At 70.1% G+C, this 53,300-nt stretch carries 48 protein-coding genes (1 of these 48 running past the window's edge); 21 read left to right on the plus strand and 27 right to left on the minus strand.

Annotated features, from left to right (window positions below):
• On the plus strand, positions 1 to 1,313 hold the 3' portion of the coding sequence (locus ACIQCZ_RS21225) for an FAD-dependent oxidoreductase (RefSeq protein WP_402284077.1). The gene continues 145 nt to the left of window position 1, outside the view; only the last 1,313 of its 1,458 coding nucleotides appear in the window; its start codon lies beyond the left edge, outside the window; its stop codon occupies positions 1,311 to 1,313.
• A gap of 46 nt (positions 1,314 to 1,359) precedes the next feature.
• Here ACIQCZ_RS21225 and ACIQCZ_RS21230 read toward each other — a convergent pair whose 3' ends face one another.
• Both ACIQCZ_RS21230 and ACIQCZ_RS21235 read right to left on the minus strand, forming a co-directional pair.
• Entirely contained in the window at positions 1,360 to 1,872 is a 513-nt protein-coding gene (locus ACIQCZ_RS21230) for a hypothetical protein (protein WP_402284078.1), read from the minus strand.
• Between the two features lie 26 nt (positions 1,873 to 1,898).
• A complete protein-coding gene (locus tag ACIQCZ_RS21235; RefSeq protein ID WP_402284080.1) occupies positions 1,899 to 2,246 on the minus strand; it encodes a hypothetical protein in 348 nt (115 codons plus the stop codon).
• On the opposite strand from ACIQCZ_RS21235, the gene ACIQCZ_RS21240 reads away from it, so the two are divergent.
• Both ACIQCZ_RS21240 and ACIQCZ_RS21245 read left to right on the plus strand, forming a co-directional pair.
• On the plus strand, positions 2,245 to 2,580 hold the full coding sequence (locus ACIQCZ_RS21240; RefSeq protein ID WP_376214099.1) for a YnfA family protein: 336 nt from the start codon (positions 2,245 to 2,247) through the stop codon (positions 2,578 to 2,580). The two genes, ACIQCZ_RS21235 and ACIQCZ_RS21240, sit on opposite strands and share 2 nt — an antisense overlap.
• A gap of 54 nt (positions 2,581 to 2,634) precedes the next feature.
• Positions 2,635 to 3,393 carry an SDR family NAD(P)-dependent oxidoreductase gene (locus ACIQCZ_RS21245; protein WP_402284083.1) on the plus strand — a complete coding sequence of 253 codons (759 nt, stop codon included), beginning with the start codon at positions 2,635 to 2,637 and terminating at the stop codon, positions 3,391 to 3,393.
• Positions 3,394 to 3,758: 365 nt separating this feature from the next.
• Here ACIQCZ_RS21245 and ACIQCZ_RS21250 read toward each other — a convergent pair whose 3' ends face one another.
• Positions 3,759 to 4,952, minus strand: a complete 1,194-nt coding sequence (locus tag ACIQCZ_RS21250; protein WP_402284085.1) for an RtcB family protein — start codon at positions 4,950 to 4,952, stop codon at positions 3,759 to 3,761.
• A gap of 170 nt (positions 4,953 to 5,122) precedes the next feature.
• Between ACIQCZ_RS21250 and ACIQCZ_RS21255 the strand changes: the two genes are divergently transcribed.
• The 3 genes from ACIQCZ_RS21255 (at position 5,123) to ACIQCZ_RS21265 (ending at position 8,877) form a co-directional block, all read left to right on the plus strand.
• Entirely contained in the window at positions 5,123 to 5,980 is an 858-nt protein-coding gene (locus ACIQCZ_RS21255) for a DUF3558 domain-containing protein (RefSeq protein ID WP_402284087.1), read from the plus strand.
• A gap of 279 nt (positions 5,981 to 6,259) precedes the next feature.
• Positions 6,260 to 7,096 carry a DUF3558 family protein gene (locus ACIQCZ_RS21260; protein WP_402284088.1) on the plus strand — a complete coding sequence of 279 codons (837 nt, stop codon included), beginning with the start codon at positions 6,260 to 6,262 and terminating at the stop codon, positions 7,094 to 7,096.
• Positions 7,097 to 7,461: 365 nt separating this feature from the next.
• Complete coding sequence (locus tag ACIQCZ_RS21265) at positions 7,462 to 8,877, plus strand: DUF2637 domain-containing protein (protein WP_402284091.1); 1,416 nt, start codon at positions 7,462 to 7,464, stop codon at positions 8,875 to 8,877.
• Between the two features lie 179 nt (positions 8,878 to 9,056).
• Here ACIQCZ_RS21265 and lysS read toward each other — a convergent pair whose 3' ends face one another.
• Positions 9,057 to 10,829: a lysine--tRNA ligase gene (lysS, locus tag ACIQCZ_RS21270; protein ID WP_402284093.1), complete on the minus strand. Its 1,773-nt coding sequence runs from the start codon at positions 10,827 to 10,829 to the stop codon at positions 9,057 to 9,059.
• A gap of 221 nt (positions 10,830 to 11,050) precedes the next feature.
• On the opposite strand from lysS, the gene argS reads away from it, so the two are divergent.
• Together argS and ACIQCZ_RS21280 are read left to right on the plus strand one after the other, a co-directional pair.
• Positions 11,051 to 12,832, plus strand: a complete 1,782-nt coding sequence (argS, locus tag ACIQCZ_RS21275; RefSeq protein ID WP_402284095.1) for an arginine--tRNA ligase — start codon at positions 11,051 to 11,053, stop codon at positions 12,830 to 12,832.
• A 770-nt stretch (positions 12,833 to 13,602) separates the two neighbouring features.
• Positions 13,603 to 14,340 (plus strand): hypothetical protein, encoded by a 738-nt coding sequence (locus tag ACIQCZ_RS21280; RefSeq protein WP_402284096.1) that lies wholly within the window; start codon positions 13,603 to 13,605, stop codon positions 14,338 to 14,340.
• A 145-nt stretch (positions 14,341 to 14,485) separates the two neighbouring features.
• Here the strand turns inward: ACIQCZ_RS21280 and ACIQCZ_RS21285 are convergent, their stop codons facing one another.
• Entirely contained in the window at positions 14,486 to 15,304 is an 819-nt protein-coding gene (locus tag ACIQCZ_RS21285; protein WP_402284097.1) for a class II aldolase/adducin family protein, read from the minus strand.
• Entirely contained in the window at positions 15,301 to 16,281 is a 981-nt protein-coding gene (locus ACIQCZ_RS21290; protein ID WP_402284098.1) for a C-terminal binding protein, read from the minus strand. The genes ACIQCZ_RS21285 and ACIQCZ_RS21290 overlap by 4 nt, the downstream gene beginning before the upstream one ends.
• Positions 16,282 to 16,525: 244 nt before the next feature.
• Here ACIQCZ_RS21290 and ACIQCZ_RS21295 point away from each other — a divergent pair, with 244 nt between their 5' ends.
• The 3 genes from ACIQCZ_RS21295 (at position 16,526) to ACIQCZ_RS21305 (ending at position 20,848) form a co-directional block, all read left to right on the plus strand.
• On the plus strand, positions 16,526 to 17,425 hold the full coding sequence (locus ACIQCZ_RS21295; protein ID WP_402284100.1) for an Lrp/AsnC family transcriptional regulator: 900 nt from the start codon (positions 16,526 to 16,528) through the stop codon (positions 17,423 to 17,425).
• A gap of 286 nt (positions 17,426 to 17,711) precedes the next feature.
• Complete coding sequence (locus ACIQCZ_RS21300) at positions 17,712 to 19,367, plus strand: amidohydrolase (protein WP_402284102.1); 1,656 nt, start codon at positions 17,712 to 17,714, stop codon at positions 19,365 to 19,367.
• An 89-nt stretch (positions 19,368 to 19,456) separates the two neighbouring features.
• Positions 19,457 to 20,848 carry an MFS transporter gene (locus ACIQCZ_RS21305; RefSeq protein ID WP_402284104.1) on the plus strand — a complete coding sequence of 464 codons (1,392 nt, stop codon included), beginning with the start codon at positions 19,457 to 19,459 and terminating at the stop codon, positions 20,846 to 20,848.
• A 46-nt stretch (positions 20,849 to 20,894) separates the two neighbouring features.
• Here the strand turns inward: ACIQCZ_RS21305 and sigJ are convergent, their stop codons facing one another.
• The gene (gene sigJ, locus ACIQCZ_RS21310; protein WP_402284106.1) at positions 20,895 to 21,881 is read right to left on the minus strand and encodes an RNA polymerase sigma factor SigJ; all 987 of its coding nucleotides are present in this window, start codon (positions 21,879 to 21,881) and stop codon (positions 20,895 to 20,897) included.
• A 171-nt stretch (positions 21,882 to 22,052) separates the two neighbouring features.
• On the opposite strand from sigJ, the gene ACIQCZ_RS21315 reads away from it, so the two are divergent.
• Entirely contained in the window at positions 22,053 to 22,460 is a 408-nt protein-coding gene (locus ACIQCZ_RS21315) for a hypothetical protein (protein WP_402284109.1), read from the plus strand.
• Positions 22,461 to 22,592: 132 nt separating this feature from the next.
• Here ACIQCZ_RS21315 and ACIQCZ_RS21320 read toward each other — a convergent pair whose 3' ends face one another.
• On the minus strand, positions 22,593 to 22,982 hold the full coding sequence (locus ACIQCZ_RS21320) for a VOC family protein (protein WP_402284112.1): 390 nt from the start codon (positions 22,980 to 22,982) through the stop codon (positions 22,593 to 22,595).
• A 236-nt stretch (positions 22,983 to 23,218) separates the two neighbouring features.
• Here ACIQCZ_RS21320 and ACIQCZ_RS21325 point away from each other — a divergent pair, with 236 nt between their 5' ends.
• From ACIQCZ_RS21325 to ACIQCZ_RS21340, 4 genes are all read left to right on the plus strand, one after another.
• Positions 23,219 to 24,043 carry a Scr1 family TA system antitoxin-like transcriptional regulator gene (locus tag ACIQCZ_RS21325; protein WP_402284115.1) on the plus strand — a complete coding sequence of 275 codons (825 nt, stop codon included), beginning with the start codon at positions 23,219 to 23,221 and terminating at the stop codon, positions 24,041 to 24,043.
• Positions 24,040 to 24,291, plus strand: coding sequence for a DUF397 domain-containing protein (locus tag ACIQCZ_RS21330; protein ID WP_402284117.1), 252 nt, complete (start codon positions 24,040 to 24,042; stop codon positions 24,289 to 24,291). The genes ACIQCZ_RS21325 and ACIQCZ_RS21330 overlap by 4 nt, the downstream gene beginning before the upstream one ends.
• Positions 24,292 to 24,316: 25 nt before the next feature.
• Positions 24,317 to 24,982: a 1,4-alpha-glucan branching protein gene (locus ACIQCZ_RS21335; protein WP_402284118.1), complete on the plus strand. Its 666-nt coding sequence runs from the start codon at positions 24,317 to 24,319 to the stop codon at positions 24,980 to 24,982.
• A 133-nt stretch (positions 24,983 to 25,115) separates the two neighbouring features.
• Complete coding sequence (locus ACIQCZ_RS21340) at positions 25,116 to 25,910, plus strand: DUF4253 domain-containing protein (RefSeq protein WP_376272829.1); 795 nt, start codon at positions 25,116 to 25,118, stop codon at positions 25,908 to 25,910.
• 74 nt (positions 25,911 to 25,984) lie between these two features.
• On the opposite strand, the gene ACIQCZ_RS21345 is transcribed toward ACIQCZ_RS21340, so the two are convergent.
• Complete coding sequence (locus ACIQCZ_RS21345) at positions 25,985 to 27,247, minus strand: beta-ketoacyl-[acyl-carrier-protein] synthase family protein (protein WP_402284120.1); 1,263 nt, start codon at positions 27,245 to 27,247, stop codon at positions 25,985 to 25,987.
• Between the two features lie 66 nt (positions 27,248 to 27,313).
• On the opposite strand from ACIQCZ_RS21345, the gene ACIQCZ_RS21350 reads away from it, so the two are divergent.
• Positions 27,314 to 27,931: a TetR/AcrR family transcriptional regulator C-terminal domain-containing protein gene (locus ACIQCZ_RS21350; protein WP_402284121.1), complete on the plus strand. Its 618-nt coding sequence runs from the start codon at positions 27,314 to 27,316 to the stop codon at positions 27,929 to 27,931.
• A 295-nt stretch (positions 27,932 to 28,226) separates the two neighbouring features.
• Here ACIQCZ_RS21350 and ACIQCZ_RS21355 read toward each other — a convergent pair whose 3' ends face one another.
• Both ACIQCZ_RS21355 and ACIQCZ_RS21360 read right to left on the minus strand, forming a co-directional pair.
• Positions 28,227 to 28,868 (minus strand): class I SAM-dependent DNA methyltransferase, encoded by a 642-nt coding sequence (locus ACIQCZ_RS21355; protein ID WP_402284123.1) that lies wholly within the window; start codon positions 28,866 to 28,868, stop codon positions 28,227 to 28,229.
• A gap of 349 nt (positions 28,869 to 29,217) precedes the next feature.
• Positions 29,218 to 30,006: a thioesterase family protein gene (locus ACIQCZ_RS21360; protein WP_402284205.1), complete on the minus strand. Its 789-nt coding sequence runs from the start codon at positions 30,004 to 30,006 to the stop codon at positions 29,218 to 29,220.
• A 343-nt stretch (positions 30,007 to 30,349) separates the two neighbouring features.
• Here ACIQCZ_RS21360 and ACIQCZ_RS21365 point away from each other — a divergent pair, with 343 nt between their 5' ends.
• Positions 30,350 to 30,694: a hypothetical protein gene (locus ACIQCZ_RS21365; RefSeq protein ID WP_376219238.1), complete on the plus strand. Its 345-nt coding sequence runs from the start codon at positions 30,350 to 30,352 to the stop codon at positions 30,692 to 30,694.
• Positions 30,695 to 30,741: 47 nt separating this feature from the next.
• Here the strand turns inward: ACIQCZ_RS21365 and ACIQCZ_RS21370 are convergent, their stop codons facing one another.
• The 8 genes from ACIQCZ_RS21370 to ACIQCZ_RS21405 form a co-directional block, all read right to left on the minus strand.
• Positions 30,742 to 31,971 carry a MarR family transcriptional regulator gene (locus tag ACIQCZ_RS21370; RefSeq protein ID WP_402284126.1) on the minus strand — a complete coding sequence of 410 codons (1,230 nt, stop codon included), beginning with the start codon at positions 31,969 to 31,971 and terminating at the stop codon, positions 30,742 to 30,744.
• A 500-nt stretch (positions 31,972 to 32,471) separates the two neighbouring features.
• Positions 32,472 to 35,318, minus strand: a complete 2,847-nt coding sequence (locus tag ACIQCZ_RS21375) for a right-handed parallel beta-helix repeat-containing protein (RefSeq protein WP_402284127.1) — start codon at positions 35,316 to 35,318, stop codon at positions 32,472 to 32,474.
• Positions 35,319 to 35,665: 347 nt separating this feature from the next.
• Positions 35,666 to 36,664, minus strand: coding sequence for a porphobilinogen synthase (gene hemB / locus ACIQCZ_RS21380; protein ID WP_402284130.1), 999 nt, complete (start codon positions 36,662 to 36,664; stop codon positions 35,666 to 35,668).
• Positions 36,665 to 36,854: 190 nt separating this feature from the next.
• A complete protein-coding gene (locus tag ACIQCZ_RS21385; RefSeq protein WP_376272917.1) occupies positions 36,855 to 38,525 on the minus strand; it encodes a uroporphyrinogen-III synthase in 1,671 nt (556 codons plus the stop codon).
• A complete protein-coding gene (gene hemC, locus ACIQCZ_RS21390; protein WP_376272916.1) occupies positions 38,522 to 39,508 on the minus strand; it encodes a hydroxymethylbilane synthase in 987 nt (328 codons plus the stop codon). The genes ACIQCZ_RS21385 and hemC overlap by 4 nt, the downstream gene beginning before the upstream one ends.
• Positions 39,505 to 40,998: a glutamyl-tRNA reductase gene (locus ACIQCZ_RS21395; protein WP_402284132.1), complete on the minus strand. Its 1,494-nt coding sequence runs from the start codon at positions 40,996 to 40,998 to the stop codon at positions 39,505 to 39,507. Before ACIQCZ_RS21395 ends, hemC begins: the two co-directional genes overlap by 4 nt.
• The gene (locus tag ACIQCZ_RS21400) at positions 40,995 to 41,762 is read right to left on the minus strand and encodes a redox-sensing transcriptional repressor Rex (RefSeq protein WP_402284133.1); all 768 of its coding nucleotides are present in this window, start codon (positions 41,760 to 41,762) and stop codon (positions 40,995 to 40,997) included. The genes ACIQCZ_RS21395 and ACIQCZ_RS21400 overlap by 4 nt, the downstream gene beginning before the upstream one ends.
• A 271-nt stretch (positions 41,763 to 42,033) precedes the next feature.
• Positions 42,034 to 42,309, minus strand: a complete 276-nt coding sequence (locus tag ACIQCZ_RS21405) for a glutaredoxin family protein (RefSeq protein ID WP_402284136.1) — start codon at positions 42,307 to 42,309, stop codon at positions 42,034 to 42,036.
• 169 nt (positions 42,310 to 42,478) lie between these two features.
• On the opposite strand from ACIQCZ_RS21405, the gene ACIQCZ_RS21410 reads away from it, so the two are divergent.
• From ACIQCZ_RS21410 to ACIQCZ_RS21420, 3 genes are all read left to right on the plus strand, one after another.
• Positions 42,479 to 43,477 carry an HAD family hydrolase gene (locus ACIQCZ_RS21410; RefSeq protein WP_402284138.1) on the plus strand — a complete coding sequence of 333 codons (999 nt, stop codon included), beginning with the start codon at positions 42,479 to 42,481 and terminating at the stop codon, positions 43,475 to 43,477.
• A gap of 363 nt (positions 43,478 to 43,840) precedes the next feature.
• Positions 43,841 to 44,617 carry an ECF subfamily RNA polymerase sigma factor, BldN family gene (locus ACIQCZ_RS21415; RefSeq protein ID WP_376272909.1) on the plus strand — a complete coding sequence of 259 codons (777 nt, stop codon included), beginning with the start codon at positions 43,841 to 43,843 and terminating at the stop codon, positions 44,615 to 44,617.
• Between the two features lie 225 nt (positions 44,618 to 44,842).
• Positions 44,843 to 46,033 carry a DUF5667 domain-containing protein gene (locus ACIQCZ_RS21420; protein WP_402284140.1) on the plus strand — a complete coding sequence of 397 codons (1,191 nt, stop codon included), beginning with the start codon at positions 44,843 to 44,845 and terminating at the stop codon, positions 46,031 to 46,033.
• Positions 46,034 to 46,277: 244 nt separating this feature from the next.
• Here the strand turns inward: ACIQCZ_RS21420 and ACIQCZ_RS21425 are convergent, their stop codons facing one another.
• The 8 genes from ACIQCZ_RS21425 to ACIQCZ_RS21460 all read right to left on the minus strand — a co-directional run bounded on the left by ACIQCZ_RS21425 (position 46,278) and on the right by ACIQCZ_RS21460 (position 53,178).
• Positions 46,278 to 47,345 (minus strand): lysophospholipid acyltransferase family protein, encoded by a 1,068-nt coding sequence (locus ACIQCZ_RS21425; protein ID WP_402284142.1) that lies wholly within the window; start codon positions 47,343 to 47,345, stop codon positions 46,278 to 46,280.
• A 15-nt stretch (positions 47,346 to 47,360) separates the two neighbouring features.
• Entirely contained in the window at positions 47,361 to 48,455 is a 1,095-nt protein-coding gene (locus ACIQCZ_RS21430; protein WP_402284144.1) for an NAD-dependent epimerase/dehydratase family protein, read from the minus strand.
• Positions 48,456 to 48,657: 202 nt separating this feature from the next.
• Positions 48,658 to 48,756, minus strand: coding sequence for a 30S ribosomal protein bS22 (locus ACIQCZ_RS21435; RefSeq protein WP_003948845.1), 99 nt, complete (start codon positions 48,754 to 48,756; stop codon positions 48,658 to 48,660).
• A gap of 110 nt (positions 48,757 to 48,866) precedes the next feature.
• A complete protein-coding gene (locus tag ACIQCZ_RS21440; protein ID WP_014046653.1) occupies positions 48,867 to 49,079 on the minus strand; it encodes a helix-turn-helix domain-containing protein in 213 nt (70 codons plus the stop codon).
• Between the two features lie 128 nt (positions 49,080 to 49,207).
• On the minus strand, positions 49,208 to 50,023 hold the full coding sequence (locus ACIQCZ_RS21445) for a phosphatase (protein WP_402284147.1): 816 nt from the start codon (positions 50,021 to 50,023) through the stop codon (positions 49,208 to 49,210).
• Positions 50,024 to 50,144: 121 nt separating this feature from the next.
• Positions 50,145 to 51,317 carry an acetoin utilization protein AcuC gene (locus ACIQCZ_RS21450; RefSeq protein ID WP_402284150.1) on the minus strand — a complete coding sequence of 391 codons (1,173 nt, stop codon included), beginning with the start codon at positions 51,315 to 51,317 and terminating at the stop codon, positions 50,145 to 50,147.
• Entirely contained in the window at positions 51,286 to 52,491 is a 1,206-nt protein-coding gene (locus tag ACIQCZ_RS21455; RefSeq protein WP_402284152.1) for an MFS transporter, read from the minus strand. The genes ACIQCZ_RS21450 and ACIQCZ_RS21455 overlap by 32 nt, the downstream gene beginning before the upstream one ends.
• 42 nt (positions 52,492 to 52,533) lie before the next feature.
• Positions 52,534 to 53,178 (minus strand): HAD family hydrolase, encoded by a 645-nt coding sequence (locus tag ACIQCZ_RS21460; protein WP_402284153.1) that lies wholly within the window; start codon positions 53,176 to 53,178, stop codon positions 52,534 to 52,536.
• Positions 53,179 to 53,300: the final 122 nt, after the last annotated feature.

The raw sequence follows: 53,300 nt of genomic DNA on the forward strand, positions 1-53,300 counted from the left end.
ACATCACGCGCGCCTTCGCGATACACGCCCGCACACTCGAACTGCTCGACGCCCGCGACCTCGCCGACGAGCTCGTCAAGACGGGCACACCCCTCACCACCCTGCGCTTCTTCGGCAAGCTCCCGCTCGACCTCTCCCGGCTGCGGACCCGCTTCCCCTTCGTGCTGATCACCCCGCAGTACGAGGTGGAGCGCCTGCTGGAGCGGCGCGCCCGCGCGGCGGGTGTCCGTTTCCGGTACGACACGGAGCTGACCGCGCTCCACCAGAGCGATGCTTCGGACACCGTCACCGCTGAGCTGAGCGAGGTGGACGGCAGTCCGACGACGCTCGGCGCCCGCTTCCTCGTCGGCACCGACGGAGTTCACAGCCGAGTCCGGCAGGCACTTGGCCTCCCCTTCCCCGGCGAATCCGTCATCCGGTCGATCGTCCTCGCCGACGTCCGGCTCACCGAGAAGCCCACCGATGTCCTGACGGTCAACGGCAGGGGGGACGCCTTCGCCTTCATCGCCCCCTTCGGTGACGGCTGGTACCGCGTGATGGGCTGGCACCGTGCGCACCAGCGCGCCGGCAGCGATCCCGTCGGCCTCGAAGAGCTGCGCGAGATCACCCGCTCCGCCCTCGGCACCGACCACGGCATGCACGACCCGCGCTGGATCTCCCGCTTCCACAGCGACGAACGCCAGGTGCCCGCCTACCGGACCGGCCGGGTCTTCCTCGCCGGGGACGCCGCCCATGTCCACTCACCCGCAGGCGGCCAGGGCATGAACACCGGTCTCCAGGACGCGGCCAACCTCTCCTGGAAGCTCGCGGCCGCACTGCGCGGACACACGGCCGCCGCGGAGGCGCTGCTCGACAGCTATCACGCCGAACGGCACCCGGTCGGCGTGAGAGTGCTCCGCTCCAGCGGCGCACTCGTCCGTCTCGCCATGGCCGGCACACCGCTCCAGCGGACGGTCCGGGCGTTGATCAGCAAGACGCTGTCCACGATCCGGCCTGCCTCCGACAAGGCCCTGGGCCTGATCTCCGGCATCTCGATCGCCTACGCGGCCCCGCACGGCGCCCATCCCCTCACCGCGAAGCGCGCCCCCGACCTGAGCCTGCGGGAGGGGCGCCTCTACCAACTGCTGCGCGACGGCACGTTCGTCCTCGTCACCCCCGTCGGCGCCGTCGCTCCGGCCACCCCCGACCCCCTGGTGCACGCTCACTGGACGGGCGGCCGCACCACCACCCTGCTCGTCCGCCCCGACGGCTACATCGCCTGGGCGAGCGACCACGCCGACCCGGCCGCCCTGCAGGCCGCACTCACCCGATGAGTACGCGCTCCGCACCCACGGCTTCCGCGCCAGGGGCCACCGAGAGTCAGAACACGTATTCGTCCCCGGTGGCCAAAGCCAGCACCCTGTGGTTGTTGTTCTTCGGGTTCCGGTCGGTCGCGCCGCCGTTCCACAGGGTGTCGACCCGGACAACGACCTCGTCCGGCCGCCCCGCCAACTGCAGTTCGAGCGCGAGCTGCCGCCCCTCCTCCGCATCCACGCGCAGCGCACCCGTCCGGCACAGCACGGTCAGCCGGTCGGACTGCCGACAGCCCTTCGAGAGTTCCTGTCGCCCGGAGAGCGGCACCGACGTCCGCACCCGCACAGTGACACCCGGCAGGTTCGACGGACCGCGGTTCCGGCTCTGCACCCAGACCCCGAGCCCCGTACCCCACAGCGAGACGTGCCCGTGGAGCGACACATCCGCCTCGGGCGCAGCGCGCCCGGCCGCCGCAGCCGCACCACCCGACCCCAGCACCACAGCCGCTACGACAATCACAGCCGTCGCCGCCATCGAGACGGCGGGCACCACCGGCGCAGCTCTACGTGTCACTACCATGCCCCGAAGATACAGATCGCCCCGAATTATCCATATATACCGATCGGTTCGGCGCGCCTCCGCATCGCTCCCCTCACGAACTCGCCACGGGGTTCGGACGGTGACGCTCTCGGTGGCCGTACGGGCGCGCTCAGTCCTCCGAGCGCGGCGGTCGATGCCACGGCGGCGCCGGACAGGACAAGGGCGAGGACGAGGGCGAGGACGAGAGCAAGGGCGAGGGCAAGGGCAAGGGCAAGGGCAAGGGCGAGGGCAAGGGCGAGGGCTGGGGCGAGGGCTGGGGCGAGGGCGAGGGCAAGGGCGAGGGCGGGGGCGAGGGCGGGGGCGAGGAACGCCACCGGCAGGGCGCGGTGGACTCCATGACAGGCTTCGTCCATGGTCGTCGCCCGTTCTGTCGCTCTGTTCGTCGTCGCCGCGCTCTTCGAGATCGGTGGCGCCTGGCTCGTCTGGCAGGGTGTGCGTGAGCACCGCGGCTGGATCTGGATCGGCGCGGGCGTCCTCGCGCTCGGCGCCTACGGCTTTGTCGCCACGCTTCAGCCCGACGCCGAGTTCGGCCGCATCCTCGCCGCGTACGGCGGTGTTTTCGTCGCGGGCTCGATCGCCTGGGGCATGGTCGCCGACGGCTACCGCCCCGACCGCTGGGACGTGATCGGTGCGCTGGTCTGCCTGGCGGGAATGGCCGTGATCATGTACGCCCCCCGCAATCACTGACCGCCCGCCTGCCTATCCTGGCCCCGTACCGATCAGCTGCCCGAGGAGTCCGTCATGGCTGCCACACCGATCGCCGTCATCACCGGAGCGAGCAGCGGCATCGGCGCCGCGACCGCCCGACAACTGGCCGCCGCCGGCTACCGCGTGGTCCTGACCGCCCGCCGCAAGGACCGCATCGAGGCGCTCGCCGCCGAGATCAACGAGGCGGGCCACCAGGCAACGGCCTACGCCCTGGATGTCACCGACCGCGACGCAGTGGCCGAGTTCGCCACGGCGTTCCGCACCCTCGCCGTCCTCGTCAACAACGCGGGCGGCGCACTCGGCGCCGACCCCGTCGCCACCGGTGACCCCGCCGACTGGCGCCAGATGTACGAGACGAACGTCATCGGCACGCTCAACGTCACCCAGGCCCTGCTCCCCGCCCTCACCGAAAGCGGGGACGGCACGGTCGTGATCCTCTCCTCCACCGCGGGCCTCTCCACCTACGAGGGCGGCGGCGGCTACGTGGCCGCCAAGCACGGCGAGCACGTCCTGGCCGAGACGCTCCGGCTGGAGATCGTCGGCACCCCGGTCCGCGTCATCGAGGTGGCCCCCGGCATGGTCAAGACGGAGGAGTTCGCCACCACCCGCTTCCGCGGCGACACCGAGAAGGCGGCAAAGGTGTACGCGGGCGTCGAGGCCCCGCTCACCGCCGACGACGTGGCCGACACCATCACCTGGGCCGTCACCCGCCCCAGCCACGTGAACATCGACCTCCTGGTGGTCCGGCCCCGCGCCCAGGCCTCCAACACCAAGGTCCACCGCACCACCTGACCTGACCGCCTGACCTCACCGCCCAGCCTGACCGCCTGACCTCACCGCCCGGCCTGACCGCCTGACCTCACCGCCCGGTCCGGCCGTCGGGCCGGACCGCACCGCCCGACTCCACCACCGGACCGCATCACCCGACCACACCGAAGACCCGAATTCGCCGCGGACACCGCGGACGCCACCGGCACGACGGACACGGACACCGCCGGCACAGCCGAACACACCGCCGGCACAACCGGACACCGCGGACGCCACACCGGCACAACCGGACGCCGAAGAGCCTCGGACACACCACCCGCGTCCGAGGCTCTCCCGTTCAGAGGTCCTGCCGCCCGGAAGGCCCTCCGTCCAACCGTGAGCGAGGGGGCTCAGCCCTTCACGCACACAACCTGCTTGAGCTTGGCGACGACCTCCACCAGGTCCCGCTGCTGCTCTATGACCTGCTCGATCGGCTTGTACGCGGCCGGAATCTCGTCCACGACGCCCGAGTCCTTGCGGCACTCCACGCCCCGCGTCTGATCCTCCAGATCACGTGTCGAGAAGCGCCGCTTCGCGGCGTTCCGGCTCATCTTCCGGCCGGCGCCGTGCGAGGCCGAGTTGAAGGACTTCTCGTTCCCGAGACCCTTCACGATGTACGAGCCGGTGCCCATCGAGCCCGGGATGATCCCGAAGTCACCGGAACCCGCACGGATCGCACCCTTCCGCGTGACCAGCAGGTCCATGCCCTCGTAACGCTCCTCCGCCACGTAGTTGTGGTGGCAGGAGATGACCGGTTCGAAGGTGACCTTGGCCTTCTTGAACTCCTTGCGAACGACGTTCTGGAAGAGCGCCATCATGACGGCGCGGTTGTACTTCGCGTACTCCTGCGCCCAGAACAGGTCGTTCCGGTACGCCGCCATCTGCGGGGTGTCGGCGATGAACACGGCCAGGTCCCGGTCGATCAGATCCTGGTTGTGCGGCAGCTTCTGCGCCTGCCCGATGTGGAAGTCGGCCAGCTCCTTGCCGATGTTCCGCGATCCGGAGTGCAGCATCAGCCAGACGGCCCCGGACTCATCGAGGCAGAACTCGATGAAGTGGTTGCCCGATCCGAGCGTTCCCATCTGCTTCGTGGCACGTTCCCGACGGAACCTGACCGCATCGGCCACCCCGTCGAACCGCCCCCAGAAGTCGTCCCAGCCCGGTGCCCGGAAGCCGTACACATGGTCCGGGTCCACGGCGTCGTCGTGCATCCCGCGGCCCACCGGAATGGCCTGCTCGATCTTCGACCGCAGCCGGGACAGGTCGCCCGGCAGGTCATTGGCCGTCAGGGAGGTCTTCACCGCGGACATTCCGCAACCGATGTCCACACCCACCGCCGCCGGACACACCGCGCCGTGCATCGCGATCACCGAACCGACCGTCGCCCCCTTGCCGAAGTGGACGTCCGGCATCACGGCGAGCCCCTTGATCCAGGGCAGGGTGGCCACGTTGCGCAGCTGCTGCATCGCGGCGTCCTCGACCGAGGCCGGATCGGCCCACATGCGGATCGGGACCTTCTCGCCCGGTACCTCTACATACGACATAGTCCCTCTATTCCCCCGAAAAGTCTGAAAGCGCAAAACCGGTGCCAAGGTCGGCAAATGAGTCGGTCGACCGGCATTCACAGCGGCGCGTGCGATACACATTGTGTCCACCGGTCGCCATCGAGCGGCAACCGTTTTTCGCACGAAGGGAGCCCAGGACCGTGCGACGAATGGCGTACGTACTCGGCACCGCGCTACTGGCAACGCTCGCCGTCGGCTGCAGTTCCAGCACCGGAACCGGTGGCTCCGCCGCCGACAGCAAGCCTGGCGAGGCGACCGTCGCCGCGGCGGCCCCCGGCAAGTACCGCACCCTTCCCGATCCCTGCCGGGCCATTACGGCGTCCACGCTGCAGGACGCGCTCCCGGGCGCGGCCGAACTCCCCGAGGACCAGCAGAAGAAGGTGTACGAGGGCTCGGCCACCGTCACCTACGACACCGACCGCCGGGTCGGCTGCCGCTGGAAGTCCGAGGCCCCCGACTCCTCGCACACCCTCTTCGTCGACTTCGAGCGTGTCGTGTCCTACGACCCCGCGGTGAGCGACGACGACCGCGCCCGTGAGGTGTACACGAAGAAGGAGACCGCCGCCGGCCTCACCTCCCCCTCCGCCTCACCGGGCAGCACGGAGAAGGCGGTGCCCGCCTCCTCGGGCTCCGCGTCGGGCTCCGCCTCGCACGCCCTGTCCGTCCCGGCCTCCGAGGACAAGGACGCGGGCAAGAGCGACAGCGGAAACAACGACGGCAGCAGCGGCACGGCCGACGGCGGCACGTCCGACGGCGCCGACGAGAGCGTTCTGCCCCGCACGCTCGACGACCTCGGAGACAGTGCGTTTCTGGACGATCTGCTCACTCGGGCAGGTTCCACCGCACAGCACCGCACGGTGAGCGTGGTGTTCCGCACATCGAACGTCATCGTGACCGTCGAGTACACCGAGCAGCCGACCACCTCCACCGTGGTTCCCGACAGCAAGGAACTGCAGGACACAGCCAGGGCACTGGCCCAGAAGCTGGTCGACAAGTTCAGCGAATAGCCGCGCGCGGGGCGCCCCCGGCAGGGCGGCGCCCACGCCCGCCGAGTGGCGCACCCGGCCGCCGTCCGTCGTACCGTGGCCCTCCGGAAGGCCCTCCGAAGCCTTCCGGACGCCCCCGGACACCCACCGGAGGAACGACCGCCCACGCCAGACCGACCGCCCGCCCCGACCACCAGGCACCTCGCAGCCCCACCTGCCCCGACCAGCACCAGGCAGCCCGACCACCTGGCAGCCCGCCCCAGGGCAGCCCGCCCGCCGCGCCACCCGAGTGAAGGAACCATGCACCGTTCAGCCCCGCGACTCGCCCGCATACTCGCCTGCGCCGCCGTTCCGGTGATGCTCGTCGTCGCCGGCTGTTCGTCGGACTCCGGCGACAAGAAGGACTCGGGTACGCCCTCGTCGTCCACGGCCTCGCCGGACGCCAAGAAGTCGGAACCGAGCGTCGAGCCGGCGAAATTCAGCGCGCTGCCCGACCCGTGCAAGTCGATCGGCAAGAAGACGGTCACCTCCCTGGTCCCCGGGGTGAAGACCCCGGGCGGCACGCCCGCCGGCTCCAGCGACACCGCGTACCGCACCGGCTGCTCCTGGAACGGCCTCGACGACAACGGCGTGAAGGGTTCGCAGTACCGCTGGCTGGACGTCGGCTTCACCCGCTTCGACTCGGACCAGTCCCTGGGCAGCGGTGCCAAGCGCGCGCAGCAGGACTACGCGAAGCAGATCACCAAGGTCAAGGCCGCCGAGGGCGCGAAGAAGCTCACCGAGGCACCGGTCACCGGCATCGGCGAGCAGGCCACCAAGATCACGTACGACCTGACCAAGACGAGTGAGGACTTCAAGTACGCGACGATCGTGGCCCGCACGGGGAACGTCGTCATCACCCTCACCTACAACGGAGCGGGCTACGCGGGCGCGAAGACTCCGTCCGCCGACGACATCCTGAAGGGCGCCGAGAAGGCGGCCAAGGAGGCGGTGGCCTCGGTCGCCGCCGCCGGCGCGAAGCAGGACACACCGAGCGGGTCGGCCAAGCCCGACGAGTCGGCGAAGAAGGATGAATCCCCCAAGTCGGGTGCATCTCTCAAGGCTGACGAGAAGGCCACGGACAAGAAGACGAGCTAGGATCTTTCGTTCGGACGAGACTGGATCCGGCCGGATCAGACCTGATCAGGCCGGATCGGCGAGCGGGCACGGCGCGCCCCGACGGCCCTGCTCGGAAACGGATTCACGAAGCCCGGTACTCCCCCGAGTACCGGGCTTCGCCCCTCCCCGCGCAACGTGCCGCGCCCTCATGTGCCAGGCTGTGCGCGCCAGAAGTCGAAGCAGGACGTCGCAGCGGGACGTTGAAGCGGGACGCCGGACCACGGCGTCGAAGCAGAACGTGGACGCAGAACGTCGAAGCAGAACGTCGAAGCAGAACATCGGCGCGGAACGTCGACGCGCGACGTCGGATACGGGAAACGGGGAGGGGAACGCGGGTGGCCGCGATGCAGCTGACACGCACCCACCGGATACTCATCGGTCTCGTGGTCGCCGGTGCGGTGCTCATCGCCGCGATCGGCTTCGCGGGCTCGTACGCGGCGGTGCGCGAACTCGCCCTGGAGAAGGGCTTCGGGAACTTCTCGCTGGTCTTCCCGATCGGCATCGACGCGGGCATCTGTGTGCTGCTCGCCCTGGATCTGCTGCTGACCTGGCTGCGCATCCCGTTCCCGCTGCTGCGCCAGACGGCCTGGCTGCTGACCGCCGCGACGATCGCCTTCAACGGCGCCGCGGCCTGGCCCGACCCGCTCGGCGTCGGCATGCACGCGGTCATCCCGGTGCTGTTCGTGGTCTCCGTCGAGGCCGCCCGGCACGCCGTGGGCCGGATCGCCGACATCACCGCCGACAAGCACATGGAGGGCGTGCGGCTCACCCGCTGGCTGCTCTCCCCCGTGCCGACGTTCAAGCTGTGGCGTCGGATGAAGCTCTGGGAGCTCCGCTCGTACGAGCAGGTCATCAAGCTCGAACAGGACCGGCTGATCTACCAGGCCCGCCTCCAGGCCCGCTTCGGCCGCAGCTGGCGCCGCAAGGCACCCGTCGAGTCCCTGATGCCGCTGCGCCTGGCGAAGTACGGCGTCCCGCTGGCCGACACCGGCCCGGCCGGTCTCGCCGCCGCAGGCATCGAACCGGCCCTGCTGCCGCCTGCCCCGGCCCTGGCCGCCGCCGAAGCCGACGAGTTCCAGCCGGAGTTGTCGTACGCCGGGCCCCACCCCGAGCAGCAGCACACCCAGCAGCAGTTCGGGCCGCACCAGCAGTACGAGCCGCACCAGCAGCAGCACACGCACCCTGCTGACCCGGCCGCTGCCGAGCGGTGGCCTCAGGAGGGCCCCGGCTCGCACGAGAGCCCGTGGTTCGCGGCGCCCCAGGTGCCCGACGACGCGTACGAGAGTGCGTACGACCCGACGTACGTCGAGGGCCTGGAGCCCACCCCCGTCATGGTCCCGCTGGGTCCCGGCGGCCGCACCCGCCCCCTGGGCAGCGTGGGCACGATCGGCGCCGTCCCGGGCCCCCGCGCCGCGGAACCCGATCCGGCGCCCCGCACCGACGAGCAGCAGCCGCAGGAACCCCGGAAGGACCCGGCACAGAACTCCTCCCAGGACCCGGCGCAGAACCCGGCCCAGGACCCGGCGCAGGACCCGGCCGAGTGGGCGCAGGAGGACGCGGAGTTCGCCGCGATCGCGTACGAGGTGTTCGCCGCGTTCGTGAACCAGCACAACGACTACCCGAGCGTCGACGCCCTGGACATACACGTCACGGACGGTCACAACGTCAGGCACCCGCGCAGCGCGGCGCTGATCCGCCGCTTCATGCCGGAGTTCAAGAACCGCTACCACGCCGAGCTCGAAGCGGACCACATCGCCTGAGAGCCTGTCGGGTGACCTCGGACCGCGCCCGCCGTCCGGTCCGAGGCCACCCGACAGGCTCTGAGCCCCGCCCCGCATCCGGCGAGGGGGGCAGGGGCGGCAAGCGCGGCAACACCTGCAAAGACGACGGAGGGCCGTCACCCGAATCACCGGGTGACGGCCCTCCGTACGAAAGGCGCCTACGCGCCCAGCAGCCTGCGCACCCGGTCTGCCCCCACGGCCAGCAGCAGCGTGGGCAGCCGCGGCCCCGTGTCCCGGCTGACCAGCAGCCGGTACAGGAGCGCGAAGAACGACCGCTGCGCGGCCTTCAGCTCGGGCGTCGGCTTGGCGTCCGGCTCCAGACCCGCCAGGATCTTCGGCACGCCGTAGACGAGCGTGGTGAGCCCGTCCAGCGACCAGTGCGAGTCCAGCCCTTCCAGAAGCAGCCGCAGCGACTCCCGTCCCTGCTCGTCCAGGGAGCCGAGCAGTTCCTTGTCCGCCTCGTCGCGGACGATGGTGCGGGCCTCGGCCGGGACCTGACTGGTGATCCAGTTCTCGGCGCGGTCGAGACGGGGCCGGGCCTCGTCCAGCGAGGTCAGCGGGTTCTCCGGGTCCAGCTCGCTGAGAATGCGCAGCGTCTGCTCGTCGTGCCCGGCCGTGATGTCGACGACCGAGGCGAGCGTGCGATACGGGAGCGGGCGCGGTGTACGCGCCAGCTCACCGGCGGCCGTGCCGATGGCCCGCGCGTACGCGGCGGCGTCGGCCGGCAGCACCGAGCCGTCGGCGACCTTGCGCGCCAGCGAGTCCCACTCGTCGTAGAGCCGCTGGATCTCCTGGTCGAAGGCGATCTTGAAGGACTGGTTGGGCCTGCGGCGCGCGTACAGCCAGCGCAGCAGGGGCGCCTCCATGATCTTCAGCGCGTCGGCCGGGGTCGGCACGCCGCCCTTGCTGGAGGACATCTTCGCCATGCCGGAGATGCCGACGAAGGCGTACATCGGGCCGATCGGCTGCACGCCGTCGAAGATCTCGCGGACGATCTGGCCGCCGACGACGAACGAGGAGCCCGGCGAGGAGTGGTCCACCCCGCTCGGCTCGAAGATCACGCCCTCGTACGCCCACCGCATCGGCCAGTCGACCTTCCAGACCAGCTTGCCGCGGTTGAACTCGCTCAGCCGGACGGTCTCGGCGAAACCGCAGGCCGTGCAGGTGTAGTTCAGCTCGGTGCTGTCGTCGTCGTACGACGTGACGGTCGTGAGGTCCTTCTCGCAGTTGCCGCAGTAGGGCTTGTACGGGAAGTAGCCGGCCGAGCCGCCGCTGCCGTCGTCCTCGGCGGCCGCGCCGGAACCCTCCTCGGCCTCCAGTTCCGCCTCGTCGACCTTCTTCTGCTGCTGCGGCTTCTTGCCGCCCTTGCCGCCTGCCGCGCCCGCCGCCGGGTCCTTCTTCGTCCGGTACCGGTCGAGGACGGCGTCGATGTCGGCGCGGTGCTTCATCGCGTGCAGGATCTGCTCGCGGTACGCGCCCATCGTGTACTGCTCGGTCTGGCTGATGCCGTCGTACTCGACGCCGAGCTCGTCCAGCGCGGCGGTCATGGCGGCCTTGAAGTGCTCGGCCCAGTTCGGGTACGTCGACCCGGCCGGGGCGGGCACCGAGGTCAGCGGCTTGCCGATGTGCTCGGCCCAGGACTCGTCGACACCCGGGACGCCGTTCGGAACCTTGCGGTAGCGGTCGTAGTCGTCCCAGGAGATCAGGTGCCGGACGGTGTGCCCGCGGCGGCGGATCTCGTCGGCGACCAGGTGCGGGGTCATGACCTCGCGGAGGTTGCCCAGGTGGATCGGGCCGGACGGGGAGAGGCCGGACGCGACGACGACCGGTTTGCCAGGCGCACGACGCTCCGATTCGGCGATGACATCGTCCGCGAAGCGGGAGACCCAGTCGGTCTCGGTGCTGCTCTGACTCTGAGCCACGGTCTGCACGTCCTTCTCTCTTGTGGGGCTCGTCAGGGACAAACCCTGATGGGACTCATGGACCCCTCGACGGACTCGCGGAGGCCCCTGTGGGACGGGTGGGGCCCTGTGCGACGCGCAGGGGCAGCCCCCATTCTCCCAGGTCCCCCCGGCAGCGCGAAAACGGCTTTACCCGCCGTGGAATACTGGGTGTGATCCCTTGTACCCCTACGGAAACGGCAGCCCGTCCCATGCCTGAGCACGGCTCGGTCAATTCCCTCGCTTCCACGCTCCAGCAGCAGCTGGCGGACGCCCTGACGGCAGCTCTGCCGGAGGCCGGCGCCGCGGACCCGCTGCTGCGACGAAGCGACCGGGCCGACTTCCAGGCCAACGGCATCCTGGCGCTGGCCAAGAAGCTCAAGGGCAACCCGCGCGAGCTGGCGTCCCAGGTCACGGCCGCGATCCCGGCGGGTGGCCTGATCAAGGAGATCGAGGTCTCCGGCCCCGGCTTCCTGAACGTCACGCTCAGCGACCGGGCGATCATCGAGACGCTCGCCGCGCGTGACGCGGACGACGAGGGCCGGCTCGGCGTGCCGTACAACAGCGCCGCGGGCACGACGGTCATCGACTACGCGCAGCCGAACGTGGCCAAGGAGATGCACGTCGGTCACCTCCGGTCCGCGGTGATCGGTGACGCGATGGTGCACATCCTGGAGTTCACCGGCGAGACCGTGGTCCGCCGGCACCACATCGGCGACTGGGGCACCCAGTTCGGCATGCTCATCCAGTACCTGATCGAGCACCCGGGCGAGCTGACCCACGAGGGCGACGGCGGCGCGGCGGAGGGCGAAGCCGCCATGTCCTCGCTGAACCGGCTCTACAAGGCCTCGCGGGCGCTCTTCGACTCCGACGAGGAGTTCAAGGCCCGTTCCCGGGACCGGGTCGTCGCGCTCCAGGCCGGTGACGAGGAGACGCTGGCCCTGTGGCAGCGCTTCGTCGACGAGTCGAAGATCTACTTCTACTCGGTCTTCGACAAGCTCGACATGGAGATCCGCGACCCCGACATCATCGGCGAGTCCGGCTACAACGACATGCTGGAGGAGACCTGCCGCATCCTGGAGGAGTCGGGCGTCGCCGTCCGCTCCGAGGGCGCGCTGTGCGTCTTCTTCGACGATGTGAAGGGCCCGGACGGCAACCCGGTGCCGCTGATCGTCAAGAAGTCCAACGGCGGCTACGGCTACGCGGCGACGGACCTCTCCGCGATCCGCGACCGGGTCCAGAACCTCAAGGCGAACACCCTGCTGTACGTGGTGGACGCGCGGCAGTCCCTGCACTTCAAGATGGTCTTCGAGACGGCCCGCCGGGCCGGCTGGCTGAACGAGGACGTCAAGGCCGTGCAGCTCGCCTTCGGCACGGTGCTGGGCAAGGACGGCAAGCCGTTCAAGACCCGTGAGGGCGAGACGGTCCGGCTGCAGGACCTGCTGGACGAGGCGATCGACCGGGCGTCCGCGGTCGTGCGCGAGAAGGCACAGGACCTCACCGACGAGGAGATCACCGAGCGGGCCACGCAGGTCGGCATCGGCGCGGTGAAGTACGCGGACCTGTCGACGTCGGCCGCCCGCGACTACAAGTTCGACCTGGACCAGATGGTGTCGCTGACCGGCGACACGAGCGTGTACATCCAGTACGCGCACGCCCGGTCCCGCTCCATCAAGCGCAAGGCGGGCGAGCTGAAGTCCCAGCCGCACCCGGAGCTGGAGCTGGCCCCGGCCGAGCGCGCGCTGGGCCTGCACCTGGACCAGTTCGGCGAGATCGTGGCCGAGGTCGCCGCCGCGTACGAGCCGCACAAGCTGGCCTCGTACCTCTACCAGCTGTCGTCGCTCTTCACGACGTTCTACGACCAGTGCCCGGTGCTGAAGCCCGAGGTGCCGGGCGATGTGGCCGAGAACCGCCTCTTCTTCTCGGACCTCACCGCCCGCACCCTGCACCAGGGCATGGAGCTGCTCGGCATCAGGACCCCCGAGCGCCTCTGAGCCCCGGCCAACCCCCTCACGCATCCGGCCCAGTCGGTGACCGTCACTCGGTCACCCACTGGGCCGTTTCGTGCTGGTGGGCGTGCTGCGGCCACGCCTTGATGCCACTCGTACGGAACGGTTTCCCACCGCCGTCGATGCGCGGCGTCCCCACACGGCCACCGCTGCTCCGGTCGGGTTCCGGGTACCGGCTGACGTCATGCCCTTGGTGCGCCGGCTCCTTCGGCGGAGCCGCGAATCCCTGAAGCTCCGGCGTCGCCAACGCGACGCTCGCCTCCCTGGTCCGTCCCGGAACACCGTTCCAGGGACCTGGAATCTGCGCAGGTCACGGCACGCGTACGCGTTCCGGCTTCCCCAATGACCCGATCGGCGTTGCGGACGGAACACCGCGCCCCACAGTCTGTGGACACACCGAGAGACCACCGGGACGACTCAGTGCGAACCCTTCTCCGCATCGAACTGATCGATGTCGTGGCCATCGGCGTGGTGATCGTTTCCACAGCGATCGTCATGGTCCTGATCTGCCACCCCTGAACGAACGACCTCCACACCGCACACGGGGAGCACCACCATGCGCAGCAACCGCATCCGCACCATGGCCCTCACCGCGACCGCCCTCCTGGCCGCCCTCTTGTCCACTGGCAGAGCAACATGACCGACGCCCTCACCTGCTGAGCCGCTGAGCGCGCGTCACGCACGGGCCCCCAACTCGCTGCCACCCGCGGGCAGTAGACCGTAGAATTCGACGATCGAGACCTGAGGGGGGCGGCGTGCGGGCGACAAGTGGTGACAGGCCGACGGCATCGGGCGTACGGGCCGCGGCGGCAGCCACCGCGGCCGTCGCCGCGGCCGTCTCGCTGGTGCTGGTCACCGGGTGCGGCAAGGTGGCGGATCATCGCGCGTCGGACACCGGATCCAGCAGCCCGACCGCCTCGCCGACCCCGAGCGTGAACCCGTCCTACGGCGCGGAGTACCTCGCCGAGAACGAGTGCGCCGCCCCCGTTCCCGGCCAGCCGAAGGCGTACCGTGAGGTCTCCTGCAAGGATCCCGAGGCCGTCGCCAAGGTCATCGACCGGGCGGACATCGGCATCTCCGAGCCTTTTTCGGCCACCGCCTGTTCGCCGCACACCGACTTCGCGATCAATGTGCCGGTCAGTCTCGCCCTTCTGGAGGACAGGCAGGTGACGGGCGAGGGCTACGCCTGCATGCGCAACCTGAAGCCTCCGCACCCCGGCGACACCGGTGGGGGCGGCGGCCCCAGGATCGAGGTCGGCGACTGCGTGCACAGCGGACCGAAGAAGGACGACGCCATCAAGGAGGTCGCCTGCCGGACCAAGGGCAAGAAGGACGGCGCGACCCACAAGATCACGGAGATCCTTGAGGACACGTTCGCGTTCGGTTTCAACGACCCGTGCGAGGGCAGGGCCGACGCGATCTTCACCGACGACCCGCTTTTCGACTCCGACAAGGCCAAGAGCGACCGCGTCCTCTGCGCCAAGAAGCTCTGACCCGGCCCCTCCGCCCGAAGAGCCTCGACGACCTCGAAGGCCCGGGAGGAGATCCCGGAGGAAGCCGGGGAAGAGATCCCGGAAGGGGGCCCGGGAAGAGATCCCGGAGGACCCGCTCCCTGAAGCCCCTCGAAGATCCTCCGGCTCAGTCCCGGTAGTCCGGGGCCACCCGGTCCAGCAGCCGCAGCATGGCCGCCCACGCCAGCTCGTAGGCGGCATCGTCCTGGAGGTCCGTGTCCGCGTCCGCGTCGCCCGCGAGCTGTCGGGCGGTGTACTCGCAGGTCTCGGCCGGGGGAAGGATCAGCGGTCCGCCGCCCGCCTGGGCGGTGACCTGGATCTCGCAGGCCTTCTCCAGGTAGTACATGCGCAGGAAGGCCTGGGCGGCGCTCTCGCCCACCGTGAGCAGACCGTGGTTGCGCAGGATCAGCGCCGGGTGGTGGCCGATGTCGTCGACCAGGCGCTTCTGCTCGTCGAGGTTGAGGGCCACGCCCTCGTAGTCGTGGTAGCCGACGCGGTTGTAGAACTCCATCGACATCTGGTTCAGCGGCAGCAGCCCGTCGCGCTGGGCGGCGACCGCGCAGCCGGCCTTGGTGTGGGTGTGCAGGACGCAGTGCGCGTCCTCGCGCGCGGCGTGGATCGCGCTGTGGATGACGAATCCCGCGGGGTTGACGGGGTGGGGCGTGGGCTCGACCGGCCGGCCCGACAGGTCGATCTTGACCAGGTTGGAGGCGGTGATCTCCTCGAAGAGGAGGCCGTAGGGGTTGATCAGGAAGTGGTGCTCGGGCCCCGGCAACCGGAGCGAGATGTGGGTGAAGATCAGGTCGGTCATCCGGAAGTGCGCCACGAGCCGGTAGACGGCGGCGAGTTCACGACGCAGCCGGGTCTCCTCGGCAAGGCCCGGGGCGAGCTCCGCGTCGGTCACCTCGGCGAGGTCCGGGGCGGGGGCGGCGGGCAGTGCGGTCATGAGAGGGCTCCTTCGGGCGTCGGGTCGACCACGGGGGTCAGCGGGCGCCCGGTGCGGTGCCAGGCGATGACGTTCTCGGCGGGCGCGCACACGTAGGCCCGCTGCGAGGTGTCGGACAGGTAGGCGCTGTGCGGGGAGAGCTGGATGCGCGGGTGGGTGCGCAGCGGGTCGTCCTGCGCCGGAGGCTCGACCGGGAACACGTCCAGGGCCGCGGCCCGGAGCCGTCCGCCGTCCAGCGCGGCCAACAGCGCGTCGGTGTCGACGAGTTCACCGCGGGCGACGTTCACCAGGTAGCCACCGGGCCGCATCCGGGCGAGCAGCTCCGCGTCGACCATCCTGCGGGTCTGCTCGGTCAGCGGGGTGTGCAGCGAGAGCACGTCGCAGGCGGCGATCAGCTCGTCCCGGCCGAGCCGCTCGACACCAAGCGGCCACCCGGCCGCGTCGGCGTGCGGGTCGTACGCGGCGACGCGCCCGAAGACGGGGCCCGCGATCCGGGCCAGCACTCGCGCGATGCGTCCGAACCCCAGGAGGCCGAGCGTCAGCTCACCGGCCCTGCGCGGCAGTTCGGCGAACTCGGTGTTCCAGCCCCCGCCGCGCACGGTGGCATCGGCCTGGGGCAGCGCGCGTACGAGAGAGAGCGCGGAGGCGAGCGCATGGACGGCGACGTCCTCGGTGGCGGCATGCGGAAGGTTGCTCACCCACACACCGCGACGACGCGCCTCCGCCGTGTCGATCATGTCGTACCCGGCGGACATGGTGGCCAGCATCCGCACACCGGGGAGGCGGTCGAGCAGCGCGGCGTCGACCGGCGCGTAGCCGACGATCAGCGCGACGGCGTCGCGAGCCGCCGCGGCGATCGCGTCGGGCTCGCGGCTGCCCGCGACCCGGGTGTCGAATCCCGCCTCGGCCAGCAGCCGCCGCCCCGGACCGACGTCGAGTTCCTCGGGGTCCGTGAACACCACCAGGGGCCGGCTCATCCCATCCTCCTCAAGCTTCGCAAGCCCTTCCGGACCTTCAGCCACAGCGAAATGCCGATTCGTTTGCTTTGGTCGCGCTGAACCTACGTTTCATCCGACAGAATTGTCCAGAGATGGTGATGCGTACGTCGGTGACGCGCGTCACGTGGCCCGCACCTCGAAGCCCCGGAGCCCCGGTGGTCAAGAATGGGCCCCGTCCCGGGTGCACCCGCCCCGGACAATCGAGCCGAGGGGAAGCTCCCAGGTGGATCTGGACCGGACCGATCTGGCCGTCGTCCGCGAACTGCAGACGGACGGCCGTCTGACGTACGAGACGCTGGCGCAGCGCGTCGGACTCTCCCGCCCCGCCACCCGCGCCCGCGTGCAGCGGCTGCTCGCGGGCGGTGGTGTGCGCGTGGTGGCCGTCGTCCACCCCGCGGTACGGGACCTGACCGCCTCGGCCCATCTGTCGATCGGCGTGAGCGGAGCGGCCGAGCCGGTGGCCCGCGCCATCGCCGCCATGCCGCAGGCGCCGTTCGTCACCCTCACCGCGGGCAGCCGCGCGATCATGGCGGAGCTGCGCACCGAAGGGCTGGCGGAGCTGGACCGGGCCATCGAGTCGATCCGCTCACTGAACGGCGTCGACCACATCGACCCACTGATCTCCCTCCAGCACCTCAAGGACCCGTACCTGCTGGCGGGCCGGCCCGATGTTCTTGACCTGGACGCGACGGACCGGCTGATCCTGGACGAGCTGGAGCGCGACGGGCGCCTGCCCTTCGCCGAGCTCGCCGAACGCGTCGGGCTCTCGCCCGGCGCCGCCCGCGCCCGCACCCTGCGCCTTCTCGACGGCGGTGTCGCGAAGGTGCTCGCACTGGTACGTCCGGAGCTGCTCGGGCTCGGCTTCCTGTGCGGATTCGCCGTACGCCTGGACGGCGAGCGGGACGCCGTCGCCCGGCACATCGGCGGATGGGACCGGGTCTCGTTCCTGTCCGCCTGCATGGGACGCGCGGAACTCGTCGGAACGATCAGCGCGGAGTCGCTCGCGGCGGTGCGCGAGACGCTGGAGGACATGCGGGCGTGCGAGGGCGTGCGCGCCGTGGAGAGCTGGGTGCACCTGGAGCTGGTCAAGGAGCGGTACGACCTCACCGCCCCCACCCCCTGAGCGCCACAGCACGGCGCACACCGAACGATACGTAAGTGAAAGTCGGCGCAATATTCCGAAAAATTTGTGAGCAAAGGGTCTAGGCAAGACATCGTCTGCTGCATATCGTCCATGCGAACGAATCAGCCGTCACGGACTCTCCGTGTACATGGGCTTCCTGTCCGCACGGGCCGTATCCACGGCCACCGTGTGTACGGACTGCCCGTACCTACGGCCTCCGTGTGTACGGGCTCCCGTGCGTACGGCCTCCCTCATGGACGTCCCAGGTCGAAAGCAGGCCCCACTCATGCACCACCCCTTCGACGAAGCCGACCGCACGCTCCTGGTGACCGGCGCGGCCGTCGCCGCCCCCGGTACCGCCGAACGAGCCGAGGCACTGGCCGTCCGCGGCGGCCGGGTCGTCCACGTCGGCACCGCCGACGACGCCCGCGCCGCACTCGGCGGCCGGGCCGACGACGTCCTCGAACTCGACGGCGGCCTCGTCCACCCCGGCTTCGTCGACGCCCACTGCCACCCCGTGATGTACGGACAGGCCCTGGCCTGGGTGGACTGCCGCCCCGAACGCGTACCGGACATCGAGACGCTCGTCGCCGTCCTGACCGAAGCGGCCCGCGAACTGCCCGCCGGGGTTCCGGTACGCGGTTTCGGCTACGAGCACCGCCGCCTCGCCGAGCGCCGTCACCCCACCTGCCACGACCTCGACCGCGTCGCCACCGACCGCGAGGTCTACGTGATGAACGCCTCCGGTCACGGCGGCGTCGTCAACTCCCATACCCTGCGCACCTGCGGAGTCACCGCGGGCACCCCGGACCCGGAGGGCGGCAGCATCGGCCGGTCCGCCTCCGGCGAGCCCGACGGCCAGCTCTGGGACGCCGCCTGTGACCTGCTCACCGGCCCCGGCGGCGTGAAGATCGGCAACCACGGCCCGAACTTCCACCTCTCCGAGCCCGACGCCATCATGGCCGACCACCTCCAGCGCGCCCAGGAGGTCTTCCTCGCCGCCGGAGTCACCACTGTCGGCGATGCCCAGGCGTCCCGCCGCGAGATGGAGACGTATCTGCGTGCCCGCGCCGACGGGTCACTGCGTCTGCGCGTCTCCGCCTACCTCACCTCCGCGCTCCTGGACACCGCGCTGGAACTGGGCGTGGTGAACGGCTTCGGCGACGACCTCTTCCGCATCCAGGGCGTCAAGTTCTACGCCGACGGCACCCTCGGCGGCTGGACCGCCTACTTCCCCGAGGGCTACGCCGCCGACTGCTGCCACCACGGGCAGCTCTACCACTCCGCCGAGGAGTACGCCGAACTCGTCGGCCGCGCCCACCGCGCCGGTCTCCAGACCGCGACCCACGCGCAGTCCCCGTACGCCATCGGCATGGTCCTCGACGCCGTCGAGAAGGCGCAGGCCGACCGGGAGCGCCCCGGCATCCGCCACCGCATCGAGCACTCCGGTCTGCCCACCGACGAGCAGATCGCCCGCATGGGCCGGCTGGGCGTCGTCCCGGTCATGCAGCCCCAGCACCACCTGCGCACCGGCGACGGCACACTGACCGCCGTCGGCGACCTCGGCCACCGCTACAACCCGGCAGGCACCTGCCTGACCGCAGGCGTCCCCGTCGTCTTCAGCTCGGACGCGCCCGTCGCCCCGCCCGCCCCGCTGGAGGCCGTCTCCGCCGCCGCGACCCGGCGCACCGTGCTCGGCACCGTCCTCGGCGACGCCTCGCTGCGGATGCCTGTCGCGGACGGGCTGCTCGCGCACACCGCCTCGGCCGCCCGCGCCCTGCACCGCGAACACGCCGTCGGCGCCCTGGCCCCCGGCATGCTCGCCGACTTCGTGGTCCTGGCCGGCGACCCGCTCACCACCGATCCGGCCGAACTCGCCTCCATCGGCGTACGCGAGACCTGGATCGGCGGCTCCCGCGCCTGGGCAGCCCCCGGCCGCTGACCCCCGCCCCTCCGCCCCTTCCCCCTCCGCTCCCTTCTCTCCCCTCCCTTCTCTCCCCTTCCGCTGCCCCTCCCGCCCCCGGAGGCACCGTGTCCCCGTCCCCGTCCCCATCCACCACCGGACAGAGCCCGTACAGAGCCGCCGTCGCGGCGCTGGCAGGCACTTCCATCGAGTGGTACGACTTCTACGCGTTCGCCACCGCCGCGGCGATCGTCTTCAACGACGTGTTCTTCCCGCCGGACATGTCGCCGTACCTCCGGACCCTGTCCGCCTTCGCGACGTTCGCCGTGGGCTTCCTGCTGCGGCCCCTCGGCGGCATCGTCTTCGGGCACATCGGTGACCGCGTAGGACGCAAGAAGACCCTCGTCATCACGTTGGTGATGATGGGCGTCGCGTCCTTCGCCATCGGCCTGCTGCCCACCTACGCCCAGGTCGGCGCACTCGCGCCGATCCTGCTGATCGTGCTGCGACTGGTCCAGGGCGTCGCGATCGGCGGGGAGTGGGGCGGCGCGGTGCTGATCGCCGTGGAGAACGCCCCGCGCGGCAAGGCCGCCTTCTTCGGCTCGTTCGCCCAACTCGGCTCATCGGTCGGTGCGTTGCTGTCGACCGGCGCCTTCAGCCTGATGAACCTCTTCGGGCACGACGCGTTCATGAGCTGGGGCTGGCGCGTGCCGTTCCTGGCCTCCGCCGTGCTGGTGATCGTGGGCCTGGTCGTCCGGGTCAAGCTGGAGGAGTCCCCGGTCATGGAGGAGGTGCGCAGGGAACAACAGGCGAAGCAGGCCGACGGCGGGGCGGAAGAAACCCGACTGCCCGTGGTGGAGGTCTTCCAGAAGGCCTGGCGGACCGTCCTCATCGGCGTCTTCGCCCTGGCCACCGCGACCGGTGGCTACTACGTGGTGACCAGCTTCCTGCTCTCGTACGGCACCGGCGACGACCTCCATCTGTCGGAGTCGATGCTGCTCAACGGCCTCACCCTGGCGGCCTTCCTGGAACTCCTCGTCACCCCCTGGCTGTCGTGGCTCGCCGACCGGGTGGGATCGCACAAGGTCGTCATCGCCGGTCTCGCGGGCGTCGTCGTCCTGTCCCTGCCCCAGTTCATGGTGCTGGGCACCGGCAGCGTCTTCCTCATCTGGCTGATGATGCTGGCCATGCGTCTGGTGATGTCCGCGCTGTACGGGCCGATCGCGTCGATCCTCGTCGAGGGCTTCGCGCCGCATGTCCGCTACACCGGCATCTCCCTCTCCTACCAGATCTGCAACATGATCTTCGGCGGCCTCGCACCCCTCGCCGCGGTCTCCCTCGCGGCGGCGGCGGGCGGTCACTACTGGCCCCCAGCCGTCATGCTGATGGCCATCTCGGCGATCGGCATCGTGTGCACGGCCCGCCTCCACCGGCTGGGCAAGGCACAGACACAGGCGCAGGCATCCGACGGGCCGACCCAGCCCCCGATGACGCACAGGCCGGTACCGACCGCTCTGTGACATTCGAAGCGCGTGACCCCGGCCCGGTGGACCATCAACCGCTCGATCAGCCGCTCGGCTTCGTTCCGGCGGGCGTGGTGTGCCGGGCCGGAGCCTCCGTCCACCGACTGAGTTTCTCCGGGTTCCGGACCGCCCAGATACGAGTGATGCGACCACCGGTGAGGCTGAACGCCGCCACGGTCATGGTCACGCCGGCGTGCTGGGCGACCAGGCCGGGGCGACCATTGACCGTCCGTTCCAGGAGCGTCAGCCCCGGGGCCTTGCCGGCGATGTGGATCAGGTACTGGGCGATGCGCTCGCTGCCCTCGACCGGGCGGAGGGCGGCGCCGACCAGTCCGCCACCGTCGGCGATCATCGTGGCATCGGGGTCGAGGAGGTCGACGAGGGCCTCGATGTCCCTGGCCTCCCACGCCTCCTTGAAATGCCGCACCAGACCGGCCTGCCCGGCCGTCGGAACGGCCGGAGCCTGCGCGGCGCGAATACGCCGACGGGCCGAGGACGCCAACTGCCGGCAGGCCGCCGGCGTCCGGCCGACGATCTCGGCGACCTCGGCGAAGGGGTACCGGAAGACGTCGTGCAGGATGAACGCCACCCGTTCGGCCGGCGTCATCGACTCCAGTACGACGAGGAAGGCCATGTTCACCGACTCGTCCAAGGTGACCCAGTCGGCGGGGTCGGCCGGCCCGGCCCCGCCGCCGCCCGCCCGCGCGCCGGTCCACTCCGTACGGTCGGGCAGCGGCTCGGGTATCCAGGCGCCGACATAGCGCTCGCGCCGGACCCGCGCCGAGCCGAGCAGGTCCAGGCAGACGCGGGTGGCCACCGTGGTCAGCCAGGCACCGGGCGACTCGATGGCCTGCTGCTGCCGCCGCGACATCGCGTACCAGCGGGCGTAGGTCTCCTGCACGGCGTCCTCGGCCTCGGCCAGCGAACCGAGCAGCCGATAGGCGAGGTTGATCAGCTGACGCCGCTCGCCGACGATCACGCTCGGGTCCGGCTCGGACCGGTCACGCGCCGGCTCGGACGGGGTGCTCATGGTCACGACCGCTCCCTCGTTGTCTATGTCCGCTTCCGCTCCCGCCGCTGCGACGAAGCGGCACACCGGACTGTGACACCGGTCCTTCGCCTCACATTTCGCGGGCCCACGTCGTCGGATCAGCGGGACACTACCGATCCACCGCCGCAAGGCAGAAGAGGGGACCGCACCATGGCCACACAGACGACGGCGGCAGAACAGCGCGGCTTCACGTTCCTGCAGGTCGCGATCGCACTGCAGACCTTGGCCATCTTCTTCCAGGCGGTCACCGCCGGACTGCTGCTCTCCTCGTCCCACGGCGAGGTACTGCACGGCGTCGGGGCGCGCGTGATGTACGGCGCATCGATGCTGTACGTGATCGCCGCGATCCTGGCATGGCGACCGGGCGGCAGATCGCCACGCCCCATCCTGTACGCGTCCGGCTTCCTCGTACTCGCCTCGGTGCAGGTGGTGCTGGGCATCGCGCACAAGCCGTCGCTCCATGTCCCCCTGGGCGTCCTGATGTTCGGCCTGAGCGTGCTGGCACTCGGCCAGGTGCTGTACACCCGCGTGGCGCAGCGCTCCGGCACCCGGTCGTGACCGCCACGCGAAGTGGGGTCGCCGCCTCCACGGCGACGGCCTCCCGTACGAACTCCCGGGCCGCAGCCGTCGATCGGCGTTCGCGCCGGTAGCACCGCTCACGCAGCAGCGAGAGTTGCGGCCCACAGTCGCTCAGCCGAGGTAGTTCGCTCGTCCCTCGTCGTCGAGCTCGAATGCGCCCTCAGGGATGATGCAGAACTCATTGCCCTCAGGGTCCGCCATCACCAGGAACCCCCCGTCGTCGTACTGCTCCAGTCTGCGCCCACCGAGCGCCTCCACCCGCTGCTGCTCGGCTGCGGGGTGGGGCGAGGTGATGTCGAAGTGCATGCGGTTCTTGCCCGATGCGGGTTCGCTGGTCTGCTGGAAGCCCAGGCCGAGGCCGTTCTCTCGCCGAAGCCATACATACGGGCCCATGCGGCCCACGACCGGCCTGCCGAGCAACTCGGACCAGAACACAGCGAGCCGCTCGGGGTCGGTGGCGTCGACGATGAGGGCATTGACCTGCATAGGGGAGTCCGCCATGCCCCCGATCCTCCCAGGGGGCGCAAGGCCGCTCAGCCACGAGGCTCCGACCGGAGGAAATCAAGCTTCGATGACACGAGCTGCCCGGTGGTCAATCTCAGCGGCATCCGTTGAAGGTTCGACGGCACAGGACATCACACTCCGTGACTATGCTGCCGCGGCATGCACACCCGTACAGATTTCTTGTACGGGTCGTGCGCGCGTGACGTACGCACGTAGGTGGGAGTTCGATCCGTATGCACCCCAGGAAGCGGCAGCGCAAGAACGCGTCGGCAATGAAACTCGTGGGCAAACTGGTCGGCGTGTTCCGCGTCGCGGCCGGGCTGACCCAGGCCCAACTGGCGGACCGGGTAGGCCATCAGGTCGAGACGATCGCCTCCATCGAGCAGGGCAGACGCGCACTGCTGCCGGACCTGGCCCACCGATTGGACGAGTTGCTGGACACCAAGGGGGCACTGGAGACGGCGGTGGGAAACATGCCGGAGGTGGACCTGATCCCGGCGTGGGCAGAGCAATACATGGATCTGGAGCGGGCGGCACTGGCTCTGTGCTTCTTCGCGAACCAGGTTCTGCCCGGCTTGCTGCAGACCGAGAACTACGCACGAGCCGTCTTCGACAGCCGAGTTCCCACGTTCAGCGAGGAAGAGATCGACGCGCATGTGGACAAGCGCCTTGAACGTCAGGAACTCTTGCGCCGCAAAGTGCCTCCGACCACCAGTTTCGTCATCTCCGAGGCCGTTGTTCGCGACCGCCTCGGAGGCAAGGAGGTGTACTGCGAGACCCTGCGCCATCTTCGCGCCTGCGCCGACCTGCCAGGCATCACGCTCCAGGTTCTGCCGCTCGGCCGCAAGACACACGCTGGACTCGACGGGCCGTTCATCCTGCTGGAGACTCCGGACTACCAGCGCATCGCCTACACCGAAACGCAGCGCGGCAGCCAACTCATCTCTGACCCGGATGAGATCAGCATCCTCATGCAGAGGTATGCGATGCTGCGAACGCAGGCCCTCAACACCGAGGATACGAGGGACCTGTTGGACCTGCTGCTAGGAGAGCTATGAGCACCGCACTTGAGTGGTTCAAGTCCAGCTACAGCGGCAGCGACGGCGGCGAATGCCTCGAAGTCGCCTACGATTGGCGCAAGTCGAGCTACAGCGGCAGCGAGGGCGGTCAGTGCGTCGAGGTCGCCGCGCACCCCGCCGCCGTCCACGTCCGCGACTCCAAGAACCCCGACGGCCCCACCCTCACCGTCGCGCCGACCACCTGGACGGCCTTCGCCGGTTTCGCCGCCGACCGGCGTCTCGTCTGAGCCCACGGGAGAGAGAGACCACCACATGGCTGTCATCCACCGCACCACGCTGACGCCCACCAAGCTGGAACTGCTCACCACCTGGCTGCCCGCGCAGCCCTGGTACCGCGGCAAGGCGGGGCAGCAGCCGGAGCTGGCCAGGGCCGGCGGGTTCCGGCTGGACGACCCGGAGGGCGAAGTCGGCATCGAGTTCATGGCGGTCACCGACTCCTCGGGAGACCAACCGGTCACGTACCACGTGCCGTTCAGCTACCGGGGCGCCCCGATCGTCGGCGCCGACGAAGCGCTCATCGGCACGACGGAGCATGGGGTGCTGGGGCAGCGGTGGGTGTATGACGGGACGCGTGACGCGGTCCTCGTCGCCCAGCTGTTCGCGCTGATCGTCGGCGAGGCCGAGCCGCAGATGCAGAGCACGAGCGACACCCCCGACCCGTCCGTGACCGGTTGGTTCGCGGAGACCGGCATCAAGGCCGCGCTCGCCTCCACGACCGTGACCGACGACCCGGACGGCACGGATCTCCTCGTGGAGACAGCATCCGACGGACGTCGGCTGGCCATCCACATCAACCGCGTTCTCCAACCCGGCCAGGACACCGACGAGCAGGCGCTCGGTCACGTCACCGCCGACACGCCGCTGCCCGACGGCACTGCGGCACGCACCGCGTTCGTCGTCGTTCACGCTCACCCCTGAGGGCTGTCCCCGTAGCCCGAACCGCCCTGCCGTCCCTGCGGCCTGCCCACGAGCGGCCGTAGGGTGGCCGCGGGCGTCCGGGAGTCCACCCGCGCCCCGGCCGCTGTCAGTGGCCGCGTCTAGAGTCGCGGTCATGGCGACGCTCCCGAATCCGCTTCCTTCACTGGCCACCTCCGGGGTCCAACTCCCGCCCGGTGCACTGGTCGACGCGACGATCGACGGGCCGTGGCACGAGCCGCTGCTCTGGTACGCCGACGCGCCCGCGTCCCCCGGGACATGGGCCGCGATGCGCGCCGCAGGACGGCCGGTCGGGCTGCTCCCCGTGCTGATCGACGGCGGGAGGTACGACTGGTGGCCCGAGGACTGGGATCTCATGCCGGACAGTGCGTCGTACCCCGGTGACCACGACGCCGAGGAGGTGCTCGGTGAGTACTGGGCGGACTGCTCACCCGACGAGCTCGATGTCTACGCCGACGAGTGGCCGGGGCTGGCCCCCTCCCCGGCTGCCGACGGGCCCGACAAGCCGGACGATCTGGCGGCCGCGATAGCGGACGAGTGCACCGGCCCGGACGGCTGGTACCCGGGTACGCGGGCGGCGCTCGTCCCGGCCCGGCGCAGTGCGGACATCCCGGCGGCGATCGGCTGGTCCGGCCCGGAGAGCTACGAGGACGACGTGGCCCGGATCTGCGCGGTCCTGCGCTCCTGGGAGGACCGCTTCGGGATACGGATCGTCGTGATCGGCTTCAACACCCTGACCGTCTCGGTGGGACGGCCGCCCACCACCCTGGCGGAGGCACGGGCGCTCGCCGCCGAGCACATCGCGTTCTGCCCGGACAACGTCATCAACCAGAGCCGGCCGTACGACCTCGACGGCTACGCCGAGAAGATGGTGCTGAAAAAGGAGACCTGGTCGTTCTGGTGGGACTAAAGGGGTGTCCCGTGATCCCGGGTGGAGCAGCGCGCGGCGTCGGATGCGGCGCATCGGAGATGTCTTCGCGTGGGTCATGGCCTCGTCGAGGCCGTACGGGACGCGTGGTGCCGTGCGCCGGTGACGATGAGTGAGACGTTCTGTCCGCCGAAGCCGAAGGAATTGCTGAGCACGGCCTCCTGGGGCACGTCTCGTCGCTCTGCGACGACATCGAGATCGATGTCGGGCCCGACGCCTGCCGCGGTGAGGTTGCGGGTCGGCGGGATGACGCCGTGCTTCACACTGAGGACGGCGATGAGCGCCTCGATCGCACCAGCCGCGCCGAAGAGATGGCCGAGTGCCGCCTTGGGGGCTGTCACGGTGGCGCGGCCGAAGACCTCCCCGATCGCGTGTGCCTCGGCGACGTCGCCGACAGGAGTTCCGGTGGCGTGGGCGTTGATGTGGCTGATCTGCTCGGGAGCCAAACCGGCTTGCGCAAGGGCCTTCCGCATGGCGGAGACCTGACCGGCGCCGTCGGGAGCGGGTGCCGTGATGTGGTGAGCGTCGGCGGCGATGCCGGCTCCCGCGAGCACCGCGTGGACGTGCGCGCCCCGGGCGCCGGCATGCTCGGCGCTTTCGAGCACCACGACAGCGGCGCCTTCACTGAGGACGAATCCGCTGCGGTCCGCGGCGAACGGCCGGGACGCTGAAGCGGGTTCGGCGGTGTACCGCGACAGTGCCTGTGCCTGGACGAAGCCGGCGACGGTGATCGGGGTGATCGCGGCCTCGGTCCCGCCCGCGATGACCACGTCCGCCTCGCCGGCACGGATGAGCCTGGCCCCCAGGGCGATCGCCTCGGCACCGGAAGAGCACGCCGAGACAGGCGTGTAGGACCCGGCCCGTGCGCCGTATTCGATACTGATCAGCGCCGCCGCCGCATTGGGCATGAGCATCGGTACCGTGCGTGGCGAGACGCGCCGCGTCCCGGCCGCCTCCAGTACGTCGTCCTCCTTCAGCAGCGTCCGTACGCCCCCGATGCCCGTGCCGATCGCTGATGCGAGCCGGTCCGGGTCCACCTGCGGGGCACCGGCATCGGCCCAGGCTTCGGCCGCCGCGGTGAGGGCTGCCTGCTGCGAGCGGTCGAACCGCCTGGCCTGCGCCGGCAGCAGCGACTCGGCGGGGTCGATCGCCATCGTCCCTGCGGCGGTGTCGGGAAGGCCGACATCCTCGTGGCCGCGCAGGGCGCCGCCGCGGATGCCCGACTCGCCGGCGAGCAGGGCTTTCCAGGTGGACTCCACGTCTCCACCGAGTGGTGTGATCGCGCCGAGTCCGGTCACGACGACTTCAGTCCGGTGCATGCACTTCAACCTTTCTTGTATGCGATACAAGCGAACAAGCCTTGTTGTATCACATACAATTCAGATGTGGAGAAGAGGCGAACCGAAGCTCGATCAACGTCGGCTCGGTCGCGTGACCGCGGTCGCGCGACGAGGCTCCGGCTGATCGAGGCGACTGCACGGCTCTGCAAGGAGCGGCCCGGAGCCGAGGTGAGTGTCGCCGAGATCGCGAACGCGGCAGGCGTCTTCCCCAATCAGGTCACCTACTACTTCGGCTCCAAGGACTCGCTGCTCGTGCACGCCGCCTTTCTCGGCTTGCTGCACGACGCCCGACGGATCGAGCGCCTCGGTCGCCAAGCCCTCGATGCGGCGGCATTTCGGCGCAACATCGCCCGCGCCGTACTGGCCATGCCCTCGCTCCCATCGGTCGCGCGAGCACTCGCCGCCGGGATCTCCAAGCCCGAACTCGCCCCCGTGGTCGACCGGCACCTCCAGTTGCTGTTCCGGCAATCCGAGCGCTTCGTGAGCCAGCTCATCGACGATCGCGGCTGGCGGGCCCGCCGACCGCTCGACGTGGAGGTCAGGACGTTCTGGAGCACCGCGCTCGGCGCAGTGCTGCTCGTCCGGGCCGGGGCACACGGCAGTGTCGCCGACCTCGACCTCGCCGGAGCATTGACCATCCACGACGAATCCGAGTGCGGCTAGTGCTGTGGCCGGAGAGGTTCACCGGCTCAGCCGAACGGGTCGGCGGCGACGACGTGCGTGGTTCCCGCGCGACGGTGGCCTTGTCGCGGCCGGCATGTTCGCCTTCGCCGACGAACTCCACTGAAGCGGCTGGAGCAAGGCGTGCTGGCCGCCGTGCCGGACGCCGTCCTCAGCGGCGACCCGGCCCCGGGCGGCAGAACCTGCCTGCCGGCCACGGTCGTTGTGGGCGATGGCGGGATCACCGGCAGAGTCCGGGCTGTCGCGTGCCGTCGATGGCGACACGCGACAACCCGAGTCACTTCCCTGCGCGCATCAGCAGATGTCCCCGGCGGAACCGTTCCCCCTCGCACGGCTCACGCAGCATCCGGCCGACCTCCGTGAAGCCGGCCTCACCGGCCAGCTCCGCGAGGTCGTCGATCGGCCATCGGTAGGCCGTCGTGACCTTATGGTCGAACGCCGTGACCGGCTCGCCTTCCGACTCGAAGAAGGCGAGCAGAAGAGTCCCGTCGGGCGCGAGTACCCGACGGAACTCGGCGAAGTACGGGGGCACATCCTGCGGCGGGGTGTGAATGACCGAATACCAGGACACGATGCCCTGCAGCCGGCCGTCGGCCAGGTCCAGGGCGTCCATGGAACCCACCTCGAAGCGCAGGTCCGGGTATGCCTCGCGGGCGAGATCGATCATCACGGGCGACAGGTCGACGCCGAAGACATCCAGCCCCAGATCCCGCAGGTGTGCGGTGACAGGCCCAGGGCCGCATCCCAGCTCGGCGACGGGCCCGGGACCGGCGGCCCGCACGGTCTCGGCGAACGCGGCGAGCACCGCGCGATCCAGCGGAATGGTGTCGAGGTCATCGCGGGCGAGTCCGGCATAGAGCACGGCGACGGCATCGTAGGCATCGGTTGTCGCACGTCGGTACGAGGAGAGTTCAGTCACAAGCGAGGACGGTAGAGCCTTCCCGGCGCTGACGACTGACTATCGGACGAGTCCCGGTGGCGACCGCTCGAAGCGGCAGTGACGCCACACGCGGACAGGGCGCGAGCAGGCCATCTGCCGCCACGTTCGAGACCGGAACGGTGAACAGGCCGCCCGTGTCCGCTGGCTCGCCGACCGAGTGGGTGGCCGGTTCACGGGCAGGGTGCGGCTGGCACCTCTCTGACCCCGAAGAAAACCGGCACGGACGGCCCCCTCACCCGCGCTCCCCTGCCGCCCGGCACCCCGTACCGACCGGTGCCTCCGGCGGCCCCGTACGCCGTGACGGACGGCGAGCGGACACCCTCGCGGCTCAGTCACCTTCCAGTGGACGGACGGTGAGAATCTGTTCGGCGTGGCCGACGGGACCGCGGAGGTCGTGGAGGACGCTGCTGGTGAGCCCCTGCCCCGACGGGCCGAAGGAAACGGTGGTGTCCAGCCCGGTCCACGGCCCTTCCGGTTGCCGGTGCAGGTGGATCGTCAGGTCGAGGTTCGGGAACATCCACGCGGTGGGGTCCTGCTGGACGGCGATGCCGTTCGCGGTGTCCACGAGTGCGATGTACGAGGCAAGGGCACTGCTCGGCTCGCCCCCGACCAGGTCGACGGGCGAGGACACCCAGGCAGCCGTCCGCCCCTTGCGGGTCGGAGGCATTCGACGGACGTCGATGGACGAGACATAACCTCCGTTCCATTCCTCGTCCATGGCCCAGGCGGTGCACTCCTCAGGGGCGGGAAGCCGCTCGTGGGGGCTGTCGGCGACGGCCTCGGTGTCCAGGACCGTCAGCAGCCAGGCACGGGCACGCACGACCGGACGGCCGCCGATGACCACGGTCGCTTCGAGGAGTTCGATGGTCCGGCCGGGACGAACGGTGTCGACGGTGATCTCGCACTCGTCGAGGGCGATCCGGCCGAGGATGTCGTAGCTGATCCTCGCCAGTACGAACTTCCCCGGCCGCGTCGCGAGGTGCCGCTCGACAGCGTGCACGACGAGCCCCGCGAGCGGGCTGAAGTGCTGTTCGTCGGTGTTCCATGCACCCCCTGCGTGAGCCGTGGGTTTGTAGTGGTGCTCGCCCGTTCGCTCGTAGTAGCTCTCGCGCGTGATGACGCCTGCGGTCACAGGATCCGTCTCCTTGGGCAGGTCAGGTGCACATGGGATACAGGTACACATGGGATAGCTGCATCTGTCACGCATCGTAGGGAGCGTCACGCCCACCGGTCACCGTGATCTGCCGCACAAGCGGTCAAGGGGGACGGCAGGCAGCCACTACGGGGCCGTGCCCGGCTGTCTCCTGGCGCACGGCACCGAGGGGGACGAGTCGCAGGCCCTGCGCATCGCCTTGTCCCGACGCAGGGCGGACCCCCGTACGATGCCTCGCGCTCCCGCGCCCGGCGGATGAGTACGGCGACTCATGTGCCGTATTCGAGCGCCGGGTTGAATCGCACGCATGCCCGACAACGTCATGGACAGTCGCCCTCGGCACACCTGGATCGCCTCGCTGATCTCCACGGTCGTGACGCTTCCGCTCGCGTTCGTCGTCCTGGTCTTCGGCGGGCTCGCGCCGATGGCCTGCGACTCCTGCTCAGAGGCCGACTCCGACCGGTTCGACGCCGGCTTCGGCACCGCATGGACGGTGCTCTGCTGCGGCCTGGTCCTGGCCCTGATCGTGCTGGTCGCGAGTTGGGCTCTCAACCGGCGCAGACCGCCGGCCGGTGCCGCGCTCGCCGTACTCGCCCCCGGCACGGTGGTTCTCGCATGGGTGGTGTTCATGTCCCTGGTCGACTGGCCTTGAGCGGCCCGAGAAGCGCCGCCCGAGCGGCCCCCGGGCTTCCTGCGGCGTCAGGGGGCCTTGAGCAGGTCGCGGAGTCCGCTCACATGGGCACGGACGTCACGGTCACGGGCGTCGGACGCGATGGCGGGACCGGTGGTGGCGTCCTGGCCGACGGCCGTGCCGTCGACGGCCCGGCGGCACGGGCGGCAGAGGCCGTCGGGGAGCGCGTCGGGGCGGCCGGGGGTGCCGCACCGGGTGCATTCCACCATCATGCGACGGACCGGTGCTGCGGGAACTTCTTGGGCTGCGGGCAGAGCGGGCGGGATCTTGTCGTTGAGCCGACGCCGCAGGAACCCGACGGGTGATTCGACCCGGGCGGGAAGTCCGGCGGAGAGGGCCTGGGCGAGGTAGTCCGTGCTCACGCCGCGTGCGAGCCATTCGGCGGCACGCCCCTCCAGCGCCGCACAGTCGGCGGCGGACAGCGCCAACCGGTGGTCCTTACGCCCGAGTTGGGCCAGGGCCAGGTACGCGGGCGAGGGGTGTCCCGCGTCCGGCCTCGCGCCGGGCGCGACGGCCCCGGCGAACGCGGCGTCGGCAGCGGATTCGGCAGCGGCGTCGACGTCGGCGGCCCGGGGCGGCGCATCGGCAGCATTCAGGGGCACCGGGACCGAGGGCCCGCTGGGCGCCCAGGACTGCGGGTACGTACCCACCGGCGGTTCGGCCACCGCTCCGGTCCCGGCCCCTGGCACGATCCCGGCACCCACGCCCGCACCGACCACCCCGGCACCGACCCCGACCCCGGCACCGACCCCCGCAGCAAATCCGACCCCGACCGCAACCCCCGCCCCGGCCCCGGCGTCGGCCCCGGCCCGGTTGTCGTCGGCCCCGGCCCGATTGTCCTCCGCGTCCAGATAGGCGTTCCACCATTCGTTGTCCCGCGCGGTACGGGACCAGAACGTGCGGAAGACCCAGCGGACCTGGTCGCCCTCGCCCACCGGGCGACGCACACGGCGCAGATGACCGGCCACCGCCAGGGCGGTCAGGGCGCTGCCGACGGCCTGCTGCCCGTACAGCGGCAGTTGCTTGGCCAGGGCCTTCACATTCATCGCCGCGCCGTCGGGCAGATGGTCGACGAACCCGGCGACATACCGCTCCCGCTCGGGCAGCAGCGCGAAGTCATCCGAGCGGCGGGGTTGTTGGTCCGGCGCGGAACGCTTGCCGTAGCCGGGGTTGGCCATCGGGTAGGCGGGCGAGGATGCGGACCCTCGCAGGGCCGGGCTAAGGTTCCGGGTAGCCACAGGATCGTCGCTCTTTTCGATCTTGGAGGTGAGACCCCGGCCCGGTGCGCTAACACCGTGCCGGGGTCGTTTCGTTGTGCGCACCGTAAGCAACCGTGTCGGCGCGTCGCAAGCTGTCACGATTAGTCATACTTGCTGGCCGTGACGGGGTCGGGGAGGTGGGGAAGGTTGTCCCAACCACCCATTCCCACCCACCGGTTGAGGAAGGCGCTCGAATCCCGGAGCTCGAACCCCGACACTCGAATCCCGATGCACGGATCCCGAAGCTCAACCGCCCTCCGCGACCACTCCGCGCCCCGCCTCGTCCCCCGCACGAGTGAACCGATGGGCCCGGGTCTCGAAACCCGGGGCCCGAGGCCCGGGTATCGAGTGCCGGACCCCGGCACCGCGTTCGACGCACACGTGCACAGGCCCACGTAACGTCTGTGGCCCCGGCCCAACACCCCCGAGAGGAACGTCGGCATGCCCCCGGCCCCGAACCCGGACCACGACGGCGCCCGCTACTGGATCCTGAAACTGTCGACGATCATGTAGTCGCCCGTCTTCATCACGCCCTTGAGGGTGTGCACGCCGGGAGCGAGCCCGGCCGCGCTGAAGACGGCCTTCTGGTGCACGCGCGTGGCGTTGTGGTTGTCGATCGTGCCCACGGACCGGCCGTCGATGAAGAGCTCGACCTCGCCCTCGTCGGTGTTGACCTGGGTGAGGAGATCGATCGCGGTCCCGTTGAAGGCGAGCTCGAAGGAGTCCCCTTTGTTCTGGGTGGCGTGCACGTCGTCGACCCAGCCGCCCGCGCCGCCCCGGTACCTGTTCTTCCAGTCCCAGCCGGTGCCGGTGTAGACGACGCCGGAGGTGTTGTTGATCTGCTGGACCTCGGTGGGCTTGCGCAGGGCCACCTCGACGGACGCCTGATTGCGCCAGACCTTCAGCACGACATCGGCGCCGGGAGCGGTCCGGTTGTACACGAGCCAGAAGCTGTCGCGGTCGGTGACCGGCCGGCCGTCGATCTCCCGGATGACGTCATTGGCGCGCAGCCCCTGCCGGTACGCCTCCGAGGTGCTCGGCACGGAGGAGAGGTGCAGACCGTTGGTGTCGGTCAGTCCCGTGGCGGACTTGATCGCGTCGGAGTAGATCCGGGTGACCGGCACGCCCAGCAGCGGTTCCGGAAGGGCGTCGAGGGTGTCGGTGTCGGGAGTCTCCGTGGGCCAGGTGAGCGGCGGCGGGGTGGGGGATCCGGCCTTGCCGAAGCCGCCCATCGCGATGTTGTGGAAGCCGAGGGCCAGGGCGGGCGAGTCGGACCGGACGGTGTAGTCGAGCTTGGCCGGATCGGCGAACGGGGAGGTGCCGGTGAACTTCGGGTCGGCGATCACCGAACGGGTGTCCAGCCCGTTCGCCCGCCAGGCGTCGCCGAGGCCCTGGACGGCCTTGCCGTCGTTCCAGAACAGGTTGTCGTTGATGACGGGCCTGCTCCTGGCCATGTCGACCTGGATCAGGCTGTAGGGGGTGTCGGTGACGAAGACGTTCTTCTCGACGGTGTCGCCGCTGTCCGCGAACCAGACGTGGAAGTGCGCGCCGCCGTTGACGAAGACGTTGTTGCGTACGGTCCGGTGGAAGCCTTCGCGCAGCTTGACCCCGCCGTTGAGCAGCAGGTTGTCCTCGATGAGGTAGTTCGAGCTGCCGTCGTCGAGGTCGATGTCCCAGTGCGAGGAGTGCCTGATCCGGTTGTGCCGGATGACGGTGGTCTCCATCGCGTCCAGCTTCGCGTACGACTTCTTCGTGGCGTCGTCGGCGGACAGTGGCCAGAAGCGGTCCCGGCCCCAGGAGTTGAAGGGGCCGTGGTCGGACGTCTCTTTGACGCAGTTGAAGATGTCGTTGTTCTCGATGAGGTGGCCTCCCCAGGTGCCGTCGTTGATGTCGACGCAGGCGCGGGGACCGTCGTGGATGGTGTTGCCGTCGACGGTGACGCGGCGGCTCATCGATATCTGCACACCGGAGGTCTGCTTCTCGAACTGCCCGTTGTCGTGCAGGTGGTTGTCGCGGATGGTGATGTCGCGCGGGTAGTTCTCGCTCTTCGGTCCGGGCCGGGTGTCGCTGATGGTCCTGCGCATGCTGTCCCAGGTGGACGGCTCGCGGACCGCGTCCGGGTTGCCGATGACCGCGACGTCGGAGGCCCCCGAGTGGCTGAACTCGTTGCCCGAGACGATGTCGTGGCTGTTGTATCCGTCGATCAGGAGGGCGTTGCCGCCGAGTTGGTCGAAGCGTGAGTCGCGTACGGAGACGTTCTCGGTGTTCTTCAGATGGACGGCGGCCACCCGGGCCAGGGCCCAGTCGCCGAGCTGGAGCTTCTCGTACGGCTGGTCGAACAGGGTGCGGTGGGTCCGGGTGAAGGTGAATCCGGAGAAGGTCAGGTCGCGGACGGCGTCGCCCGGCCCGTTGCCCTCCACCCGGATCAGCTCGTTCTGCTCGGCCGTCTCGACGCGCGCCCGTGCGGGGTCGACCCCGGCCGGGGGATAGAAGTACAGCTTCCCGGCGGGCTTGTCGTAGAACCACTCGCCGGGCGCGTCGAGCTCCTCGAAGACGTTCTCGACCATGCGGTACGTGGCGTGCAGCCCGCTGCCCCGGTTGTTGTCGCCGACCCAGGCCAGCTCGGGCGTGCCGTCCGCCTTCACACCCGTGACCTTGAAGGAGTTCCCGCCCCACATCCCGTCGTGCAGACCGCGGACGAGTGCCGTCGTCGGGTTCTTCCAACGGGCAACGCGCTCGGGGGAGATGGCGTCCGGCGCGTACCCGCCGAGGATCGCCGTGTCCGGGTCGTAGTTCGGGTAGCGGGCGAGCGTCTGCCGCTGCCCGTCGACGAAGAGCCCGTCGAAGTCGAGGCCGGCTCCGATGTCCGCGACCTTGATCGAACCGGAGAAGGAGCTCCAACGCGGCGCGAGCGAACGGCCGCCGCTGATGACGACGCGCTCACCGGGCGCCGCGAGGTACCGGACCGGAGCCCCGGCCGTACCGGAGTCGGCCGTGGTGAACTTCAGGGCGGACCGCAGCCGGTACGTGCCACCGTGCACCACGACGTCGACCGGTCTTCGCCGCGCCGCCTCTTTGTGCAACGCCGTGCGGACGGCCTTCCGGGCCCGCTCCAGCGTCCGGAACGGCCGGGCGGCCGAGCCGTCGGCACGGTCGCTGCCGGTGGCCGACACATGGAGGACGACGGGTTTCGCGCTCTTGTCATGGGCGGAGGCGGGGACGGCGGGCAGGACGGCCAGCCCGAACCCCGTCGCGGCTGCCACGAGCGCGGTCAGCACCGGGGGCGGAGTCGGCCGGCTGGAACTCGAACCTGGGACAGTGCGCACGGGCACTCCTCATCGACGGTCACGTCGTGTCGGCTTCCATGAAAGCCAGGCATCCAATGTCTATGCCCAACTTCTGCGAGTTGTACGGGGATTACCGCGCCGCAAGCTATAAATACATCGGATGACCGTCAAGAGCTTGCACCAAAAAAGAGTCCCCGTCCGTCCCTGCATCGGGACAGACGGGGACTCACCGGACCGGCAGCGATCACTCAGGCCGGCGATCGCTCGGAGGAGGACGCCGATGCCGAGAACGACCGGCGGTGGAGCACGGAAGACCGGCGATGAACCAGGGAAGACCGTCGGCAGGGACGGGAACGGCCGGCGCCCGACGCCTGCTTCGCCTCCGCTCAGCGCCGACCCAGCCGCTGCGCGACCTCCGTCGCCCAGTACGTCAGGATCATCTGCGCACCGGCCCGCCGGATCCCGGTCAGGCTCTCCATGATCGCCGCCTCCCGGTCGATCCAGCCCTTCTCCGCGGCGGCCTCGATCATCGCGTACTCGCCACTGATCTGGTACGCGGCGACCGGCACGTCCACCGAGTCGGCGACCTTGGCGAGGATGTCGAGGTACGGTCCGGCCGGCTTGACCATCACCATGTCGGCGCCCTCTTCGAGGTCGAGCGCCAGCTCGCGCAGGGACTCACGGGCGTTCGCCGGGTCCTGCTGATACGTCTTGCGGTCGCCCTTGAGCGACGAGCCCACGGCCTCGCGGAACGGCCCGAAGAACACCGAGGAGTACTTGACCGTGTAGGCGAGGATCGAGACGTCCTCGTGGCCCGTCTGGTCGAGCGCGTCACGGATGACACCGACCTGGCCGTCCATCATGCCGCTGGGGCCGACCACATGAGCGCCCGCGTCGGCCTGGACCTGGGCCATCTCCGCGTACCGCTCCAGCGTCGCGTCGTTGTCGACGTGACCGTCCTCGGTCAGGACGCCGCAGTGGCCGTGGTCGGTGTACTCGTCCAGGCACAGGTCCGACATGACGACGAGGTCGTCACCGACCTCCTCGCGCACCGCGCGCAGACCGGCCTGGAGGATGCCCTCCGGGTCCGTGCCCGCCGTGCCCCGGGCGTCCTTCTTCTCGTCCAGGGGAACGCCGAAGAGCATGATCCCGGAAACCCCGGCCGACACCGCCTCGACGGCGGCCTTCCGCAGAGTGTCCAGGGTGTGCTGCTGGACACCGGGCATGGTCGAGATGGCGACGGGCGCGCCGATGCCCTCGCGTACGAACGCGGGCAGGATCAGGTTCGCCGGGTCGAGCCGTGTCTCGGCGACCATGCGCCGCATCGCCGGGGTCGTCCGCAGCCGCCGGGGGCGGGAACCGGGGAAGTTTCCGTACACAGTCATGCTTCGAGACTAGACCCGTACACATCACCTTCTTACCGACACCCGTGCCGGGAAAAGCCCGCCCGCCGGCACCACGGCGCCGGCCGACGTACGGGCCGCCCACGCGCTCCTCGTCCGTACGCCGGGCACGCCGCGGGGCCCGGCCGCTCCACCAGGAAGCGACCGGGCCCCGCACAGCCACTGCGACCCGTCAGGTCGTCGTACGGCGCCGCCGCGCCCCCGGACGCCGCTCGCTCGGCCGCGTCACCGGATCACCGGCCTCCTTCGCCGCCTCCCGGCGCCGCTCACCGAACTCGGCGAGGGCCTCGGCCAGCTTGTGCACCGAAGGCTCCGGGGAGAGGACGTCCACGCGCAGACCGTGCTCCTCGGCGGTCTTCGCCGTCGCCGGGCCGATGCACGCGATGACCGTCACGTTGTGCGGCTTGCCCGCGATGCCGACGAGGTTCCGTACGGTCGACGACGAGGTGAAGAGCACCGCGTCGAAACCGCCGCCCTTGATGGCCTCACGCGTGTCGGCAGGCGGCGGCGAGGCACGGACCGTGCGGTAGGCGGTGACGTCGTCGACCTCCCAGCCCAGCTCGATGAGCCCGGCCACCAGTGTCTCGGTGGCGATGTCGGCGCGCGGCAGGAAGACGCGGTCGATCGGGTCGAAGACCGGGTCGTACGGCGGCCAGTCCTCCAGCAGACCGGCGGCGGACTGCTCACCGGACGGCACCAGATCCGGCTTCACACCGAAGTCGACGAGCGCGGCGGCGGTCTGCTCACCGACGGCCGCGACCTTGATCCCGGCGAAGGCACGGGCGTCGAGCCCGTACTCCTCGAACTTCTCCCGGACGGCCTTCACGGCATTGACGCTGGTGAAGGCGATCCACTCGTAACGGCCCGTGACCAGACCCTTGACCGCACGCTCCATCTGCTGGGGCGTACGGGGCGGCTCGACGGCGATCGTCGGGACCTCGTGCGGCACGGCACCGTACGAACGAAGCTGGTCGGAGAGCGACGCCGCCTGCTCCTTGGTGCGCGGGACGAGTACCTTCCAGCCGAACAGCGGCTTGGACTCGAACCACGCGAGCTGGTCGCGCTGGGCGGCGGAGCTGTGCTCACCGACCACGGCTATGACGGGCTGGTGCCCGTCCGGCGACGGAAGGACCTTCGCCTGCTTCAGGACCTGGGCGATCGTCCCGAGGGTCGCCGTCCAGGTGCGCTGGCGGGTGGTCGTACCGGCCACCGTCACCGTCAGCGGGGTGTCGGGCTTGCGGCCGGCCGAGACCAGCTCACCGGCGGCCGAGGCCACCGAGTCGAGCGTCGTCGAGACGACGGCCGTGGCATCGCTCGCGCCGACCTCGGTCCAGCAGCGGTCCGAGGCGGTACGGGCGTCGACGAACCGGACGTCGGCACCCTGCGCGTCACGCAGCGGCACACCGGCGTACGCGGGCACACCCACGACGTTGGCCACGCCCGGCACGACCTCGAAGGGGATGCCGGCGGTGGCGCAGGCGAGCATCTCGGCCCCGGCGTTCCCGTCCAGCCCGGGGTCGCCCGAGACGGCACGGACGACCCGCCTGCCGCCCTTCGCTGCCTCCATGACAAGATTGACCGCATCCCTGAGAACGGGAACACCGGCGGCTGCTGACTGCGCGTCAACAATCGCCAGCTCAGGCGTGCTCACCCCTGCCCGCGCATGGCAGCGAACAACGCCGAGAACCTCCGGCTCGGCGACAAGGACGTCCGCGCTCGCGAGCGCCTCGACAGCGCGCAGGGTCAGCAGTCCCGGGTCGCCGGGACCGGCGCCGAGGAAGGTGACGTGCCCTTGGGCGGACAGGGCCGGAAAGTCGGATGCGGCGGGGCCGGTGGGGCTCAAAGTGCTCGCTCCCCCATAAGACCGGCCGCACCCTTGGCGAGCATCTCGGCCGCGAGTTCGCGACCGAGGGCCGCCGCGTCGTCGTGCGACGTGGGGACGGGACCGGTGGTGGACATCTGTACCAGCGAGGAACCGTCGGTGGAACCGACGACACCGCGCAGGCGCAGTTCGTTGACAGCCTGTCCGTCGACCAGGAGGTCGGCCAGCGCACCCACAGGTGCGGAGCAACCGGCCTCCAGGGCGGCGAGCAGGGCACGCTCGGCGGTCACGGCGGCCCGGGTGTACGGGTCGTCGAGCTCGGCGAGCGCGGCGGCGAGGTCGGCGCTGGTCGCAGCGCATTCGATCGCCAGTGCTCCCTGGCCGGGAGCGGGCAGGACGGTGTCGACCGACAGGAAATCGGTCACCTCACCGGTCCGGCCGAGGCGGCTGAGACCGGCCGCGGCGAGTACCACCGCGTCCAGCTCCCCGCTTCGGACAAATCCGATACGCGTATCGACGTTCCCCCGGATCGGCACGGTCTCGATGTCGAGGCCGTGGCTACGGGCGTACGCGTTGAGCTGCGCCATGCGGCGCGGCGAGCCGGTACCGACACGGGCACCGGACGGCAGCTGCTCGAAGGTCAGCCCGTCCCGGGCCACCAGTACGTCGCGCGGGTCCTCGCGCACCGGTACGGCGGCCAGCACGAGGCCCTCGGGCTGGGCGGTCGGCAGGTCCTTGAGCGAGTGGACGGCGAAGTCCACGTCGCCGCGCAGCAGCGCCTCGCGCAGCGCCGCGACGAACACGCCGGTGCCGCCGATCTGCGCGAGGTGCTCCCGGGAGATGTCGCCGTACGTGGTGACCTCCACGAGCTCGACGGCCCGCCCGGTCACCTCGCTGACCGCGTCGGCGACGAGGCCGGACTGCGCCATGGCGAGCTTGCTGCGCCGGGTGCCCAGCCTCAGCGGCTCGGTGGTCCCCTCGCCCAGGGGTGAGTTGTCGGTCATGACCGCCCTCGATTCGGGTCGTTCAGGTCTGCCCGGGAGACGGCGGCGACCGTCTGCGGGTCGAGGTCGAAGAGTTCCCGCAGCGCATCGGCGTACCCGGCGCCGCCGGGCTCGCTGGCGAGCTGCTTGACCCGCACGGTGGGCGCGTGCAGGAGCTTGTCGACGACGCGGCGCACGGTCTGCGAGATCTCGGCGCGCTGCTTCTCGTCCAGGTCGGGGAGGCGCCCGTCGAGCCTCGCGATCTCGCCCGCGACCACTCCGGCGGCCATCGTGCGCAGGGCGACGACGGTCGGGGTGATGTGGGCGGCACGCTGCGCGGCGCCGAAGGCGGCGACCTCGTCGGCGACGATGGTGCGCACCTGGTCCACATCGGCGGCCATCGGGGCGTCCGCCGACGCCTCGGCGAGCGACTCGATGTCGACGAGGCGCACACCGTCGAGACGGGCCGTGGCACCGTCGATGTCGCGCGGCATGGCGAGGTCGAGCAGGGCGAGGCGGACGGGACCGGCACCCTGGGCGGGCACCGTGGCCCGACGCACGGCCTGGCGCACCGTGCCCGCGGCGCCGTTCTCCAGCCAGGCGGCATGCCGGTCGGGGTCGGCGGGCGGCGCGGGGACGGACGCGGCGGGCGCCTCGGACGCGGGGTCGAAGGCCAGGCCGAGCGCGCCGGCGACGGCCTCGGCGGTCAGCACGAGACCCGTCGCCCCGGTGCACGAGACGACGACGTCGGCACGTGTCAGTTCGCGGGTGACCGCGGCCATCTCCACGGCGCGGGCGGCCACTCCCGTACCGCCGGGCTGGTGCAGGATCTCGACCAGCCGGTCGGCGCGGGCCCGGGTCCGGTTGGCGACGACGATCTCGGTGACGCCGGCACGGGCCAGGGTGGCGGCGGCCAGCGAGGACATCGAGCCGGCCCCGATCACCAGGGCACGCTTGCCCCGGGCCCAGCCGGTGACGTCCGCACCGGCCGCGAGCTGTTCGAGGCCGAAGGTGACGAGCGACTGCCCGGCCCGGTCGATCCCGGTCTCGCTGTGGGCGCGCTTGCCGACCCGCAGGGCCTGCTGGAACAGATCGTTCAGCAGCCGGCCGGCGGTGTGGAGCTCCTGCCCCAGCGCCAGCGCGTCCTTGATCTGGCCGAGGATCTGGCCCTCGCCGACGACCATCGAGTCCAGTCCGCAGGCCACCGAGAAGAGGTGGTGGACGGCCCGGTCCTCGTAGTGCACATAGAGATAGGGAGTGAGCTCGTCGAGCCCGACGCCGCTGTGCTGGGCGAGGAGCGTGGACAGCTCGGCGACGCCCGCGTGGAACTTGTCCACGTCGGCGTACAGCTCGATGCGGTTGCAGGTGGCCAGCACGGCGGCCTCGACCGCGGGCTCCGCGGCGAGGGTGTCCTGGAGCAGCTTGGCCTGCGTCTCGGCAGCCAGCGACGCCCGCTCCAGTACGGAGACGGGAGCGCTGCGGTGGCTCAGCCCTACGACAAGAAGACTCATGCCGGCATCACGGCGGGCATGTCCCCGTCGGGTCCCTTCCGATTGCCGGTGGCCGCGCGCACGGGCGGTGCGGCCGGATCCGGAGTGCTCTCGACTGTGTCGTCACCGGCCTTGCGCTGCTCGTGGAAGGCGAGGATCTGAAGCTCGATGGAGAGGTCGACCTTGCGGACGTCCACGCCCTCGGGCACGGAGAGCACCGTCGGCGCGAAGTTCAGGATGGAGGTGACGCCCGCGGCGACGAGCCGGTCGCAGACCTGCTGCGCGGCACCGGCCGGGGTCGAGATGACACCGATCGACACGCCGTTGTCGCTGACGATCCTCTCCAGATCGTCGGCGTGCTGCACGGGGATCCCGGCGACGGGCGTTCCGGCCATCGCGGGGTCGGCGTCGATCAGCGCGGCGACGCGGAAACCGCGGGAGGCGAAGCCGCCGTAGTTGGCGAGCGCGGCGCCGAGGTTACCGATGCCGACGATCACGACCGGCCAGTCCTGGGTGAGCCCGAGCTCGCGGGAGATCTGGTAGACGAGATACTCGACGTCGTACCCGACACCGCGCGTCCCGTAGGACCCCAGGTAGCTGAAATCCTTGCGCAGCTTGGCAGAGTTGACTCCCGCCGCCGCGGCGAGCTCCTCGGACGAGACCGTGGGGACCGAGCGCTCGGAGAGCGCGGTCAGTGCGCGTAGATACAGCGGAAGCCGGGCGACGGTGGCCTCGGGAATTCCTCGGCTACGGGTCGCCGGTCGGTGAGTTCGGCCAGTTGCCACGGTGCTCCTGCGGGATGAGCGGGGCTGCAGGCGGCCATGCGTCACAAGGCCGCCCCGTCGAATGCAGGCTATGTCTTTGTGAACACGTGCACAAAGATAGTGTCCGTTTTGTCCGGTCAAAGTGACCGGGGTCACGCACATTCGTCGTGCGATCCCGGAACCAAGGATCGCATCAACCCGTTGCAGGCCCGAAGGGGGCAAAGCGGTACACACTCCTCACAACCACTCCCCCGAGACCACTCAAAACGCCCATGATGGTAGCCGGGTTCGCTCAGGAAAGCAGTGCGCTGCGCAGCCTCGCCGGGTCCACCCGCCAGAACGTGTGCTGTTCGTTATCAATCAGGACGACCGGGATCTGCTCCCAGTACTCCCGGTGCAGCTTCTCGTCCTGGGTGATGTCCTTCTCCTCCCAGGCCGCGCCGGTCTCCTCGCAGACCTCCCGCACCACCGCCCTCGCGTCGTCACAGAGGTGACATCCGGGCTTCCCCACCAGGGTCACCACCCGGTCCGCGGGCTTCTTCGTCCTACGTCGCAACAATGCACTCATGCCTTCATTCTGCGCCGAGGCGGACCGGCCCCCGAGCCGGAAGAGGGCCGATTCCCCCCTTGATCCGGTACGCCCCTAAACGCCCGTTCGACAAAACGGCAGCCAAGAGTTCACGGCACGGCATCCCAGCAGGTCGGGAACGGACGGACCGACTGGCTATGCTCACGACATGGCCGCACTTGGATGGCTCACACCCCGCAGGCGCCCCGCGACAGCACGGAGCGTGCTGGCAGGCGAGGCCGCAGCTGAGGCAGCGCGGAAGACCTCCCTCCCCACCGAACTCCCCGACGACCGGTCCTCCGTCGCCGACCAGGACACCTCTGTCCGCACAAAGGCCGAGGAACCCGCTGTCCGCACAAAGGCCGAGGAACCCGCACCCGCCTTCCCCGTCGTCGGAGACGACCGGGCCGCCGCCTTCTTCGACCTGGACAACACCGTCATGCAGGGCGCGGCGATCTTCCACTTCGGCCGCGGTCTGTACAAGCGGAAGTTCTTCCAGCGCCGCGAGCTGACCCGGTTCGCCTGGCAGCAGGCCTGGTTCAGACTGGCCGGCGTCGAGGATCCGGAACACATGCAGGACGCCCGCGACAGCGCCCTGTCCATCGTCAAGGGCCATCGCGTCTCCGAGCTGATGTCCATCGGCGAGGAGATCTACGACGAGTACATGGCCGACCGCATCTGGCCCGGCACCCGCGCCCTCGCGCAGGCCCACCTCGACGCCGGACAGCGGGTCTGGCTGGTCACCGCCGCCCCGGTGGAGACCGCCACGATCATCGCCCGCCGTCTCGGCCTGACCGGCGCGCTCGGCACGGTCGCCGAATCCGTCGACGGCGTCTACACCGGCCGCCTGGTCGGCGAGCCGCTGCACGGGCCCGCGAAGGCCGAGGCGGTCCGCGCCCTCGCGGCGGCCGAGGGCCTGGACCTCGACCGCTGCGCGGCCTACAGCGACTCGCACAACGACATCCCGATGCTGTCCCTGGTCGGACACCCCTACGCGATCAACCCGGACGCCAAGCTCCGCAAGCACGCCCGCGCGCTCGACTGGCGGCTGCGGGACTACCGGACGGGCCGCAAGGCGGCCAGGGTCGGCATCCCGGCCGCGGCCGGTGTCGGCGCCATCGCGGGCGGCACCGCGGCCGCCGTCGCCCTGCACCGTCGCCGCCGCTGACGCTGACGCACACCCGTTCGTCCACCACCGGGGGGCCGCCGAGCCACGCCCGGACGACGGCCGCCGATCAGAACCCCTTGCCCGGCGACCGCTCCCGCCAGTCGGATTGCCCGTACCCGAACACAATCCGTCGCGCACGCAGGCAGATCGCGAAGTAATCCGATCAGTAAACGGTCACGATGTGCTACTTGATGCGTCGATTATTCGCTACAGAAGCGACGGAATCGATGATTTGAGCAACTGGGTGTAGCACTGCCTGTACGAAGCGTTATTCTCCTCAGACGCATTCCGGAGCCCACCACTCACTACGACGAGTGACGGCCCCGCACTGCACGTGATGGAAGCTCTGCCTCTGGGAGTCCCGTGTACCCACACGTCGGGGTTGACGCCTCGGGCCTGGCTACGCTGCGCGCAACGGTCGCCGACCGCTTGCGCGGCTTCGTCCCCACCGCGTACGCCGTACCCGCATGTGCCACCCCTGCACCTGTCGGCCCTTGCTACGCCATGGCCGAACGCGGTGCGGCGGTCGGAAGACGCAGCAACCGCGGCGCAACTACTACGTCCACCGTTCGCCGGCCCACCGCCGACAGCGACAGCGCGCGCATGATGGATCTCGTCGAGCGCGCACAGGCCGGCGAGGCCGACGCCTTCGGCCGCCTCTACGACCAGTACAGCGACACCGTCTACCGCTACATCTATTACCGCGTGGGCGGCAAGGCCACGGCGGAGGACCTCACCAGCGAGACCTTCCTCCGCGCCCTGCGCCGCATCTCCACCTTCACCTGGCAGGGCCGCGACTTCGGCGCCTGGCTCGTCACCATCGCCCGCAACCTGGTCGCCGACCACTTCAAGTCGAGCCGCTTCCGGCTGGAGGTGACCACCGGCGAGATGCTCGACGCCAACGAGGTCGAGCGCAGCCCGGAGGACTCCGTCCTGGAGTCCCTCTCCAACGCCGCACTGCTCCAGGCCGTGCGCCGCCTCAACCCCCAGCAGCAGGAGTGCGTGACCCTGCGCTTCCTGCAGGGCCTCTCGGTCGCCGAGACCGCCCGGGTCATGGGAAAGAACGAGGGCGCGATCAAGACCCTGCAGTACCGCGCCGTCCGCACCCTGGCCCGGCTCCTCCCGGACGATGCCCGCTGACCCGCCCTCCGGCCGAATCACTCCCGGCGACATGTCCATCACGCACTGGTCCGATCATCCTTCGTGCGTAACCCAAGTGCCGCGCCCCTCGTTGTGCCGGTTGCAGGCCCCCTGTCGTCACCCCATGTCCGCCGACACTCACTCATTCGTGTGGAAGCGCTCAAGGTGTGCAACCTTCCGGACCACCAGGGGAGTCGACCGTCATGACGAGAGGAGGTGCCGCCAGTGATCGCAAACGTCTCGGCACACCGGCGGGCGAACGCCTTCGCCCAGGCCCTGGAGGAGCAGTCGCTCCGCGGTGCGGCGGCCGTACAGCCCGAGGAACCGGCCGAACCGGCCGACCACGGACCGCTGTTGGCCCTGGCGAACGGCCTCGGTGAGCTACCGCGGCCGGAGATGGATCCCGAAGTCAAAGTGGTGCAGCGAGCCCAGCTCGTCGCCGCCATGGAGGCCATGCTCGCCGAGGGCGGCGCGGCCACGGACCCTACGGTGCCCGAACAGCGGACCAAGGGAGCCCATCGGGCCTCCCCGCTCCAGAAATTGCGTCCGCGCTCACGCTGGACGAAGGGGCTCGCGGCCGGCGGACTCACCGTCGGTGTGGCGGCGGGAGCCTTCGGCGGAGTGGCCGCTGCCAGTTCCGACGCCCTGCCGGGTGATTCGCTGTACGGGCTCAAGCGCGGCATGGAGGACATCCATCTCGGCATGGCCAACGGCGACGCCGACCGCGGCGAGGTCTATCTCGACCAGGCCTCGACCCGCCTCAGCGAAGCCCGCCGTCTGATGGAGCGCGCCCGCTCCGGCGACCTGGACCACGAACAGCTCGGCGAAGTCAGGCGCACGCTCAACGGCATGACGCACGACGCCACCGAGGGCCACCGCCTGCTCCACGCCGCCTATCAGCGGGACGGCGCCATCGGCCCGATCCGGACCCTGGAATCCTTCTCCCGCTCGCACCGGGACAGCTGGAGCAGCCTGCGCAACCGGCTGCCCGTACAGCTGACCGATGTCGGCGACCAGGTCAGTTCGGTCTTCGACGCCATAGACGAAGAGGTCGAACCGCTGCAGTCGCTGCTGCCCCCCACCCCGGGCAAGGGAAGCAGTTCCCACCGCTCGGGCGCCACGGAGCGGAACACGGGATCGTCGGATACGCACCACTCCACGCCCGCGTCCCCGCAAGCCTCCCAGGACCACACGGGCGACAACGCCTCGCCCCGACCGTCCGGCTCCGGCAGCGCCCCGTCCGACGGCCTGATCGCCGGCGGCACGGACGGCCTCCTCGGCCCCCCGCCCCAGGGCACCGCCCCGTCCGCCGACACCCGGGTCAGCCCCCCGCCCGCCCCGGACGTCACCCTGCCCCCGCTCCTCCCCGGCCTGCTCCCAGGCCTGGGCATCAACAGCGAGGATCTGCGCGACTAGGGCGTGTTTCGAAAGTCCCGCCTGCCAGGCGGCGTCTGGCACGCCCTAAGACCGGAAAGGTTCACCGGCTCGCGACGCCCGGCAAACCTTTCCGGCCACGGCACTGAGGGACAGCCCTCGGGTTCGTCCGCTCGGACCGGGCCGGGATCGGGTCGGCCAGGACCTCGCGCACCCTCCATCGGCGGACGGGCTCCCCGGAGTCCGTCCGCCGATCGGCGACAGGACACCCGTCGGACAGCCCCGGTCAGAAGAACACCGACCGCCGCTGCACCAACAACTTGTACAGCGTGTGCTGAATCTGCTCCCGCACCTGATCCGTCAGATTGAACATCAGCATCGGATCCTCCGCCGCCTCCACCGGATACCCACTCGTGGAGATCGGCTCCCCGAACTGGATCGTCCACTTCGTCGGCAGCGGCACCGCCCCGAGCGGCCCCAGCCAGGGAAACGTCGGCGTGATCGGGAAGTAGGGAAACCCCAGCAACCGCGCCAGCGTCTTCGAGTTGCCGATCATCGGGTAGATCTCCTCCGCCCCCACGATCGAGCACGGAACGATCGGCACCCCGGCCCGCAGCGCCGTGGACACGAAGCCACCCCGCCCGAAGCGCTGCAACTTGTACCGCTCGCCGAACGGCTTGCCGATGCCCTTGAAACCCTCCGGCATCACCCCGACGACCTCGCCCCGCCGCAGCAGCCGCTCCGCGTCCTCCGCACAGGCCAGCGTGTGCCCGGCCTTGCGGGCCAGCTCGTTGACCACCGGCAGCACGAAGACGAGGTCGGCGGCGAGCAGCCGCAGATGACGGCCCGCCGGATGGTTGTCGTGCACGGCGACCTGGAGCATCAGCCCGTCGAGCGGCAGCGTCCCCGAGTGGTTGGACACGATGAGCGCCCCGCCGTCGGACGGGATGTTCTCGATGCCCTTCACCTCGACCCGGAAGTACTTCTCGTACAGCGGCCGCAGGGCCGACATCAGGACCTGATCGGTCAGCTCCTTGTCGTACCCGAACTCATCGACCTCGTACTCACCGGTGACCCTCCGCCGCAGGAACGCGAGCCCGCCGGCGATCCGCCGGTCCCAGTGACCACGCCCGGCCCCCTCCGGGTGCGGACCTGTCCGCTGGGGCTCCTCCGGCGGCAACGAGGCGTCCTGCTGCCCCGGAAGGGCGCTGACGGCCGCTGTCCCGACCACGGAGGCCGCCACGGGCCCCTGGCCCCGGCTGCCGCTCCCCGCGGTCCGGCGTCGCGCGGAGCGCGATGAGCCGCACGATCGCGAACGGTCGTCGTCGAACGGAATGACCTTGGCATCCGCCATCGTCGGTGCGCTCCTCTACCTGGCGCTGGGGGTCGGGCGTGTGCCGCCCGCCCCGGTGAACCCCGGAACATCGCCGGCCGCCCCGGCGAACGGCATGGCGGCCAGCCTGTCCACCGCCCTGCCCATCGCCTCCGGCGGCAGCAGTCCGGGCCCCTGACTGCGCGCGAAATCCGCGAACGTCCCCGCGGTACTGAACCGCGGGTGGAAACCCAGGGTCTCGCGCATCTGGACGGTGGAGACCACCCGGCCGTGGGTGAGCAGCCGGATCTGCTCCGGCGAGAAGTCCGTCATGCCGACCCTGCGCAGTGCCTGGCCGACCCAGGTGACGGCGGGCAGCAGCAACGGCATCGTCGGCCGCCCCAGCCGCCGCGAGCACTGCGAGAGCAGCAGCACACCGTCCCCGGCGATATTGAAGGTGCCGCTGTTCAGCGTCCCGCGCCTCGGCTCGCGCGAGGCGATTCCCAGTACGTCGACGACATCGTCCTCGTGCACGAACTGGAGCCTCGGGTCGTATCCGAACACCGTCGGCAGCACGGGCAGCGACAGATAGTCCGCCAGCGGCGAATCCGCCTCCGGACCCAGGATGTTCGCGAACCTGAGCACGCACACGGCCACGTCCGGCCGGCGGCGCGCGAAGCCGCGCACGTACCCCTCGACCTCCACCACGTCCTTGGCGAAGCCCCCGCTCGGCAGGGACTTGGGCGGGGTGGTCTCGGTGAAGACCGCCGGGTCGCGGGGCGCGGAGCCGTAGACGTTCGTACTGGACTTGACCACGAGGCGCCGCACGCTCGGCGCCTTCTGACAGGCCCCGAGCAGCTGCATGGTGCCGATGACGTTGGTCTCCTTGACCATCGTCCGACCGCCCGTGCCGACCGACTTGGCGGAGACGTCCAGGTGGACGACCGTGTCCACCGAGTGCTCGGCGAGGACTCTGGCGATCGCGGGCTGGCGGATGTCCGCACGGACGAAGTCGGCGTCGCCCAACGGGTGTCCGGGCGTGACCGCGTCGACGGCGACCACCCGGTCCACCTCCGGATCACGCTGGACGCACCGCACGAAGCGGCCACCCAGCTGCCGGGCGGCACCGGTGACCAGCACGACCTTCCCCAAGATCAGCGCCTCCCGTCGAAAGGTTTCCCCTGGCCGTCACCGTAGCGGGTGGATGTTGCCCTGTGATGACCGCACGACGGCCTTCTGCCGAGTCTTTGGCCCGAATGCGGGTACCGCACGGCGCGTGGACGCCGCGGCACAACGCACCGCAGCCCTCCCGCCGATACGGCGGGAGGGCTGCGGATTCACGAACCGCGTTCGCTTACTTCTTGTTGCGACGCTGAACGCGCGTGCGCTTGAGCAGCTTGCGGTGCTTCTTCTTGGCCATCCGCTTGCGCCGCTTCTTGATAACAGAGCCCACGACTACCCTCGCTCACTTCTTCTTCACTGGTGCGGGGCGTCTGGGCCCACACGACCTACGTCGGCCTAGCCTACCCGCCACCGCGTGAGGGGCGTAATCCGAGGTGAACCTCAGGCGGACTCCACCCCCACAAAGGACTCGCGGAGATACTCGTGAACCGCTTGCTCCGGAACCCGGAAGGACCTGCCCACCCGGATCGCCGGCAGATGACCGCTGTGCACCAAGCGGTACACGGTCATCTTCGACACCCTCATGACCGAGGCGACTTCCGCCACGGTCAGAAACTTGACCTCGTTGAGAGGCCTCTCGCTGCCAGCAGCCATGACCCACCTGTACCTTCCGCGCGAGACGCCCACCGGCTTCCCCTCCGGTGACTCTTCGTCGTTGTGCGCTCACTCCCCAGGTTAGGGGCGGGTGATGCGAGTGGGGAAGAGGAGAGGCGATCGGCCGCCTACTGTGACAGACACGCCCGATTGAGTACATAGCGCGTGAGCGGCCGGTAGTACGCGGACCGCACGCCGTCGTCGAGCGGAACGGCGACCGCCACCCGCCCCTCGGCCTCCCCGACGAACAGCGCGGGATCGTCCGTATCCGCCAGCCCGATCGCCTCGATGCCCAGCTGACCAGCCCCGCAGACCCATCCGTGGTCCCCCACGACCAGTTCCGGCAGCCTCCCGCCCCCCTCCGCCACCGCCTCCAGAGCGACCCGGACCGGCAACGGTGAATGCGTGTGTGCGCCGGTGTCACCACCAGCACCCCGCACGCCGGGTTCGCGCACCATCGCGACACCTCGTACGTAGCCGAGGCGGTACATGCGTACGCCGAACCGGGTCGTTATGTCGATACATCGCCCCTGCGCGGGAGTGAGCACGGGACACCCGGCCGCCGACAAGGCGTCTGCCAACTCTGCGTAGAAACCGAGCAGCCGATGCGGATGACCGGTCCCGAACAGCACCGGCGCCCGACGCACCGCGGCATGCGACAACCGCTCGGCGAAAGCCTCCAGACCTGCCAGGGTGCGCTCCGGATCGATCACATCAGGACCGGAAACATGAGCAGGATCGCCGGAGACCCCGCACTTGTCGGCCATGAGGCGAAGGAGGTCCTGCTCCTCCCAACCCCGTTCGGGGGAGAGGCCGAGCGTCACTCTCGGGTCGCGGGCCGCGAAGAGCCGATAGCTCCGCAGGCTCGCCTCCCTCGATGTGGCCACGGGCCCGGCCAGCCGGGCCGCCAGCAGATGCGCACGCAGCGCTCCGGTGCTCAACACCCCACCGATGCTCCCCCAATCACCCGGACGGGGGGCCAGAAGACCGGTCACGCCCCACAGTTGGCGTAACCGTTCCTCACCAGCACACGAAACGGCCGCACCACGACCGTCCCCGCCCGGTTCAGGTCAACAGCCCCCGCAACGGGAAGGCCGCCCGCCTGGTCGCCAACACCGCCTGGTCCAGCCGGTCCGCGGGGTCGTACCCCTGCTCCCACGGCTTCCAGGCGGGAGTACGTCCGTCGGTCATCCGGGCCGGCCCCAGCTGCCTGGTCCGGGCAAAGACCTCGTCACGCCACGAGGACGGAATCACCGACTCGGGATCCACCGGCGCGTGCGCGGCGATCCCCACCAAATGTGTCCAGGACCGCGGCACCACATCGACCACCGCATAGCCGCCCCCGCCGAGCGCCACCCAGCGCCCGCCCTCCGCGTACTCATGGGCGAGATCGTGACAGGCCGCCATCACCGCCCGCTGCGCGTCCACCGACACCGCCAGGTGGGCGAGCGGGTCCTCGAAATGCGTATCGGCCCCGTGCTGACTCACCAGCACCTGCGGCCGGAAGTCCGCCAGCAGCTCCGGCACCACCGCGTGGAACGCCCGCAGCCAGCCCGCGTCCCCCGTGCCGGCCGGCAGCGCCACATTCACCGCACTGCCCTCACCGGCCCCGGCGCCGGTCTCCTCCGGCCAGCCGGTCTGCGGGAACAGCGTGCGCGGGTGCTCGTGCAGCGACACGGTCAGAACCCGCGGATCCTCCCAGAACGCCGCCTGCACCCCGTCACCGTGATGCACGTCCACATCGATGTACGCGACCCGCTCGGCACCCAGCTCCAGCATCCGCGCGATGGCGAGCGCCGGATCGTTGTAGATGCAGAACCCCGCCGCACCACCCGGCATGGCGTGATGCAGCCCGCCCGCGAAGTTCACGGCATGCGCGGTGTCCCCACGCCACACCGCCTCCGCCGCGGCCACCGACTGCCCGGCGATCAGCGCCGACACCTCGTGCATCCCCGCGAACGCCGGATCGTCCACCGTCCCGAGCCCGTACCTCTGATCGGCGCGCCGGGGATCCGCGGAGGCGGCCCGCACGGCGGCCACGTAGTCCTCACGGTGCACCAGCCGCAGCGTGGAGTCCCCGGCGGGCCTGGCCGCCACCACATCCACCGCACCGTCGAGCCCGAAGGCCCGCACCAGCCCCATGGTCAGAGCAAGTCTGACGGGGTCCATCGGATGACTTTCCCCGAAGTCGTAACCCGTTACTGCGTCATCCCACATCAACTGTGCGCGGCCGCTCATGCCCGCCACCGTATCGGGCAGGCTCCGCGCCGAACGACTTGGCGTACACGAGCGTCGCGAGCACCAGAACCATCGGCACGAGCATCGCACCCCGGTAGCTCCAGGCGTCCCCGAGCGCCCCCACCAACGGCGATCCCACCAGGAACCCCACGTAGTTGAAGACGTTCAGCCGCGCGATGGCCGTATCACTCGCCCCGGGGAACATCCGCCCGGCGGCGGCGAACGTCTGCGGCACGATCACACACAGCCCGAGACCCAGCAGGGTGAACCCGAGCATCCCGACCCACGCCCCACCGGCCACAGCCACCACGGCGAACCCGACAGCGGCCAGCACACTCCCGGACCGCACCACGGCCACAGCCCCGAACCGCCGCACCCCGAAGTCCCCCACGGCCCGCCCCAGCAGCGTGGTCACCATGTAGACGTTGTACGGAACCGTCGACAGCTGCTCCGAGCTCCCCAGCACATCCTGCAGATACTTGGCGCTCCAGTTGGAGACCGTCGAGTCCCCGATGTACGCGAAGCTCATCACCAGACAGAGCGGCATCAACAACTTGAAGGAGACCGACGCGACCCCCTTCCCCTGCTTCTCCGCCGTACCCGCCTCCGCCGACACGCCCTCGGCGTACCACCGGCTCCCGATGAACGCGACGGGCAGCAGAACGACCACCGCCGGCAGGTAGGAGACCAACAGCGAAAGGTCCCAGTGCGCCCCGGCCCACGCCATGGACGCACCGGCGATCCCGCCCAGGCTGTACGCGGCATGGAACCCGAGCATGATGGAACGCCCGTACGCCCGCTGGAGACTGACCCCCATCATGTTCATGGAGGCGTCGAGCGACCCGACGGCAAGCCCGAACACTCCGAGCGCCAGCGCCGCCTCCCACAACGTGTTCCCGGCCCCGACACCGAGCAGCGCGAGCAGCACAACGGGCTGCGCCCACCTCAGTACGATCCCGGGCCGAACCCGCGCGACCACCTTCTCGGTGACCACGCTGCCGACCCCGGCCAGGATCGGCACCGCGGCCAGGAACACCGGCAACAGCCCGTCGGATATCCCGTACCGGTCCTGGATGGCGGGGATCCGTGTCACGAGCAGAGCGAAGGTGACTCCCTGTACGAAGAAGCTCAACGCGAGGGAGGCCCTGCCGTGGCGCAAACGAGCATCTGTCATGGCCGCGAGCGTAAGGCCAGTCTCTACCCATGGGTAGATGGATCAGGCGAGCAATTCCCGCAGTTGACTCATGTCGGAGAAGTGCCCGGTCACCCCGGCGAGCCGGTCCGCCGGCATCATCGACGTGAACCCGTACACATCCATTCCCGCGGCCCGAGCCGCCTCCACTCCGAGTGGACTGTCCTCGATGACGACGCACCGCTCGGGGGGAACACCCATCCGTTCGGCGGCATACAGAAAAAGATCGGGCGCCGGCTTCCCGTGCCCGACATCCTCCGCGCTGAAGATCCACTCGTCCTCGAACCACTGGTCGAGTCCGGTCTTACGATGCCCGACCCTGATCCGCTCGTGGTTGCCGGAGGACGCGACACAGTAGGCAACCCCGTCGGCGACAAGCTTTCCCAGCACGTCATCGACGCCCTCCACCGGCTCCAGCTCCTGCTGGAACGCCGCGAAGATCCGCGAGTGAAGCGTCTCGTCGAAGTCCGCGGGCAGCTTCTCCCCGGTCCTCTCCTCGACGAGGTCGTGCACCCGGTGCACGGCAGACCCCATGTAGTCGCGAAGGCATTCCTGGTACGAGGTCGGGTGACCGAGCTCCGTGAGGTACTCGGACAGGATGGTGTTGGAGATCGGCTCGCTGTCCACGAGCACACCGTCGTTGTCGAAGATGACCAGTTCGTAGCGCATGGTTCGAGCCTAGACGCTGTGAACGCAGAAAAGCCCCGTGCCACAAGGACACGGGGCTTCCCGTAAAAGGAGTTCGGCGGCGTCCTACTCTCCCACAGGGTCCCCCCTGCAGTACCATCGGC

The sequence above is a fragment of the Streptomyces sp. NPDC093149 genome (genome assembly GCF_044754145.1).
GTDB lineage: Bacteria > Actinomycetota > Actinomycetes > Streptomycetales > Streptomycetaceae > Streptomyces.

What these genes read in the sequence shown, in the direction of transcription:
- ACIQCZ_RS21230 (WP_402284078.1), bottom strand. Translation starts at nt 1,872, where the DNA reads ATGGTAGTGACACGTAGAGCTGCGCCGGTGGTGCCCGCCGTCTCGATG.
- ACIQCZ_RS21240 (WP_376214099.1), top strand. Translation starts at nt 2,245, where the DNA reads ATGGTCGTCGCCCGTTCTGTCGCTCTGTTCGTCGTCGCCGCGCTCTTC.
- ACIQCZ_RS21235 (WP_402284080.1), bottom strand. Translation starts at nt 2,246, where the DNA reads ATGGACGAAGCCTGTCATGGAGTCCACCGCGCCCTGCCGGTGGCGTTC.
- ACIQCZ_RS21245 (WP_402284083.1), top strand. Translation starts at nt 2,635, where the DNA reads ATGGCTGCCACACCGATCGCCGTCATCACCGGAGCGAGCAGCGGCATC.
- ACIQCZ_RS21250 (WP_402284085.1), bottom strand. Translation starts at nt 4,952, where the DNA reads ATGTCGTATGTAGAGGTACCGGGCGAGAAGGTCCCGATCCGCATGTGG.
- ACIQCZ_RS21255 (WP_402284087.1), top strand. Translation starts at nt 5,123, where the DNA reads ATGGCGTACGTACTCGGCACCGCGCTACTGGCAACGCTCGCCGTCGGC.
- ACIQCZ_RS21260 (WP_402284088.1), top strand. Translation starts at nt 6,260, where the DNA reads ATGCACCGTTCAGCCCCGCGACTCGCCCGCATACTCGCCTGCGCCGCC.
- ACIQCZ_RS21265 (WP_402284091.1), top strand. Translation starts at nt 7,462, where the DNA reads ATGCAGCTGACACGCACCCACCGGATACTCATCGGTCTCGTGGTCGCC.
- argS (WP_402284095.1), top strand. Translation starts at nt 11,051, where the DNA reads ATGCCTGAGCACGGCTCGGTCAATTCCCTCGCTTCCACGCTCCAGCAG.
- ACIQCZ_RS21285 (WP_402284097.1), bottom strand. Translation starts at nt 15,304, where the DNA reads ATGACCGCACTGCCCGCCGCCCCCGCCCCGGACCTCGCCGAGGTGACC.
- ACIQCZ_RS21290 (WP_402284098.1), bottom strand. Translation starts at nt 16,281, where the DNA reads ATGAGCCGGCCCCTGGTGGTGTTCACGGACCCCGAGGAACTCGACGTC.
- ACIQCZ_RS21300 (WP_402284102.1), top strand. Translation starts at nt 17,712, where the DNA reads ATGCACCACCCCTTCGACGAAGCCGACCGCACGCTCCTGGTGACCGGC.
- sigJ (WP_402284106.1), bottom strand. Translation starts at nt 21,881, where the DNA reads ATGAGCACCCCGTCCGAGCCGGCGCGTGACCGGTCCGAGCCGGACCCG.
- ACIQCZ_RS21315 (WP_402284109.1), top strand. Translation starts at nt 22,053, where the DNA reads ATGGCCACACAGACGACGGCGGCAGAACAGCGCGGCTTCACGTTCCTG.
- ACIQCZ_RS21320 (WP_402284112.1), bottom strand. Translation starts at nt 22,982, where the DNA reads ATGGCGGACTCCCCTATGCAGGTCAATGCCCTCATCGTCGACGCCACC.
- ACIQCZ_RS21325 (WP_402284115.1), top strand. Translation starts at nt 23,219, where the DNA reads ATGCACCCCAGGAAGCGGCAGCGCAAGAACGCGTCGGCAATGAAACTC.
- ACIQCZ_RS21330 (WP_402284117.1), top strand. Translation starts at nt 24,040, where the DNA reads ATGAGCACCGCACTTGAGTGGTTCAAGTCCAGCTACAGCGGCAGCGAC.
- ACIQCZ_RS21335 (WP_402284118.1), top strand. Translation starts at nt 24,317, where the DNA reads ATGGCTGTCATCCACCGCACCACGCTGACGCCCACCAAGCTGGAACTG.
- ACIQCZ_RS21340 (WP_376272829.1), top strand. Translation starts at nt 25,116, where the DNA reads ATGGCGACGCTCCCGAATCCGCTTCCTTCACTGGCCACCTCCGGGGTC.
- ACIQCZ_RS21345 (WP_402284120.1), bottom strand. Translation starts at nt 27,247, where the DNA reads ATGCACCGGACTGAAGTCGTCGTGACCGGACTCGGCGCGATCACACCA.
- ACIQCZ_RS21365 (WP_376219238.1), top strand. Translation starts at nt 30,350, where the DNA reads ATGCCCGACAACGTCATGGACAGTCGCCCTCGGCACACCTGGATCGCC.
- hemB (WP_402284130.1), bottom strand. Translation starts at nt 36,664, where the DNA reads ATGACTGTGTACGGAAACTTCCCCGGTTCCCGCCCCCGGCGGCTGCGG.
- hemC (WP_376272916.1), bottom strand. Translation starts at nt 39,508, where the DNA reads ATGACCGACAACTCACCCCTGGGCGAGGGGACCACCGAGCCGCTGAGG.
- ACIQCZ_RS21395 (WP_402284132.1), bottom strand. Translation starts at nt 40,998, where the DNA reads ATGAGTCTTCTTGTCGTAGGGCTGAGCCACCGCAGCGCTCCCGTCTCC.
- ACIQCZ_RS21405 (WP_402284136.1), bottom strand. Translation starts at nt 42,309, where the DNA reads ATGAGTGCATTGTTGCGACGTAGGACGAAGAAGCCCGCGGACCGGGTG.
- ACIQCZ_RS21410 (WP_402284138.1), top strand. Translation starts at nt 42,479, where the DNA reads ATGGCCGCACTTGGATGGCTCACACCCCGCAGGCGCCCCGCGACAGCA.
- ACIQCZ_RS21425 (WP_402284142.1), bottom strand. Translation starts at nt 47,345, where the DNA reads ATGGCGGATGCCAAGGTCATTCCGTTCGACGACGACCGTTCGCGATCG.
- ACIQCZ_RS21440 (WP_014046653.1), bottom strand. Translation starts at nt 49,079, where the DNA reads ATGGCTGCTGGCAGCGAGAGGCCTCTCAACGAGGTCAAGTTTCTGACC.
- ACIQCZ_RS21450 (WP_402284150.1), bottom strand. Translation starts at nt 51,317, where the DNA reads ATGAGCGGCCGCGCACAGTTGATGTGGGATGACGCAGTAACGGGTTAC.
- ACIQCZ_RS21455 (WP_402284152.1), bottom strand. Translation starts at nt 52,491, where the DNA reads ATGACAGATGCTCGTTTGCGCCACGGCAGGGCCTCCCTCGCGTTGAGC.
- ACIQCZ_RS21460 (WP_402284153.1), bottom strand. Translation starts at nt 53,178, where the DNA reads ATGCGCTACGAACTGGTCATCTTCGACAACGACGGTGTGCTCGTGGAC.